Origin of the sequence: Lederbergia lenta NBRC 16444 (genome assembly GCF_001591545.1) — a bacterium.
In the GTDB taxonomy this organism is placed as follows: Bacteria; Bacillota; Bacilli; order Bacillales; family Bacillaceae_C; genus Lederbergia; species Lederbergia lenta.
Genome location: NZ_BCVC01000004.1, coordinates 1 through 57,671, shown reverse-complemented (window position 1 = coordinate 57,671; position 57,671 = coordinate 1). Strand labels below are relative to the sequence as shown.

Here is a 57,671-nt window from a genome sequence, read left to right as displayed (position 1 = left end):
AGCCCATAACTTTCCATCACTAGTGAAAGTATCTTTCGCGAATGGTTCAAGATCTTCCAAATCCTCAGCATCTAGATAATCATCTAATGGTACAGCAAGTCCTGTCTCTATATACTTTGGCTCCATAACTGAAAAGAAAATATCGGGCGGGTTACCTGAATTCAGTGCAACGTCAAACTTTTTTGCCCCTTCAGCCCAAGATAAGATTTCATGTTTTACTTCAATTCCTGGATTATCCGCTTCTACTTCTTTTATTAACTCAACTAAATGTTGTTCATAGCTTTTTTGATCTGTGTCAGGATTCTCCTGATAATGTGGGTACGACCAAACGGTAATTACATCTTTTCCATCTTTTTTCTTACCGCCGTCTCCTCCAGACTCTTTACTGCTGCAACCTGCAAACACTAATAATAGGGCAATCATCATAAACGTTATTTTTTTCAAGTTATTTCCCCCTTAAAATAATAATCTCAAAAGCATTTATTTTTCATCGTCACCTCCTTAAATAAATAGCCTAATTAGTAAGCGCTTTAATATATGAGGTTAATTTCGTTGATTTAAATATTAAAGTTCCAATCCAGGAATGCTCGCTCCCTTTCTCACATTCCCTCCCGTTGGATATTTAAGAGTTTGCGCGTACGTCGTCCGGTTTACACAGCCTCTTACGGTTCCTAAAGCCTTATAATAGTCATAGTAACGGAATGAAGTAGAGTTCATAATAAACCAATATTGTGATAATGCTTCTAGGTATGTATCAAACTCTTCGGAGACATCGACATAAATATCAGGAACATACTCCTCCATATCCTCCCAATTTTCACTGTGCAAATAACCGTAGTAATGAGGTGCTAGCCCCTCTAAGTTAAATCCAGGTAATCCTGCTTTTAACTGTGCTGCTTGTATAATTCTTGGACATAATGCATGGTCAGGATGAATACTGTTCTCCCAATGAGTAATTACCAAGTTTGGCCTGTGCTTTCTCATTATTGTAGCAACCCTCGTAATAATCTCATCATCGAGTTTTAACTCCGCATCCTTATAATCTAAAGTAATGCTTTTCCCGCCTAAAATTGCAGCGACTTTTTCAGCTTCTTTTATTTTTTGCTTCCTGTATTCCTCTACAGACGTTCCCGCTGGGTTACCTTTCTCTCCGGCCGTTAAATGAAGAAAAGTTATCTCATGTCCTGCTTTTGCATACTTATGCGCAATTGCTCCGGCTTGAATTTCTCCATCACCGCAATGTGCACCAACAATCATAATGTGTAATTTTTCCCTCATATGCATATACACCCTCTTTTTTAAAAGTAAGATCTAATTAAGTTATGTAATCTCGGCCTTAATCGCAATATTGCATCCTTATTTGGCGCATGAACACGATTTGTTAATAAGATGACATGCAGTTGAATCTTTGGATCAAACCAAATACTCGTTCCTGTAAAACCAGTGTGACCATACGATTGAGAGGAGAACAGATCACCAGATGATGATGCACCCGCACTTTTTATTTGCCACCCTAATCCTCTTGCTTCCTGATCAAACGAAGTGAAATTCCGCTTAGATAGGGCCAATGCAGCTTTCGAGATGATGCGCTTCCCTTTATAGACACCGTCATTTTCAATCATAGAAGTAAACTTCGCCAAATCTTGTATTGTTGAAAATATACCCGCATGTCCACTTATCCCACCCATTGCTTCCGCATTTTCATCATGAACAATGCCATATTTATAGTTATTTAGTTTCTCGCTATATTCCGTAGCCGCAAATCGCTCTTGATTGAAGGATGGATTAAAACCTGTATCTTGCATATCTAATGGATTTAGAATTTTCGCTGAGACATATTCATTGAATGATTGGTCTGTTACTTTTTCTATTACTGTAGATAATAGTATAAATCCTAAATCGCTATAGATCACTCTATCTCCTACTGGAGAAACGAGTCGTTCAGCGCAGATTCTATCCACTACTTCTGCCACTTTCAATGCTTCTTTATAGAATGGACGATGGGCCGGCAATCCCGATGTATGTGTTAATAAATGCTTGATTGTTATCTCCGTTTTTCCATTGGCTGCAAATGCCGGGATGAAATATGCAATCTTGTCATCGAGCCTTATTTCTCCCTTATCAATTAACTGCAAACATGCTGTCAGTGTCGACACTATCTTTGTTAAGGACGCAATATCAAAAATTGTATCTCCCTCTATAGAGAGTTTCTTAGGTGTTAATGCCCGGTAGCCAATTGACTTCTTCATTACTTTCATACCTTGGTGAGAAATATATATAGAAGCGCCAGGTATATTGCCTTGATCTATCTCATTTGCAAGGAAACGATACACTTCGGTTTCCATAAAGATCTATTCCTTCCTGGCGATAGTGATCGCTTGTCGAACAAATCCATCTGATTCTTGAATGGCTAACACGGCTTCCTTGTAGGAAACACCTGCCTCCAACATTACTATTGCTGGTTTTACTTTTAGATTGGTTTCAATTAATGCTGCTTCCGCTTCTTCATATGTTTTATCTGTAATTGCCATCAACATATTTTTGGCACGTTCTACAAGTTTTCCATTGCTTGGGTGTAGATCTACCATCAAATTTTCATATGCCTTTCCCAACTTAATCATTGCTACAGTGGTAAACATGTTTAGAACCAATTTTTGCGCTGTTGCAGCTTTTAACCTCGTTGAACCTGTTAACACTTCTGGTCCGACAACCACTTCAATGACATGATTTGCATATTGGCTGATTTTTGCTTTACTATTGCAAGATAAGGCAATTGTTGCTGCACCAATCCCATTGGCGTACTGTAACGCACCTATTACATAAGGGGTTCTTCCGCTTGCAGCAATTCCTACTACGACATCGCGATCCGTTAGTTCTTTTTCTATTAAATCGCTTTTTCCACCCTCTGTATCATCCTCCGCACCTTCCACAGCAATAAACATTGCTTCATTTCCACCTGCAATGAGTCCTTGCACCATTTCCGGTGGTGTGTAAAATGTTGGTGGACATTCTGCAGCATCCAATATCCCTAATCTGCCACTTGTTCCAGCTCCAACGTAAAATAGTCTTCCGTTCCTTTTAAAGGCTTGATGTATGACATCAATTGCAGATGCTATCTCAGGTAAAACTGCTCTCACCGCGGCGATTACATTTTCATCTTCCTCATTCATTAATGTAATCATGTCGATTGTCGATAGTTGATCTATACTTTTTGTATTTTCATTTACTTGCTCTGTCGTTAACTTCGAAAGGTTGACTTTCATTTCTCCACGCCTTCCTATTCCATGGTGTCTTGTCTTACCATTGATTTCTATCGTTAACTTCCTATTTTCTTTCGGTACTTTAAATAATCTTTCCAAACCTTATAATTCATTTTTCCATAAAAATCAATAAGTCCAGTCCAATCAATAGCAATTCGCTTGATATTCCGTTCCCTCAAAAAATAAATACCAGCTTGAACAACCGCTAAACCATAGCCATTGCCACGTTCTTTTTGATCGATGCCAAGTGGACCAATTCCACCAAGCGTTTCACCAAAGAGTGGTGCCCAATAGACATTCTGAGCAATCATGGGTGACTTATCATCATTGATCCTACAAAACCCGATGATTTCGCCCGCCTTTTTTAAAATAACAAATTCTCGGCCTGTTCCACCTTTTTCGAAATAATGAATGGCTTCATATTCCCATCTTCCTGGGAATACGCGATGAAGAAATTGTAAAAAGGCATCCTTTTCATCAATTGTAAGCAAAACTACTTCTACGCTATCAATCTCAGGTTTTATCGGAGCGCTTGACTCATCATAGCTGGCGATTAAATCATAGTCGTTACCTATATTTTCATACCCTTTGTGATCAAACCACTTTGCACATTCTTCATATTCAGCGGGTATCCCAGGAAAGTAATGCCACGGGTCTCTGCCTATTAATATTTCCGTGACTCCACTTTCCTCTAAAGCGCTTTCAACATTTTTTAATAAAATAGAACCTATCCCTTGGTTTCGACTATCGGAACGAACTAGTAACACCTGTATCCAACCAAAATGAGCACCAATATTAACTGCAAGTGCTTCCTGCCAGCGCTTACTTATAATGAAACCAACCACCTCGCCTTGGGCATTCAGTGCCATAAGCGAACCTGGCAAAAATACATTCTCGTCCTGAAAGCTATTTTGAATAAAAAGTGTTTCTCTCATCGGAAACTGTTCTGCTAGCTCTTCATTCCAAATCTTTACTAATTCTCCTACTCTATGAATATCTATTGGTACAATTTGCACAAATTACCCTCCTTTCACCTCATAAGTAATCTGATAATTAACTTCTATCCGTATTATACACAAAAATACCTTTAAGTGAAATATAAAATCAAAAATTTTTAAATATATTTGATTGTTTATTTCAATTTCTTATTGTTGGATAAGTAATGGAACCAAGTATAACTCGTTTACTTGCCCCAGTTGCCTCAGGAGCATTAGAAGGTTGGCCATTTAATGTTTCATTCGCTAAAATAGCAAACGCGATTGCTTCTTTTGCATCTGAGGAAAACCCAATATCCTCTTGTGTTAGAATAGTTAGATCTGGAAGAAGCTTTCTTAACATCGTCAATAATGTCTTATTATGACTTCCCCCACCGCCAATAATTAGCTCATCTATTTGCGTCTTAGGAAAAATAAAACGTTCATAAGCATTAGCAATAGACAATGCCGTAAAATATGTGGCCGTTGCTATTAAGTCATTTGCCGATAAGTAAGAATATGTCTCAATCAATTTTTCTGTATAATGCGCTCCGAATAATTCACGTCCAGTTGACTTAGGCGGTACCTCTTCAAAAAATGCTAGTTGTAACCAAGACTCGGCAATATCTTGATGAATTCTTCCTTTTGCCGCCCATTCCCCATCATGATCGTATGAGATTCCTTTAAAATGCTTACAAAGTGCATCGATAATCATGTTTCCAGGCCCTGTATCAAATGCAATAATGTCCTCTAATGATCCGCCTTTTGGCAAGACTGTCACATTACCAATACCTCCTACGTTTTGTAACGCTCTTCCCTTTTCTTCACTGCGATAGAGAAGATAATCTGTATATGGAACAAGTGGAGCGCCTTCCCCTCCTGCAGCCATATCCATCGTTCTAAAATTGGAAACCACAGTTACACCTGTTTCATAAGCGATAATAGCCGGTTCGCCAATTTGCAATGTCGATTTCATATAGTTCTCCAATTGATTTGGCAAATGAAAAATAGTTTGACCGTGCGAAGCAATAAAATTAAGTTTCTCAAACGGTATACCTGCTTGCATACACACAGTTTTAACCGCTTTAGCAAACAAAGCACCTAGTTTAAAATTCAAACTGCAAATCAAAGCAACATTCGAACTTTTTAATTCCATAATTTGTAAGATTTCTCGCTCTGTATCTGTGGGAATTGGCACAGTTGCAAAATGTAAAAGTTGTACCTTTGTATCTGTTCCATATCCAGAAATCTTCACAAGCGCAGCATCAATCCCGTCAAGAGAGGTACCCGACATTAAACCTACAGCTAACTTTTCCACACTTCCACTCCCTTACATTTTTTTATATAAAGAAGCAATAGACATGGCCCCTACTGCTGGTGATAAATCTTTCAAAATAACCTCCACTTCTCCTATATTTTGTTCAAGTACATATTTAAATTGAGATTGTACGTATGTATTATTTTCTAGAAGGGAACCTTTAACAGCGATTTTTATTGGAGAAACTATCTGTAACTTTTTATAAAGCCATACAGTTTGCTTTGCAAGGTCCCTTCCAGCTTCATAAAAATAACCTCTAGCAATTTCATCACCAGCTTCGGCTTCTAGAAAAATAGGATAGGATAAAGAAGCAATGTCTCCCTTGGAAGCTTGATATATGAAGCCCTTTAACTCTGGTGCTTCCTTCATACCAACCTTTCGCATTACTGCTTGTGATAATGATGAATAAGGTAAACCTTCATCAAACTCTCTCGTTATTTGCTTGCAAACTTTTATCGCTACATCATAAGAACTGCCTGAATCACCGAGTAAATGTCCCCAGCCACCGGAGTATCCCTCCTTTTCACCATTTCTTCCATAAGAAATGGAACCTGTTCCAGCAATCGTTAGAATGCCATCCGCCTCAGCAAGCAAAGCGTGATAGGCAAGCACTGCATCGTTTACTAGAATAACTTGTTTATCTGTATGCTGTTTAAAAAAAGTAGCAAACCCTTCCTTATTTCCACTTGCTTCAATGCCCGCGACCCCGGCTACAATCGTATTGCAGGCATATCCAAACTCACTTGTAAGACAAGCAGAAGTTGCCTCCCATACATTTGCCAATGCATTTTCAAAATGAACATTCGGGTTACCAAAACCTGTTTCAACTTGAAACACTACATTTTTTTGATTATCCAAAACCAATCCAGTTGTTTTTGTTCCTCCAGCATCGATCCCAATCGTATAGTTCATATTTCGTACCTCCTTTGCTTATGGGTCAAATTAAATAAAACTATATTTTATAATAATGATTATAGCGACAAAATAATATTTTAGTTGTATCATATTATGAAATCACTTACAAAGCAATGCCATTAAATGCTAGATGGAAGACAACTTTGTAATTGTAGTAGTAAAAAATCCATCTACTTTTCCGTTAAATAAGCATAAAGATAAGAAAAAGCCGCCTATCTGCTTTTCCATGTTAGATAGGCGACTCCCATTTTCAACTATTTTACTATTACTTTTCTATTTCCCCCAATAACTTATTCAACTCTTGTAATTCTATTTCCATTTCCGCAAGCTGTTTTTCCAATGGATGTAGATTTCCTTTTACATATTCAAGCTTTTCCAGATCTTGCTGAAGTCTTACGTAATCTGTTTTCAAATCAAGAATCTTGTATTCTATTTCCTTTTTATTCAATGTCATCACCTCTATGAGTATAGTAGCACATTTAGTATTCGCTTCTTGTTTGACTAACTAATCCAGCGCCAGCACCTAGACCTGCTATAAGCATAGCCGCAGCGATAGCAATGAATGTGAATAACGGCAATGACCATGATTGTGTTTGATCAAACAGCATACCGATAAACATAGGGCCGATTGCTGCTAATAGATAGCCTATTGATTGAGCCATTCCCGATAACGCAGATGCCTGATCGCTACTAACTGTCCTTAATACAAAAAATGTTAAAGCTAAGCTGAAACCTGCACCTTGTGCTATGCCAATTAGTAGTACCCAAAGAAGCGTCATGCTCGCACTGCCATCCATGAGGAGGCCAAGAAACGCAGTTATATATATTATTCCTATTGCAATGACAAGCATTCTTTGATTCTTCATTTTTGCAGCTAGGACAGGTGTGATAAATGAGATAGGCAATCCAAAAAGTTGCAAAAGTGACAACATCCAACCACTAGTTGTATCATCTAACCCTTTGTACAAAAGAAGCTCTGGAAGCCAAGCGATCACACAATAAAATAAAAAAGATTGCAGACCGATGAAAAAGGTCACATTCCACGCAAGCTTTGATCGAAGCATAGAATTTTGATGACCTGGTAAACTTTTATCAACTTGTATATCTCTAGAACGTTTATACTTACGTGTTTGTGGAAACCAAATGATAAAAGCTACAGCTGCCAAACCAGCCCATGTCAAAAGAGCATTTTCCCACCCAAGTTTCATATTAACCGCTAAAGGGATGCTTATCCCAGATGCAATTGCTGCAAAGCCACCGAGCGACGCCGTATAAACACCCGTCATCAGGCCTACCTTATTAGGGAATCTTTGCTTCACAATTCCTGGAAGGAGAACATTGCAAATGGCAATACCAACCCCAGCGATCGCTGTACCTGTGAAAAGCATGGATGATATACCCACAGAGCGTAACATGATACCGATTGTTAAGAATAAAAGGCCCATTAGGATCGCAAGTTCATTACCTAGCTTCTGGCCAATTTTTGGAGCGAGAAATGATAATGCAGCAAAAGCAAGAAGGGGCAGTGTTGTAATTAGACCTGCTATACCATTTGAAAGTTGTAAGTCTGTTCGAATCAAACCAATCAATGGGCCAACCGATGTAATCGCAGGCCGTAAATTAAAGGCAACAAATATGATACCTATAATTAACAATGCTTGATTAGTTGCTACTTGTTTACCCTGACTGTGCAAATTACTATTCATATATTAACCCCATTAGTTAAAGCTCACATTTTAAACGTAAGCTGTTTTAATTGTTTATAATATCTCTCTCTTATACGATAACAGAAATTACTTATTTTCACATTAGAAAAGGAGTGGAATCTTATGAAAGCAATTCTTGTAGACGAAAATAGTAAAAATTTGTATTTAGGTCAAGCTGATATGCCTTCAATTTCAGCAAATGATCTTCTTGTCAAAGTGAAGGCAACAGCATTAAACCGGGCGGATCTTCTACAAAAGCGCGGCCTTTATCCACCTCCCAAAGGAGCCTCTCCCATTTTAGGACTTGAAATGAGTGGAGTCATTGAGGTTGTTGGCGAAAATGTACAGGGTTGGAATGTTGGCGATCGTGTATTCGCACTTCTTCCAGGAGGAGGGTATGCTGAACATGTTACCATTCCAGCAAGTATGGCCATGCCAATCCCTGATCATATAACTTATGAAGAAGCGGCGGCTATACCTGAAGTTTTCTTGACTGCCTATTTAAATTTGTTTTGGCTTGGCCAGTTAAAGAAAGATGAAACTGTACTTATACATGCTGGGGCTAGCGGAGTTGGTACTGCAGCCATTCAGCTAGCAAGAGAAACTGGTGCAAGAGTAATCGTAACCGCGGGATCAGAGAAAAAAAGAGAGCTCTGCCTCTCCCTGGGCGCAAAATATGCGATTGATTATAAAGCGGGCTCCTTTTCACCTAAGATAAAAGAGATCACGGAGGGTAAAGGCGTTCATCTGATACTTGACTTCATTGGTGCCCCATATTGGCAGCAAAATATTGATTCTCTCTCAAGAGATGGAAAACTAATTCTCATCGGTGTGATGGGTGGTTCAAAGTTGGACGGTGTAGACCTCGGAGAATTACTCTTTAAAAGGATTCAAGTAATCGGTTCTGCCCTTCGTTCCCAGTCTGCCGAACAAAAGGTCACCTTGACAAGTGCATTCGGTGATTTTGCGCTTCCTAAATTTGCAGCCGGCGCATTAAAACCCGTCATTGATTCTACTTGGGATTGGAATAAAGTAAATGAAGCCCATACACATATGGAGCAAAACAATAATGCGGGAAAAATAGTATTACGTGTACATTAATTTTATTTACATGATCACCAGCAATATGTTCTTCGACGGTAAATGATCCCCCACGGACAATAAATACTTACCAACAGACAGTATTTTATTCACGATGGACAATAAGTGGTTCATGACGGCTAGTATAAGGTCTGCGATGGACAGTAAGCACTGAAATCTTCTTATTTCCCCTCGCAAGTTCGTAAAAATTGGCATTTTTCGAACCTGCGAGGGATTATTTTCGAAGGTCTTATATTTGCACGGCTGAGGTTGAAAATTTGCAATCCAATTCATCATTTAACTTAATTACATTATTTACACTAGTAGCCTCTGCTACTAGTGTAAATAATCACCTATAACGCTTCGTATTTATTTGCTAACTGCCATTCACAAATGACTTATTTCTAAATTAATGAATCACTCCATTACCATATGTTATTTTAATTTATAACATTTTAGGACAATATAATAATGTCTAATGCTTTAAGGGAAATGAGTGAATTTTATGGATATCATTTTTTCTGTAATGAAACGTTTTTTTACTGACCGCTTTCACGATCAATCCGCTCAAATGGCTTACTTTTTTATGTTGGCCATTTTCCCTTTGCTTATTTTTGTCGTTTCCTTATTAAGTTATTTGCCGATTTACTCTGGCGATGTACTGACTGTGATCGAGCCATTTGCTCCTAAGGGCAGCTATCAATTGATTAAAAGTAATTTGATTAGTATTCTTGATCAACAACGGACAAAACTTCTTTCTTTTAGTTTCATCGCAACGTTCTGGATTGCATCTATGGCCGTTCAGTCGCTTGTAAGAGCGATGAATGATGCCTATCAAATCACTAGAAATGATCGATTTTTTATCGTACTTTTAAAAGATATGCTATTAACTGCCGTACTTATGGCTACTTTAGCCATATCTCTGTTTATCCCTATTATTGAAGAAATAGCCCGTATTTTTGTTTATGATTATAGACATTTACTTCCTGGATCTTTTCATTGGTGGACCATTGCCAAATGGGCAATTAGCAGTATTTACCTGTTTCTTTTTTTTAATTTGTTATACAAATATGTTCCGAGTACAAAGATTCATTTTCTATCTGTCATTCCTGGTGCACTATTTGCTACAGCTGGATGGCAAGCCGTTTCTGTTGGTTTTTCATATTATGTGTCCTTTGCTGATTATTCACAACTATATGGACAGCTCGGAAGTATTGTCGTTTTGATGAGTTGGTTTTATCTTACTGCCGCTGTCCTGCTTACAGGAGGTTTAATCAACGCAGCATATATAGAAAAAAGGCCCAATTTCAACTAATATTTAGTCGGAATTGGGCTATCAAGATTTAGCAACCTTCTTTATTTTTCTATTAAAGAAAGAGCATCTGGTAATCTTGTGTTCATTAAAATATCTAGTTCTGTTAAACGCTTTTGACAATAAGTGGAGTTTGACGTTAAAAAGGTATCAATATAAGCTGGATGACACATCACTTCAATCGTTTTTTCAGCAGAAAGCCCTTCTGTAATATGGTGGAAATATTGTTCTGTTACATTTTCATCGTAAAACCCATCTAGAAATACATCTGTTAATGTTGGAATATTTTCTGGATTTGCGGAAAATACATTTCGAACAGGAAGCGAATATTTTTCAGCAAGCCTCCTTACAACTGGAGCAAGGAATGCCCAACCATGAATATGGTGATGGCTATCAAAATGAGATGGCGTTAACCCGAAGGAAAGAAACTTCTCAATTTGCGCTTCCCACTCACGCTCGACTTCCTCTAAAGATACATTCTTATTGTTTTCTACAATCTTATCGATTCGGAAATTACCATGCTCATTTACAAGTGTAGGTACATCTGTGCGGACTGGCTTACCGAATGTTAAAGCTAAATGAATACCAACAGATAAGCTCGGGTTTTGTTTTGCCAGCCCAACAGCATGAGCTGTGCCTGGTGTATTGACCATCATGGTGGTTGAGTTAACGATACCATATCTGTGTGCATCGATAATCCCATAATTAACCCCATTGGAAAAACCAAAGTCATCTGCATTGACAATTAGTTTAAACAACTCTTCCTCTCCTTCCATTTCAATAAAGCCTTTCTATTTCAAAGTTTGCTCGATCGCCGCGAAAGACAGCTTTTGAATATTCAATTTGTGAGCCATCTTCTAGATAAGCCGATGTTTCAATTGAGAAGCACGGTGTATCTACTGGTATATTAAGTTGTTCGGATAAAAACGAATCAGCCATCACCAGTTCAATATGCTCTACCGTCCTTTTAATTTTGAGATCGAACTGTACTTCCAAAAGTTTATATAAAGAATTACTGCATTTTTCTTCATTTAAACCAGGTGCTTTAAACCAAGGTATATACGCAATTTCATATTGGAGAGGATCTTCATTTGCATAGCGAATCCTTTCTAAACGATTAACAGGGTCCCCCTCATTAATGCCGAAAATCTTACTATGTAGAATACTTCCCGGTACTACTTCCAGGCTAACCACACGTATAGAAGCCTTTTTTCCTTGTGTCATTAGCTGTTCACGAAAACGGACCTCCGTATTAGAAAGCGTTTGTTTAATTTTGCTATCTGCTACAAATGTTCCTCTCCCTTGTTCACGATATATATACCCCTCAACAGTCAATTGTTGTAAAGCAGTTCTTACTGTTGTTCTACTTACCTTAAAAAGCCTACAAAATTCTGCCTCCGTCGGTAATATTGTATTAGGCTTATATTGTTCTTCTTTGATCATCTTAATAATTTCTTCCTTCACTCGTATATGAAGCGCTTGAGTATCATTGCTAAATTCCAATCTCGTGCCCCTCTCTATTTGAAGATTTACTTTATTTTAACACGAATCAGCCGTGATTTGTAACTACAAGTTATCACCTATTAAAATTTTAGTATATTGTTATTACAAATAATACTAGACAACCGAAACTTGTTATGATAAATTAATTACTAGTAAACGTTTGCAACATCTTGGAGGGAATATTAATGAGTTTAAAAGTAACTATTATTGGCGGTGGATCAAGTTATACGCCAGAAATTATAGAAGGTTTTATGAATAGATATCCATCTTTTCCAGTGACAGAAATTGTCCTTGTGGATATAGAAAAAGGTCATAACAAGTTGAAAATTGTAACTTCTCTTGCTAAGAGAATGATTCAAAAGTCAGGTTTACCAATTAAGCTCTCTTATACTTTGGATCGCAGAAAGGCATTAGAAAACGCAGATTTTGTAGCAACACAAATACGCGTAGGTGGTCTTGATGCACGTGAAAAGGATGAAAGAATCTCACTAAGTCATGGAGTCATTGGTCAAGAAACAAATGGAGCTGGAGGAATTTTCAAAGCTTTACGGACCATACCTGTCATGTTGGACATTGCTCAAGATATTCATGAAATTTGTCCAAATGCTTGGATGATAAATTTTACAAATCCAGCCGGTATTGTAACAGAAGCATTATTAAAATATAGTCCACATAAAAAAGTAATTGGCGTTTGTAACATCCCATTCAACATGAAAAATAGTGTTGCTGAAATGATGGATTGTAATGTAAATGATGTTGAGATTGAATTTATCGGAATGAATCATTTTGTATTCGGACGTTCTGTTTATATTCAAGGGGAAGATAGAACAGCCGCTGTTCTAGAAAAAATGCTTCAACAAAATGTGGATTATTCACCTGCAAATATAGTCTCAATTGGATGGTCAGAAACATTTATTCATGCATTAAAAATGCTACCAAATCCTTATCATCAATATTATTTTCAAAAAGAGGAGACATTAGAGAAAGACCTGACTGCTTTCAAAGAAAATGGGACCAGATCTGAAGTAGTAAAACAAGTAGAAATGGATTTGTTCGAAAAATACAAAGATGAAAACTTAGACGTAAAGCCTGAGGAATTAGAAAAACGCGGTGGCGCTTATTATAGTGATGCAGCTTGTAATTTAATGGACAGTATTCACAATAATAAAGGCGATGTTCAAACTGTCAATACAATGAACAATGGAGCCATCCCTGATTTACCAACTAATTCAGTCATCGAAGTGAATGCGGTCATCACAAAAGATGGCCCAAAGGCAATCGCTTCAGGACATTTGCCACTTAATATAAAAGGAATCACGATCCAAATGAAAGCTTTCGAAGAACTTGTAATTGAAGCAGCAATTAGCGGCGATTACTTAAAAGCATACGAGGCAATGGTCATGAATCCACTCGTACAAAATGAGAAAAAAGCAAAAATACTTCTAGATGAACTATTAGAAGCTCATAAAGACTATTTACCACAATTCCAAAAATAAGGAGGGTTTTAAATGAGTAAAGTAATGCAAGTAATGGAAGAAAAGTTTATGCCAATTGCTGGAAGGATTGGTTCTCAACGTCATTTAGTAGCCATACGTGATGGGTTTGTATCTATCATGCCATTAATGATTGTTGGTTCATTAGCTGTACTAGTTAATAATTTTCCTGTAAAGGCATTTCAAAACTTTATGGTCAATATCTTTGGAGAAGAATGGACAAGTGTTGGTGGGAACGTATGGACAGGGACTTTTGCCATTCTCGCCTTGCTCGTCGTTGCAACAACGAGTTATCATCTTGCAAAATCATATAATGCAGATGGACTTTCAGCAGCCGTTGTATCACTAGCGACATTTATTATTTTAACTCCTGTAACCCCTGACTTTGGTCTATCGTATGAATGGGCAGGAGCCCAAGGATTATTTGTAGCTATTATTACAGCCCTAATTACGACAGAGATATTTAGATTATTATACAATTCTAAGTTTACGATTAAAATGCCTGACGGTGTACCTAGCGGAGTGGTAAAGTCATTTAAAGCGCTCATACCTGCTATAGTCATTTTAGTGCTAGTCAGTCTCATCCAGGCTCTATTTGTTTTAATTGGCGATACAAGTTTACATGAAATTGTCTTTAATACGATCCAGAAACCACTTCAATCATTATCTGATTCATTGCCAACTGCTTTAATTATTGCATTCCTTAATCACTTACTTTGGTTCTTTGGGTTGCATGGAACAAATATTCTTGGTCCAATCATTGAATCTATTTATATGCCACTTATTATAAAGAACCAAGAGCTCTTTTCTGCAGGAGTTAGTGCATTTGATGTGCCACATATTGTTACGAAACCATTCTTTGACTCCTTTGTGTTTATGGGTGGATCGGGTACAACACTTGCCCTGATTATTGCAGTGTTCATTGCGTCTAAATCTGCCCATTACCGTTCGATTAGTAGTTTATCTGCGCCAGCTGGACTATTTAATATCAATGAACCAATTATGTTCGGATTACCAATCGTATTAAACCCAATGATGCTTATACCGTTTATCCTAGGACCGATTGTCCTTACTATTACATCCTATTTGGCGCTAAGCTTAGGACTTGTACCTAAGACCATTGCAATGTTACCCTGGACAACCCCACCAATTGTTAGCGGTTATCTCGTAACTGGCGGGTCCTGGAGAGGAATTGCATTACAGGTCATCAACTTAGCAATCGCAATCATGCTATACATTCCATTTATACGAGCAGTTGACAAAGCAGAATTAAAAAACCAAAATACTGCAGCTTAAGGAGGAAACATCATGACAACATTTTCACTTGAAGAAATATCTTTTCAAATTATTCTACACGCTGGTAATGCTCGCTCTTCAGCTATGGAAGCAATCCATTTTGCAAAGACTGGAGATTTCGACGCAGCTAATGATAAAATAAAAGAAGCGGATGAAGCCTTTGTAGAAGCACATCATTCACAAACAAAGCTTTTGCAGGCGGAAGCAACTGGCGAAGGTAAAAAACCTACTGTATTACTTATTCATGCACAGGACCATTTAATGACGGCTATGACAATGAAAGAAATGGCGCAAGAATTCATAGATTTATATAAACGAATGGAGGAAATAAAAAAATGAAAATTATTCTAGTATGTTCCGCTGGTATGTCAACAAGTATGCTTGTTCAAAAAATGGAAAAATCCGCCGAGAGCAAAGGGCTTTCGGCAGAAATAGAAGCAGTTCCAGAATCTCAACTATCCAATCATCTTGACGGAACAAATGTCATATTAATCGGACCTCAAGTACGCTATTTAGCTCCAAAAATTAAAGCCAACGCAGAACCATTAGGCATCAAGGTAGATATCATTAATCAAATGGACTACGGAATGATGAATGGCGAAAAGGTACTAGAACACGCTTTAGAATTAGCAAAGTAAATAATCATGTTTCATAAAAAGAGGCAACTTAAGAGGTCGTTACAAACGATTCTCTAAGTTGCCTCTTTTTTTAAATAGGATGATTATTCCCTAGACTTGCAAATCTCCTTTTGGTTGGTTATAAACCTCTTGGTCCATCTCACCTGTTATCTTCCCAGTCAGGACACCAGCGGTCATACTACCACTTACATTCAATGCTGTCCGCCCCATATCAATCAATGGTTCAACTGAGATCAACAGACCAACTATAGCAATGGGCAAATCAAGTGCTGACAATACGAGCAAAGCGGCAAAAGTTGCTCCTCCGCCGACACCTGCTACGCCAAATGAACTAATTGCTACAACGATGATTAATGTTGCAATAAATGTAGGATTTAGCGGATCAATACCAGCAGATGGGGCAACCATGATAGCTAACATCGCTGGATATATGCCCGCACAGCCATTTTGACCAATTGATAAACCAAATGAGCCAGCAAAGTTTGCTATTCCTTCAGATACTCCAAGCTCTTTATGTTGCGTCTTAATATTTAATGGCAATGTTCCCGCGCTTGAACGTGATGTAAAAGCAAATGTCAAAGTGGGCATCGCTTTTCGAATATACGTAATTGGATTTTGTTTTGCAATCGCTAATAGTATCAAATGTACAATAAACATTGCAATAATTGCTACATATGAAGCAATCACAAACTTACCAAGTTTAGCTATCGCCGAATAATCACTCGTTGCTGTGACCTTTGTCATTAACGCCAATACCCCGTATGGTGTTAGACGCAATATCAGCGTTACAACACGCATAACAATGGTATAAATCGTTTCAATAATTTTCGCAAAAAACTCAGCGTGTTCTGGTTCTTTTCGCCGTACTCCTAAATAAGCAATCCCGATAATAGCCGCAAATATAACAACCGCAATCGTAGAAGTAGGACGCGCCCCCGTTAACTCCAAAAATGGATTTTGTGGAAACAGACTAATAATTTGTTGTGGAATAGTCATGTTTTGCACATCACCAGCTGTTTGTTCCAACTGAGTATTACGAGCTACTTCTGCTTCCCCTTGCTCTAGTTGAATCCCTTCAAGTTGGAAACCGAGTGCGGTGATAATTCCTATCGAAGCCGAAATGGCAGTTGTACCAATTAATATACCAATAACGAGTCCACCAATTTTACCGAGATTCTTCGTGAATTTCAATTTAGTAAAGGCTGAAACAATCGATATAAACACTAAAGGCATAACAATCATTTTTAATAACGACACATAGCCGGTACCAACAATATTAAACCACTCAATCGAGCCGTTCGTTACATCTGACTTCGTTCCATAAATAAAATGAATCGCAAATCCGAGCAAAATACCGAGACCTAAAGCTGTAAAAACACGTTTAGAAAAAGAAACATGCTTTTTTTGCATATAAAACAAACCTATTATTAGTAAAATTAGTACAACAATATTAATAATAATAAATAAAGTATCCAAATTAATTCTCCTTCCCCATATAGCCATTTTTCAATTAAAAAATCTTAACCTGTATACTATAATTCAGATAAACCAACTAGTCAAATCGGAATTAACTACTTCCAATAGAAAAGTAATTTTTAATTATTACCTTCTTACCTATTTCCCTTCCCATAGAGTTTTTATGCAAAAAATGTTTTTGTTTTGTAACCAAAAGGGTAAGCTAATATAAAGTGACCTTCCATCACTTAAAGTTTCAGCACCAATATATATGATTTCCAATTTACTATACCTTATGAAAGGAATCACTATATTATGGGAAGAATTTCAAAAGTCATTCGTGTTGCAATCAAAGTAGCACCTATTGTTTATCCGGTCGCAAATAAGATATTAAATAATCGAAAAGGAAAAAAAAGCAGCAACCATAAACCAAACACACAAAATTGAAATAAAAAATGGAATTCCTCCACGGATTCCATTTTTTATTGTTTATTGTATCTATTCCATAATTTACAATTTGTCGCATCTAAAATTGTTGGAAAACCCATTGGTAATGTAACCATTGGTGAGCAGTGTCCTGCCCTTAAGTTAAAAATTGTTGGTTTATTTAAAGGCTTAATCAGTTTTTCAAACAAATCCTCTACTTGATAGCCTTGTTTATTAGAATAACATTTATTCCATGTTCCTAAAACAATCCCACTAGAATCAGAAAGTTTGCCTGCTAACAGGAGTTGAGTTAACATCCGGTCGATTTTATATGGCTCTTCCCCAATGTCCTCCAGAAATAAAATTTTTCCGCACGTATCTATTTCATAAGGAGTGCCCAGTGTACTTACTAAGACACTTAGATTACCCCCAGTCAAAATACCTTCTACATAACCCGGAACGAGACATCCAATCGGTTCCTCCTTTGGGTTGATTACGAAATTATATCCATTTCTCTCCATCAATACGTTAAGCAATGATTCTTTAGTAAAGTCATCTGCTGATATCAAATCAGATGCAGCCATTGGTCCATGAATCGTTGCCAGATTACTTCTTTGCTGTAGAACGATATGAAGTGCTGTTATATCGCTGTACCCGACAATTTTTTTGGGGTTCCTAGCGATTAAATCATAATCAAGCAAATGTAAGATTTGAAGAGTTCCATACCCGCCGCGCAAACAAAGGATCGCAGTAATGTCCGGATTGGCAAACATCCAATTCAGTTCTTGAGCTCTTAACAACGCTGGTCCCGCCAAATATCCACCTTCATTTTCATAGCATGTTAATCCAATGACGACTTGAAATCCAAGTTCTTTTACAGCTAAAATTGCTTCTTCTAACATTTCTACATCCACAGGGCCAGCTGGAGCCGTAATACCAATTACGTCACCACAGATAAGTGTTTTACCATGATTTAAGTTCATTTTACCCTCCCTTAATAGACTTCTAATATTAATTATATTAAAGCTATCAACTAAGAGAACAACGGGGAAGCCATTTTTACTCTTGAAAAGTTTGTCCGTTTATTTGAATTATTTCCGAGGAAATACGACAATAACTTTTCCCCTACCTTTTTCGTTAAATTAGGTTAATATTATGAGAAGATGTAATTGGGAGGGATTCATATGCCTTTAACAAAAACAGACCAATATGTGCGAAACGTAAAATTACTTCGACAAAATATTCCCTATATAAATAGATATCCGTTCGACCTTCCTGCCATTCAGTCACTTGATGTATTTGACTTTCACCCCCAAGTTACTTATTTAATCGGGGAAAATGGCATGGGTAAATCGACATTACTAGAAGCAATTGCAATTGCAGCTGGGTTTAATCCGGAAGGCGGGACATTTAATTTCAATTTTTCGACTCATGACTCACATTCTATTTTAGAAGAATACCTCAGAGTCGTTAAAGGAGTACGAAAACCGAAAGATGGATTCTTTTTACGAGCTGAGACCTATTATAATGTTGCAACCCATATAGAAAAGTTGGATCAAGATTCAGGTGGCCCACGTATTATTGACCATTTCGGAGGAACCTCTCTTCATGAACAGTCGCACGGTGAATCTTTTTTCGCTGCATTTTTAAATCGCTTTCGAGGTAAAGGTCTCTATATTATGGATGAGCCTGAGGCCGCTCTCTCACCACTGCGCCAATTATCCATGCTATCGCGCATTCACGAATTGGTTCAGCAAGATTCTCAATTTATCATTGCCACTCATTCTCCTGTGCTAATGGCTTACCCAAATTCAATTATTTATGAATTTTCACAGGATGGGATTCAAGAAAAAGAACTAGAGCATACTAATCACTATTTACTTTTGAAACAATTTTTTGATGATAAAGAAAGGATTCTCCATCATTTATTTAATGAATAGTAAATCTATATTGGATGTAATACTTTAATTTTTTAACAACTCTCTATATACTAATAATAAAAGATCGGACTGATATATGATGAATGGACAAAATCGAGAAAATGTAAAAGTTGGCTTAACCGTGGATATCGTTCTTAAGCAAGATCAGCGTACTGGAAAAACAACCAGAGGGATAGTCAAGAATCTTTTAACTAAATCTGCCTTTCACCCACACGGTATTAAAGTAAGGCTAGAAGATGGACAAGTAGGGAGAGTCCAACAAATTATTCAGGAGAATTAATATTCTTTTATACAAAAAGGAAAGGGAACGAGCTTATGATATTAGGGTTAACAATCATATTAATATTTGTTTTATTTTTACCATTTACTGTAAAGGTTGTAGAGCGTAATTTAGAGGCATTTTTATTTATTATGGGTCTTGCTGCTGCAGCGATTAGCCAAGTATTAACTGGTTCTTTATTTACGAAAGCATTAGTTGATCCAATCAATATTACTTTGGCTGTTCTTATCGCTGGACTTTTATTTAAGTGGCTGCAAGATCCACTAGAAAAAGGAATTCTCGGGATGAGTAAAGCGATCCCATTCCGTTTATTTATTGCGCTTGTTGTCATCATCTTAGGATTAATCTCTAGTATCATTACAGCTATTATTGCTGCTATCGCTCTAGTGGTGATTGTAAGCGTGTTACGGCTTGATCGCCGATCTGAAATACGACTAGTCATTTTAGCGTGTTTCTCCATTGGGCTTGGTGCAGCTTTAACGCCAATTGGAGAACCGTTATCAACAATTGCTGTGAGTAAATTAGATGAAAGTTTCTTCTTTTTACTGAAACTAATTGGACCAGATGTGATTCCAGCTGTGCTTATTTTTGCTGTACTTGCTGCCATCATGGTTAAACCTATGCAAAGTGAACACGGATTAACCGCCAAGCAGCAGACAGAAAATTACAAAGAGATTATTATTCGATCATTAAAGGTTTATTTATTTGTGATGGGTTTAACATTGCTTGGCGCAGGTTTTGAACCTTTCATTGAAAGATATTTGCTTGGACTTAGCCCACTTGTCCTATATTGGATCAATATGATCTCTGCAGTGTTAGACAATGCAACACTTGCTGCAGCAGAAATTAGCCCAATGATGGATGCACCAACACTTAAGGCGATATTACTTGGACTGCTCATCAGTGGCGGTATGTTGATCCCAGGAAATATCCCAAATATCATAGCAGCAGGTAAACTGAATATTACGAGCCGCGAATGGGCACGTTTTGGAGTACCAGTTGGTTTAATTGCTATGGTAGCTTACTTCATTGTCATTCTTATTTTCGGATGATGTCTCATTAGCTAAACCGGGACAAAGAGCCCAGGTCTTTGTTTTCAAAAGAAGAACACCTGCACTTTTTTTGCGGGTTGTTCTTTTTTTTAAGCTATAATAACGCTAAAAGTACTTTTAAAAGGAGCAATTTAAATGATAATTGAAATGATCGTTCAAGACGAAGTAGAAGCAATGCAAGCCGAAGCGTATGGAGCTAATAGACTTGAGCTTGTATCTGCCATTAGTGAAGGTGGATTAACCCCAAGTTATGGCACCATAAAAAGGGTATTAAAAAGTACTCATTTGCCTGTCCAAATTATGATTCGACCACATAGCAATGGATTTGTTTATCGTGATTTCGATTGGGAAGTGATGAAAGAAGATATTTCGATTATTAAAGAACTTGGAGGAACCGGCATCGTTTTTGGCGCTTTAAACTCCGATGGTTCCATTGATGAACAATTATTAGAGAAGGTAATAAAGCATGCTTCTGGTCTTGACATTACTTTCCATAGAGCTTTTGATGAGGTTACCTCTCAGCAAGAAGCATATAAAACACTTACTCAATATAAATATGAAATAAAGAGAATTTTAACTTCTGGTGGAAAGGCAAGTTGCGCAGACGCAACGAAAGAATTAAAGTGGCTTGTTGAGCAATCACGTTTAACTGGGGGCCCTGCAATTTTGCCTGGCTCTGGTTTATCACCTGAAAATATCGCAACCGTTCATCAACAGGTAGATGCAAAAGAATACCATTTTGGCTCTGGAGTAAGATTAGAGAAATCATTTCATCATGGTTTTTCTGAAGATGCTATTAAACAAATACGCCGTACATTGGAAGGAACAAATTAAACCGTTAATTTCCGCTTCAGGATCCTAACGAATATTTTTTTCGCAAGGGCGCTTGTTCAATAGTTGAGTTATCTTCTTACGAATTGAATTTAGCTATTTAGTAATCATAGAGGATATTGTGTTGAAAAGGTGAAATGCAACTTTCAGGAACTGATTCACACATGAGATCACCGCAACCTCATGGGGCTTACTCTGAGGTTGCTTTTTTAATTGATCATAATCAACAATCCGCTTTTTAGTTTCTCTCTCAACCTCCTGTTTCCCCTATATTAATTCGGTCCTAAAACTGGAGCTTGTCGGTTTGATACTGTTACATATCGATTCCTACGTATACTTCAAATCTGTTAATTGTTCTAAAAGCAACGTATGTCGCCTCTAACGTTAGTCGATTGCCCTCCAACCAACGGAGTATTGCACTTTTCTGCTTCTGAACCACTGGTTACAAAATTCCATTTTTGTTCAGTTGCTAAATTCTGTTATAATAAATCGATATGATAGACAATGATAGGGGCAGATTTAACCATGACGGTTGAGATAATGATTTCAATAAAAGATAAATTCAAAAATATGTATCAACAAGGTTATCCATTAGTATCTAAAGAAGCAATTTTAAATACAAAGCCTCTTACATCAGAGGGAATTATATTCAACCTAGTTGACGAGCAAGGACACTTTCTTGGTAAAGGGTATTTTGGTAAACAAAATAAAGGCTATGGTTGGATATTGAGTAATAATAAAAATGAAATGATAAATCAAGACTTTTTCACTAAAAAGATTTCTACAGCTATTAAAGCTAGAGCTAGCTTTTTCAATGACAACGAAACAACTGCTTTTCGCATTTTTAATGGTGAAGGGGACGGAATTGGTGGACTTACGATAGATTATTTCGCTGGTTCCTATCTCATCACTTGGTATAGTGAAGGAATCTATACATTTAAAAAAGAGATTCTTTTCGCATTGGAACATGCCGTACAATACCAAGCAATTTATGAGAAAAAACGCTTCTCTCGTACGGGACAATATATGGAGGACGATGACTTTGTAAAAGGTGAACGTCTTGAATTCCCCATTATTGTCAAAGAAAATGGTGTAAAGTTTGCCATTTATTTAAATGATGGAGCAATGGTTGGCGTTTTTCTAGATCAACGCGAAGTCCGGAAAGCGATTATGAATCGTTATGCCAAAGGAAAAACTGTTTTAAATACTTTCTCGTACACAGGAGCATTTTCGATATTTGCCGCATTGGGCGGTGCTACAAAAACAACTAGTGTTGACTTGGCAAACCGAAGTAAAGGTAGAACAATCGAGCATTTTCAGATTAATGGAATAAATCATGAAAAACATAACATAGTTGTTGAAGATGTTTTCCAATATTTTAAATACGCTGCACGGAAACAACTAACGTTTGATACTGTCATTCTTGATCCACCTAGTTTCGCTCGCTCAAAAAAAGTGACATTTAGCGTAGCTAAAGATTACAAAAAGCTATTGAAAGAAGCGATCATCATCACAGAAAAAAATGGAATAATTATCGCTTCAACAAATAGCACTGCTTTTGGTATGAAAAAATTTAAAGGATTTATCGATTCAGCTTTTAAGGAATTAGATAGCACATACCAAATCCTCGAGGAGTTCTCACTTCCTCAAGATTTTAAAACATCTATACACTTTTCTGAAGGAAATTACTTAAAAGTCGCCATTATTAAAGCAAACACAACGCATTAATACGAAAATGAATCAATTGCTGCTTTAGCTAACCCATTTACTACTGCATCATCCATTGGTGGATTATGAAGACCTGCTCTGACATCCCGATACATTCGCTCCAATGGGAAGGTTTTGGACAGGCTTCCCCCACCAACAATGCGCATAGCCATATCTACGATTGCAAGAGCTGAATTGGTTGCAACGTATTTCGCAAGTCCCAATTCAGATTTTAACTCCAGACGCTCATCAGGATTTTGATCCCAGCGGTCAGCCACGGAATATAGTAGCATTCTTGCCGTTTTCAATTTGACTTCCATTTTCCCTATTTTCTCTTGGATATGTGGCACCTCGGAAATAGGACCAGGTAAACTGTTCGGCCTATAATCATTCGCAAACTGGATAGCATAATCTCTTGCGGAATGAGCGATGCCGATATAGCATGCTGGTATATGTAGCAACCAACCTTGATCTTGCCTTACATTTCTTTTACTACCTGGTTGTTCTATTCCTATTAGCGCACTTTCAGGTACTTCTACTTGTTTTAAGATTACATCATGGCTACCCGTTGCACGCATCCCAAGCGTGTTCCATGTCTCATCAATATGTACTCGGTCAGATTTCTTTACTAAGAATCTACCAATTTTCTTTTCTCCCACTATACTCGCTGTCACAATAAAATAATTTAGAATAGGACTTAATGTACTAAATGTCTTTCTCCCTGTAATTAACCAACCGTTATCCGTTTTTTCAGCCGTTGTTTTAGGCATTCCACCCCTTGTAGGACTTCCAGTTGATGGTTCACTAGCAAAACTATTTACCATTTCTCCATTTTCAACGACTTCCCTGCATATACTTTCAAAAAGGGGCTCTGGCCAGCTGTGTCCTGCCCGGAGACTTAGCATAAATCCTATATGCCATCCAAGTCCAAGAGCTGTCGATCCGTCTCCTTTCGCCAATTGTTCTAATATTAATACCATTTCATATAGGGACGCTTCATCACCACCATATTCCTTCAGGACGGTTGTCTTTAAGAATCCAGCTTCTTTAAGGTCTTGAAAATTCTCAAATGGAAATGCGGCCTCTTCGTCATAATAGCTAGCTCGCGGTGCGAATTTTTTAGCTAATAAGGCTGCCTCTGCAACATAACGTGCTTCACGCTCATTTCTAATAAAATAGTCATTATATGCCATACCTCTTTACCTCTCTTTCGCATTGGAACACTTGTTTTTAGTTTACGTTTCTAGTCAACAAAAGGCAAATGTTGGGATTACTGATTATAAAGAAAGTAATAACATCAGGAAATGCAGCGAGCTTCCGTATCCGAACGGAACAACCAAAAGGAGAAATAGGAAGTTGGGGAACATTCTATATTTCATGGTGATCTCGTGGCGAGCAAGAATTAAAAGTCGGATTGTACATTATTATAGTCAATTAAAAAAGCAACCTCAGAGTAAATCTCATAAGGTTGCGGTGATTGCATGAATGGAATAAAACTTACTGTGAGAATTAGGCTACCAAGTTGACGGAAGCGTAATATGCCCTTTCTTAGGGGATCAGTGTGACAAGTGAGATCTCGCAGAATCCTACCACACGCCCTGAAAAGCAATATCCTGAAGCAGAAATCAACTTTGTTGGAATTTCCATACTATTTCTCCATTACAAATGGATTCATTTAAATAAATTTGCTATGGAGTCAATCAATTTTTTAAAGAAATTAGATACACTATCCCAAAATCCTTCATCGCCAATGACATCTTCCATCTTTTGCTTAATATCTTTCGTAATATCTTCCAGTTGCTGTTTTACATTATCAAAATTGATATTAAGTGATCGCATTTTTTCAAATAAGTCAATAAGTAGCTGACGGTCTTTTTCACTTAGTTCTATATTCATTTTATTCAATTGTTCTTCAACAATTTGTTCCACTTCTTCTCTTGTAACAGGTTTCTGTTCCGCAATCATTTTTTTGATTTCAGTTAACAGTTCCCCAACCTTTTCATCATCTAGGCCTTCTTTATCAGCAAGCTCGGTTGCTAAATCTAATTCCTCATTGGCTACTTCCATCCGATCTTTATCAAGTGTTTCCCCTTTGCTTTCATATGCCTTATAAATACCAACAAGCGCAGAGTGGCCACTTACTTTTACTGGTGAGACAACCTCGACATTCGCGTTCTCAATCCCTGCCGTTAATAATGCATTAGCATACATTTCTTCCGTTACTTCCGTAATATTTTCAGGTGTTACCCTTGTAACAACAAGGCCATTCCCCTTTTCCTTCAATGTAATCTTTGCTGATGAAAACATGCGAGAGTTTGGATTCCCATCTATTAGTCGCGCAAGATCTTGTGCTGTCACAATAATTTCTTCCACATTTGCGGAGTCATTTATTTTAAGCAACTTTCTTACTTCCTCTTTTTGTGCTTCTGTCAAAGTCTCACCCAGTACAACGACTGGTAGTCCGAATTTTTCATTTATACTTTCTTCTGCTGCAACTTGTCCGCTTCCTTGAAATATAAGACCTAAAGCTACTATTGCTAATAGTAATCTCTTTCCTAATTGTTTAAACATTGTCTTGCCCCTTTCATATTCTTAACTAGATTTATTCAACGTGTTGTTTTGGTGGCAATTTATTCAAATAGTCTATTGCTTCTTGCAATGTTTTTACGGGCACAACCTTAACGTCATACCCTTCCTTTTTCACTTCATCCAATACATCCATTTCATTTGTATCAGTCATAGATACATCTGCTGGACAAAAGAATATATCCATTTCTGCTTTATTGACAGCAGTAATCTTCTCGCGGATTCCTCCGATTTGCCCTACATTTCCTTCCATATCAATCGTGCCAGTACCCGCAATTTCGTATCCTTTTGTTATATCACTCTTCATTAACTGATTATATACTTCTAAGGAGAACATTAAACCAGCAGAAGGTCCCCCGATATCGGCAGCATTTATATTTATAGTACGGCTTGTTTCAATCTCAAACTGATCTTCTGGGACAATGCCTATTCCAGCTTTATTTTCCCCATTTGCAATTGGGATAAGTTCTATGTCCGCACTTTTTTCCTTACCATCATGGATAAATGTAAGCTCAACAACATTTCCTTGACTTCTGTTTTTAAGCAAAGAAAGGAAATCAGTTATTTGATTAACCTGCTTGCCATCCACTTGCTTAATAACATCCCCAACTTCTATTTTTCCCTTTGCATTAGATGTACCCGATACATTACTTACAAACACACCATTTGGCTTTACAATTACTTTTTCTCCAGCAGCACGGAGACCAGCAACCAGTGCATGTTGTTGAGATGAAGTCATCATATGCTCTAACATTCTTTCATATTCTTTATCGGTCAAATCTCCTTTTACCTCTTTTACCTTTCGCATATCTGTGTGCGGCGCCACCAAGCCATAAGCTAGGTAATAGATATTACTGGCCCTTAATGATAGAACCGTTGTTAAGTAAAAATTCCCTTCCGCTTGCTTTTCCCCGCCCTCCACTGTTACCTTTGATGCTAATTCTTCAACTGATCCAGGTTGATATAGATAATAGGGGGTAGGTATGAAAAAGGAAATAAGGATTAAAATAAGAATTGTCCCTAGTATTTTTCGTGTTTTTATATTTGAAAACAAGGTATTCATCATTTAAAAACTCCCCTTTCCTTATCAGTATCTGATCGGCTGATTAAACTAAGTGCTCCACTTAATAATAGACGTATAAAATAATAATAAGTTTCAAATTGGATCAATAATTAGGTATTCCATGTACTTTTCTTTTTAGTCTACCATTTTTATCTAGCGCACAGCAAAATTGCATTTATACCTTTTAACAGTTATGATGATCGATGCAATAAAAACAATGAATTATTTTAAAATAGAAAGAAGATTGATTTCATGCAGAAACGGCTTTTATTTATTTTCATCATGAGTACATTTGTAGTTGGCACGGTTGAGTTGATTATAACTGGCATATTAGAATTAATTGCTGCTGATTTACAAGTTAGCAAATCATTATCAGGGCAACTCATCACCATTTACGCATTTTCATTTGCGATTGGAGCGCCAATTTTAGCCATTAAAACAGCAAAGTTGGAACGAAAAATAGTGCTTTTAATCTCATTAGCGATCTTTATTGGTGGAAATATCCTTTCAGCTTTGAGTCCTTCATACTTTATGCTTGCAGGTGTTCGCATTATTACAGCATTGGCGGCCGCTTTATTTATCGTCGTTGTTTTGTCTACCGCAGCAAAACTCGCCCATCCAAGCAAACAAGGGAGAATCTTAGGACTAGTTTATATGGGATTCAGCGCAGCTAATGTGTTTGGAGTTCCTTTTGGGACCTATATCGGCTCGACGTTTGGCTGGAGATCCACCTTTTGGCTAATAGCCACTCTATCCATTATTTGCTTCATACTAATTGCATTATTTCTTCCTAAAACGGAAGGAGCAACTGCTAATGAGAAAATGCCTTTTAAAGCTCTTTTAAAAAATCGAGAAGTCGTCAGTCTCTTATCAATTACAACTATATGGCTAGCAGCCCATTACGTTGTATATTCCTATATTAGTCCAATGATGACAGATAGCGGCTATTCATTAGCAACTGTCAGCTTTATTTTATTACTCGCAGGTGTCGCTGGAACGTCAGGAACAGCCGTGGGAGGTAGTTTATCGGACTTGATAGGATCTAAGCGCACGCTTTGGATAGCTGGTAGTTTATTTATGATTGCTTTACTATTCCTACGATTATCTTTACCTTATATACTTTTGTTTAGTATCGTTATTTTCATTTGGAATTTTGCTCAATGGTCCACAAACCCTGCGATTCAATCAGCATTAATTAATATTAATCCAAAGAATGCTGAACTGTCATTAAGTTTAAATATGTCCGCCTTAAATATTGGAATCGGGCTCGGCGCTCTGATTGGTGGAATCATTATTCACAATGGTGGCTTACATTTTGCACCATTTATAGCAGCAGCTATGACGATCATTCCATTAATTCTAATTAAGAAAATCACAAGCGTCGCTAAATCTAATTGATCTACAAACGAAGGAAGAATTCCAGTCAGAATCGTTTATTACAAGAAAAGGCCTTAACCCCGCTAATCTTCTGGCGCTGTAGCTGACTTAAAAAGATCCATGCTTCGCCACTTTAATTAGGCGAAGCATGGATCAATATGATAACTTGCTATTTATCTTTACTACTCCACTCAACCATAGGATCTTTAGCGTCCTCTTCTAGGGGCATATGGATTATTTCAATTGATCTTTCCCCCCTTGGAAGCGCAAGTTCTTTGTAAATTATTTCAGATGCTCCAAGCCCTACTTCTTTCGCACGCTCTATAGAGCCACAGTAATACACTTTCTTTATTCCCGACATATAGATAGCAGCCATACACATCGGACAAGGCTCTCCGCTTGCATACAACGTATAGTCACCTAAATCAAGTGTCTTTAACTCCGCTTGCGCCTTTCGAATGGCGATAAGTTCCGCATGACCACTTACATCGTATGTATGATGAAGCTCATTTACACCTTCTGCTACAATTTCATCATTCTTAACGAGCACAGCACCAAATGGATTCCCACCTTCTTCAACATTATTCAGCGCCAAATCAATTGCTCTTTTCATGAATTGATCCATTTCGACCCCTCCTTGAAACTATTCTGAAACAATTAACCTTTCCAATTCCAATGGTTCGATATAGACACCATCTTTATAGGCTCTCATATTACCACCGGATATCTCATCGATTAACGTAATTTTTTTGTCTTTGCCCGTACGACCAAATTCTAATTTAATATCGAATAGCTCAATTCCTTTTTTTGCCAGCTCTTCTTTTACAATACCACTAATTTTAATTGTTAAATCCTTCATTTCTTCGTATTCTGCAAGTGATAAAATGCCAAGCATATCCAGCGCATCTGCACTGATCGGTGGATCTTGACGATCATCATCCTTCAATGTCACTTCCACAAATCCATCAAGACTCTGTCCCTCTTCCGCATACATACCATATCTTCGTAAAAAGCTGCCAACTGCTCTATAGCGACAAATTACTTCTAATCCTTTTCCAAACATCTTAGCAGATTGCACAATCATTTCAGCCTTATCAATATCTGCATCAACATAATGAGTCGGAAGATCGTTTGCTTGTAAAATTTCAAAAAAATACTTCGTTAATCTTAGTCCCGCTTGCCCAGCACCTTCCATTTGCAGGCCGACAGTATTGGCTCCAGGATCGAAAACTCCATCTTCACCTGTCACATCATCTTTAAACTTTAATAAATAATTTCCATCCTTAAGTGAATATACATCTTTTGTTTTCCCTTGATAAATTAACTCCATTTAGCAATCCCTTCCCCCATGCAGAATTATTAACATATACTAATTATAACAAAAAAAGTGAAACACTACCCGCTGCTCTGAAAAATCAGATAGAATAAAATTTATTGAATGAATAGATTGATACGTTCATCACTTTTTGAAAGGAAGATCTATTATGCAACAGGACATATTTCATAAAAAAGTTTTCGATACATTTTCTTATCTTCATGCCAACCCTGAAATTAGTTGGAAAGAACAAAATACTACATTTTTTATAAAACAACAACTTGAAATGGCTGGCTGTAATGTAACAACTTTTGATGACTGTACAGGAGTAATCGGTGACTTTGGAGGCGGATCAAAAGGAGTTCCAGTCGTTGCCATTCGCGCTGATATGGATGCATTATGGCAAGAGGTTGACGGCATATACAAAGCAAATCATTCTTGTGGTCATGATGCCCATATGACAATGGTTCTTGGCGTTCTCTGGAAACTAGAGGCTAATCCACAATTAAGAGAAAAGATATCAGTCCGCTTTATTTTTCAGCCGGCTGAAGAAGTAGGTAAAGGTGCCCTTACATTGGCAGAAAAAGGCGTCGTCGATGATGTTGATTATTTATTTGGTATTCATTTACGCCCAAGCGCAGAAACGCCGAATGGCTTTGCTACTCCAGCCATTATTCACGGAGCAACTGGCGCAATAGAATGTGAAATTGTTGGGGAGGATGCCCATGGGGCTCGGCCACATTTAACAAGCAACGCAATTGAGATTGGGATGCATATCGTCAATCTACTAAATACTGTTCATCTAGATCCAACCGTCCCCCACTCCATAAAGGTAACAAAGTTTCATGCCGGTGGGAAAAATACTAATATTATCCCTGGCCAAGCTTCCCTTTCCCTTGATTTACGCGCACAAACAAATGAACATATGAAGTTACTACAAAAAAAAGTATACAATATTCTTGAATTGACTGAGCAACTGTTTGAAACGAGAATAAATATCGTAAATGATTACTCCCTTGCAGCCGCAAAAGTAGCTCCAGACGCTGAAAAAATTGCGCGACAGGCGATTGTGAACGTATTAGGTGAGAATTATACAGTTCCAGCCCTTTTAACCCCTGGCGGTGATGACTTTCATTTCTACACAATTAGCAAACCGACTTTAAAAGCAACAATGATCGGGCTCGGATGCGATTTGAAACCCGGTCTTCACCATCCCAGCATGACTTTTGACAAACAAGCTCTATTCAATGGAATAGATATCCTTACTGAAATGGTTTTACTAACTAGTCGGGTAAAGCGGTAAGGAAGGGCGCCGCAGCTGCCTCAAGAAAGTAATAAAAAACATCCTGTTATTCATATGAATAACAGGATACAGAAAACCCGGACGCAAAGCACACGAAGCCCTTTATAATTATTCGAACATGTGTGGTGATTTCTGTTATAGCACCCGCTTTGCGTGGGCGGAGCATTTGTCTAGCTATAGCGCCTAGCCCCTTCACTATTGCTTCGTAATAGCTCTATTATAATGCCGGTAATACGAGTCAACATTAAGGGCACTTGCCAGAGCTAAAAATGTTTATTTATCACGGATTATGGGAAAATAACTATGTATTATTGGTATTCATTTAATGTGTGAAAGAAGTTTTGCAGAAATTCGTAAAACAATAACTCGGTTGGCATAAGTTCACGATCTCTTGGAATAATGACTCCAACAGTACGTGTTACTTCAGGTTCTGTAATGGAAGTTTTCACTGTCGCTCTCGGCAAACTATCGATAAGCGTAATTTCAGGCAACATCGTAACACCAAGGCCCGCAGATACAAGGCCTTTAATCGCATCAATATCTTTTCCTTCAAAAGAAACATCTGGTTCAAATCCATGTTGCTGGCACGCTTTTATAACTACGTCACGCAATATATAGCCTTTTGGAGAAAGAATAAATGAGTCATGGCGTAAATCATCTAGTGTAAGTGTACGTTTTCTCGCAAGTGGATGATTTGAATACAATAGTGCAACAAGTTTCTCTACAAATAAAACTTCACTTTTAACCCGACGTTCTTGCATTGGAAGAGGACCCATAAGCGCCATATCAATTTCACCTTTTATAACTGAGTCGATTAAATTATAATAAGAATCTTGGTGAAGTTGAAATTTTACTTTTGGATGTTCTTTTCGAAATGCTGAAATAACTGTTGGGAGTAAATGGGCAGCAAGACTACTCGGAAATCCGATTCTTACTGTTCCTTTCTCAGGATCTAAGCATTCATTTATTTCCCTTTTAGCTTGCTCGATTACATCCATAGCTTGTTGCATTTTTTCCAGGAACATTTGTCCAATTGGTGTCAATCGAATGTTTCTTCCTTCTCTTATGAATAAATTGATACCAAGTTCAGCTTCCAGATTAACAATTTGTCGACTAACTGCGGATTGTGCTACATGTAAAGCGTCTGCTGCATCCGTCATATGTTCACGTTTTGCGACTTCTATAAAATATTGAATTTGTCTTAGTTCCAAAATACTCACCCTTTTTCAGACTAATCTAATCATAGCATGAATCTTATCTCAAATTCATATTGTTTAGATTAATTGTAGAAGATAAAATATTCTACAACGAGTTTTATCGGTACGATTGGTAAATTATGTATGCACTCTTGTGGAGAGTTGCGGAAAAAGGAGTGTAAATTATGGCGATGGTGATTAATATGAAAAATGATAACATACGAACAGCTCAAGCTTATATCGATGAAGTATATGAGACGGTAATTGATCGAAACCCAAATGAATATGAATTTCTTCAAGCTGTTAAAGAAATTTTCCACTCTCTCATTCCCGTTTTTGCAAGAAATCCTCATTATATAGAGAATGGCATTTTGGAAAGAATCGTTGAACCTGAACGTTTGATCTCATTTCGTGTACCTTGGGTCGATGATCAAGGTAAAGTACAAGTAAATCGTGGTTTCCGAGTTCAATTTAATAGTGCTATTGGTCCTTATAAAGGCGGAATACGATTCCATCCATCAGTAAATGCTAGTATCATAAAATTTTTAGGCTTTGAGCAAATCTTCAAAAATGCTTTGACTGGGCAAGCAATTGGTGGAGGTAAGGGCGGATCGGATTTTGATCCTAAAGGAAAATCGGATGGGGAAATAATGCGCTTTACCCAAAGCTTTATGACAGAGCTAAGTAAGTATATAGGTTCAGATGTTGATGTTCCTGCTGGAGATATCGGGGTAGGCGCACGAGAAATTGGTTATATGTTTGGACAATACAAAAGATTGCGCGGAAATTTTGATCCTGGCGTACTTACTGGTAAAGGTGTAAATTATGGTGGTAGTCTTGGAAGAACGGAAGCAACCGGCTATGGTACGGTTTATTTTGTTGAGGAAATGCTTAGAGACCAAGGATTAACATTTACAGGTAGTACAGTCATTGTTTCTGGTTCTGGTAATGTTTCGACTTATGCAATTGAAAAAGCACAAGAATTTGGCGGAAATGTTGTTGCATGCAGTGATTCAAACGGCTATATTTACGATGAACTTGGCATTGACCTTAATACGCTGAAAAGGCTGAAAGAAGTAGATAGATGTAGAATTAGTGAATATGTAAAAGATCGACCTCATGCGAAGTATGTCGAGGGTAGCGAGGGTATTTGGACTGTTCCATGTGATATTGCTCTTCCATGCGCTACGCAAAATGAACTTGATGAACACTCTGCAAGAATACTTGTTGCTAATAAAGTGAAAGCTATTGGCGAAGGGGCTAATATGCCATCTACACTTGAAGCAATCGAAGTATTTCATGACAGCGACGTTCTTTTCGGACCTGGTAAAGCAGCCAATGCTGGCGGTGTGGCTGTCTCCGCGTTGGAAATGGCACAAAATAGTTCACGTGTTTCTTGGACATTTGAAGAGGTCGATGACAAACTCAAACTTATCATGTCAGATATTTATAACAGCAGTGTGAGAGCAGCAGAAGAGTACGGTCAACCAGGTAACCTAGTTACTGGTGCAAATATCGCCGGCTTTACAAAAGTGGCTGATGCGATGCTTATGCACGGTATTATATAAGATATGGCATAAATATATTTGATTTAAGAAAAGACGATGCTCTTATTTATATGAGGGAATCGTCTTTTTATTTTCCAAATAGTAAATATACTCCTGTAAATATAAGAATAATGTACGTAAAAATACGAAAAATTCTTTGGTTAATATATCGAAATAATATTTGTCCGATAAACAGTCCAATAACTACTAAAGGTAGGCCTATACCGCTAGCTATCCAGGCTTTTGTTGTTGTACCAACAAAAATAACTTGCAAAAACAGACTTACAGAGTAGATATATAGGTAAAATGCCAAGGTAGTGGCCCTTAGCTTCTCCTTTTTTGCCTCTGTTCCAGAAAAATAGAGAAGCAATGGTGGACCAGGCATTCCGATACTTGCTGTTAATGCGCCAGAAAATCCCCCGACCACCAAATCTCTTTTATATGTTTGTCGTATACGAAAATTTAATATTAACAACACTGTTAGCAAAAGAATTAGAAGGCTGACTCCTATTTTCAACAAACTTAGGTTAATAGTAAGTAATATCCAAACTCCAATTAGCACTCCTAAAAAACTTCCCGTTATAAATCTTTTCAATATCTCACGATCCACATCCTTTTTAATTTTTGCTATTAATGCGGTCGAGATAAAGAGGGACAAAATTAAATTTATTTGGACCGCATCTGCAGGGCTAAATAATAAAAGCAAGAATGGAGTCGCCATAATTGAAAAACCAAATCCCGTACTCGTTTGTAAAATAGATGAAATTAGAATAATAATGGCAAAAAGTATATAATCAAACATTAAGAGTTTCCCTTCCAATTCTGAAATTCAATAATTTTAGAATTTTTCATTTATACATTATTATACTCGTCTTACAATCGGTTTAAAAATTATACATCCTTAAATGCAAAAAAGGCATGGAAGAGAAATCTCTTCCATGCCTTTTAACGTTTATTATAATTTAACAACGTTAGCTGCTTGGTCGCCGCGGTTGCCTTGAGTGATGTCAAAGCTTACTTTTTGGCCTTCTTCAAGTGATTTGAAGCCTTCGCCAGTGATTGCTGAGAAATGTACGAATACGTCTTCTCCGCCTTCAACTTCGATGAAACCGAAACCTTTGTCTGCATTAAACCATTTTACTGTACCTTGATTCATTATGAAAAACCTCCAAAAATTTGTTACTTAATAGCGATGTAAAACAAAAATTCACATGCTTTCCCGGACATACCATCAAAATATAATCCGGGAAAACATGTGAATTATAAGATTTAGTACTTATTAAGTGTATAGTGATCATACCATGGACAGATATGAAATGCAAATTAATTTTGAAAATAGCTTCCTTCTCGTTTTACAATAAGATCCCTTCTCTACTCAATGGCTCAAAATCTACTTCAAATCCCATATCCTCAAGCATTTGCTTATCTGTCAAACCGGCTTGCCCCTCTGTCGTCAAATAATCGCCAATAAAAATAGAATTAGCCGGGTACAGTCCGAAAGGTTGCAAGCTCCTTAGGTTTACTTCGCGTCCTCCAGAGATCCTAATTTCCTTGGACGGGTTGATCATACGAAATAAGCATAATACCTTAAGGCAATAACGTGGATTCAATTCATTTGTTCCTTCAAGTGGCGTACCATCGACAGCATGTAAGAAATTTACTGGAATCGAATCTGCACCCAACACCTTCAAACTCCGTGCCATATCAATCACATCTTCCTTTGATTCCTTCATTCCAATAATAACCCCTGAACATGGAGAGATACCAGAAGATTTAACATGACCGATTGTTGATATGCGATTATCATAAGTATGGGAAGTAGTGATTTTTTCATGGTGACTGCTTGAAGTGTTAATATTATGATTATAGCGATCAACACCAGCTTCCTTTAGTCGTACGGCTTGTTCCGGTTTCAAAATACCAAGGCATGCGCAAATGGTCATTTCCTTATGTAATGATTTAATTTCCTTTACTGCATCTACAACTATATCCATTTCTCGATTTGCAGGACCACGACCACTCGCTACGATACAATACGTACCTGCATTTAATTTTGCAGCTCTACTTGCACCAGCAACAATTTCCGCTTTCTTCATCATTGAGTATTTTTCAATAGGTGCTTTCGACACGATCGATTGGGCGCAATACCCACAGTTCTCAGGGCAAAGCCCTGATTTAGTATTAATAATCATATTTAGCTTTACCTTATTACCATAAAATTGTTTTCGTAATTTATATGCTGCGTGTAATAATAGCAAGATTTCATCATCCGGACATTCAAGAATGGCCAGCGCTTGTTCATCAGTAATTTCACTACCCGTAAGTACCTGATCAGCCATATGCACAAATGGATTCATTTTCTTCCTCCTACCTCGATCTTTTGACAATTTTCTGCATTCGATGGGCAAATACTCCTGCCAAAACAGCTAAAATGATGTCTTTAGGAAATGGAACGGCCATCCAGATCCATGCTACTTTATATGAAAAAGCTTCTGGCGCTGCAAACCATAGCTTATATGCTGCATACATCCAGTTCGTTCCAAATAAATAGCTTACTATCGTTCCAACCAAAGCCCCAGTGACATAAGCATATAATTTATTATTTTTCTCAACCATTTTCCCAGTTATATAAGCAGTTAGAATAAAAGAAAGTATAAATCCGAAAGTAGGGCTTAATAATTGACCGATACCACCACTAAATTTCGCATAGACCGGCGCGCCAACAAGTCCAATAAACGCATAGACAGACATGGAAATTGCTCCAAGCCTACTTCCTAAAAAACCCCCCGCCAATACAGCAAAGAATGGTTGTAATGTAATCGGCACTCCTCCAACTACCATAAACGGAACGAATGAAGTTATATTTGCTCCTATCATCATTAATGCTGCGAACATACTTACATATACCATTTCCAAAGTTCCTAATTTGTTTTTTGTTTTTACTGCCATCGTACTCATCTTTTCACCCCGAATTTTTAGTATATTTAGATCATAGTAGATTGTCTGATAATATGTCAACTAAAAAATAAAATAGGTTTACATATATTTATTGTAACGAAAACAATTCTTAGGGTACTAAACTATTGAATAGATTCAGAAAGGAGGTCATCATGAGCGAACTTGAGGAGCTGTATAAAGAGATCCAACCAAAGATTTATGCCTTTTTCTACGTGAAAACACTTGATTCTTCAGCTGCGGAAGATTTAACACATGATGTTTTCTATGAAGCACTGAAAGGATTTCACTCTTTTTCGGGAAGATCGACAATGCAAACTTGGCTATTTTCCATCGCACAAAACTTATTAAAAAAATTCTATCGTTCCAAAAGATATAGGCGGAACTTGGAAAATATGCTTATTGAAAATGAAAATTACCATACCACTTCTCCGGAAGATGTATACATCAAAAAGGAAGATAGTTGGGCTCTTTTGAAGCGAATCAGCCAACTTGATGATCTATCTAAAGAAATTGTTACTTTACGCATCTACGGGGAATTATCTTTTAAAGAAATTGGCGATTTACTTGATAAAAGCGAGAATTACACAAGGGTGACATTTCATCGTGCAAAATTGACACTTCAAAGGGGAATGAGGGTGAACTATGAATAAAGACTGCTTTATCGCAGAAGACTTGCTGCCTTTATATAATGATGGCTTGCTCCAAGAGGAAACGGATGAATGGCTGGAATCACACTTAAAAAGTTGTCAAAAATGCAACGAGCTTGCTCAACTGACAAAAGAACCTGTTGAAAAAGAAACAATTATTTCTCCTGTGAATCACGATAAAATGATGGAAAAAATTAAATTAAAATTGTCTATTTACCAAATTATCTTTGTCGGAATATCCTTTTTCTTTGCAATTAAAACATCACTGTTAAATGAAAGTTTCGGATTTATTTTATCGTACACAGTATTAGGAGTGATCACCTATTTATTTTATCGAAACTTTTTAATTGTGACTGCTATTGCGTTCCTGCCTATTTTTCTATGGGATATCTTTCAATCATTTAGTATGTATGTAGACGGGGATACTTCACTATTGTTAGGAATTATTGGTTCAGCTTTTCTAGCCCTTATCCATCTCATTTTCGCACTTATGGGCAGTGTCATTGGTTTACTCATTTTAAAACTAAAGAAAAGAGGCTAACATCATGAAGAAGAAAAAATGGCTATATATTGGTTTGCTTATTATTTTAATTGTACCGATATTGTTTTTTTATCAAGCATTTAACGGTGATCCAGTTTCCAAAATTGTAGCAAAAAAGACTTTACAAAGCTATTTAACTGAGCATTATCCTGAACAGGAATATCGTATTCTTGATCAGTTTTATAATTTTAAAATCAGTGGTTATACTTTTGACGTTATAGAAATCGGAGACGAGCAACAAACAGAGTATGAATTTTGGGTAGCTGGATTTTTCAGGCCAAAGGTCACTTATGATGGGATCTACTATGCTAATCTAGATGAGCCATTGATGGAAAGGATTTCAAATGAAGCCTCAGCAGATCTGACAACCGTCTTAAACGAAGCCGGAATTAAGACTGTCAATATCGATGTTCAATTAGAAATTTTGCAAGGCAAATATGATAAAGGTATTGAATGGTCCAATGAGTTAGAATTTGAAAATCCGATGTATATTCATCTTATTATCGATGCTACAAATATGAATAAGGAGGAAATGCTAGTCGCAGTACGGACGATTCAACAGACACTTGATTCGAAAAATTTCTCCTATAGCAGAATAAGTGTCAACGGTAATATAATCGATACATCAACCATTGGTAAAGATGATAGCGGCTACGTTAAATACTATATTGGGTTTGATAAAGGGAACGACATACAGTTAAGTGATATTAAAATCGAAAAACAATAGAAATGCGCCAATCAGACTCTATAGCCTATGTTAAATAAGCTGGCTGATTGGCGTTTTACAATCATTCTTTTGCTAAAAACTTTACACAAACAACTTCTGGAACAGCCACTTCCGCATCTAACTTCTTAAGTTTTCCAGTTTCTTGATTTCGCGCAAACAACACTAAATTTCCTGAATGCTGATTGGAAGCAATAATAAATGCTTCACTTGGATCTAATACGAAATCACGTGGCCATTCTCCACCAGTCGGCACGTGTTCAATAAATGTGAGTTCACCACTGTCTCCATTCACACTGAATACCGCAATACTGTTATGACCTCTGTTACCAGAGTATACAAACTTTCCATCAGCAGATATATGAATAGCACTTGCATCATTTGTTTCAGTGAAATCTTCTGGAATGGCACGGATATATTGTTTTTCAGTAAAGCTACCGTGTTCTGAATCATAAGCAAGGACAACAACTTCCGAACTTAATTCTGTTAATAGATAAGCAAATTTACCATTGGGATGAAAAGTAATATGACGTGGACCACTGCCCGCCTTTACTTTAAGTGTATTTACTTTTACGAGCTCACCATTAGCAACTTGATACGTCACAAGTTCATCTATACCAAGATCCGCAACTACCACATATTTACCGTCTGGAGTAGATGCCGTGTAATGGACATGTGGTTTTTCTTGGCGTTCATGCGGGCCGTTTCCTTCATGTTGTACAACAGATGCAGCATTCGCTATAGCGCCATCTTCGGTAGTTTTCAACAACTCAATTGTACCTTCATGGTAATTTCCTGTTACGACACCATTAGGAAGCACATCTAGATGGCACGGTGGCGCCCCTTCTTGTACTTGCTTATTAATAGGAGTCAGATCACCTGTTTCCTTGTCCACAGAATAAGCAGCTACTCCACCCAATTTCTTCTCTTGGGCTACAGAATATAAATAGCGTTGATCATCGCTGATAGCCAAATAGGTAGGGCTACCAACCTTTGCAGCTACTTTTACATCACTAAGCTTTCCTGTTTCTACATCTAGCGTGAATGAGTAAATCCCTTCACTATTTTCTCGTGTGTATGTACCAGCATATCCTATGTATTTTTTACCCATTAATATCTCCCCTTTCAAAATATTCTACCTTCATTATAACATTCTAAACGCGTATCACGAAAAAACCGCCCTTCAATCATTGTAATCTTGATTGGAGGGCGGTTTTTTCATTCATATTATTTTTTTCATTTAACATTTACGGATAACGGGAGATCCCCCAGTATTCAGGCCGCTCTCCATATACAAAAAAGGTCTTATTTAAATACTTTCATACGCTCGTCGATGCTATTAAATTGCTTTTCACCAGGTGCTGCTGTCGGTTTTCCGAATGGCATTTGCGCAAGTAACTTCCAATTTTCTGGGACTCCCCACATTTTTTGCACTGCTTCGTCAATTAGTGGCTGATAATGTTGTAAAGTAGCTCCGAAACCTTCTACTTCCAACGCTGTCCAAACGATATATTGCAGCATACCCGCTGATTGCAACGAATATGGCGCAAAAGCATCCTTATATAATGGGAATTGTTGTTCCAATGATTTCACAACGGATTGATCTTCGAAAAATAAAACTGTTCCATATCCGTTTCGGAAAGCTTCCATTTTTTCAGCTGTCGGTTGGAAATTCTCAGCAGGGACAACTTCTTTTAAAGCTGCTTCTGTAATATTCCATTGCTTATCATGGTTTTCCCCAAGCAAAACAACGACCCTTCCGCTTTGAGAGTTAAATGCAGATGGCGCATGTTTTACTGCATGTTCAATCACTTCGATAATACGCTCATCAGATACAACTTTTTCCTTGCTAATTCCATATACTGAACGTCTTTCTTCAACTGCTGTATAAAAGTCTTGTTCTGTTTTAATCATCTTTCATTCTCCTCTGTTATTAATCGAATATAAATTCCTGATGGATCTTTAATTGTTACTTCTCCATCTGATTCGCTTATCCATGCGTTTATTTTTCTCAATCTGTTTACTGCTTCACTCATGATTGCATTATTTGGAAAAATGATCGTAAACCATTTTAAACCCGCGCTATTTTTAGCAGGTGCAGGAGCTCCTCCGCTATTCCATATGTTCAACCCAATATGATGATGATACCTTTCTTTTGAAACGAAAAGTGCTTGACTTCCATAGTTGAGCACAGCATCAAAACCGAGCCCCTCACAGTAAAATTCCTTCGTTTTCTCTAACTCAGCGACTTGCAAATGAATATGTCCTACGATGGTTCCTGTAGGCATTCCTTGCCATCCCTCGTCAGAAGCATTCTTTAGCAAGTCTTCTACATCAAGGGCTTGAGTTGTCATATATACTTGATCGCCGTCCCACTTCCAAGTATTTGGTTCCCTATCAATGTAAATTTCAATCCCATTTCCTTCAGGATCGCTTAAGTAGAGTGCTTCACTCACGTGATGATCTGATGCCCCTTGCAATTGAGCGCTTGTTTGAATAAAATAATGTACAATGTTTGCTAAATCTGAACGATCCGGTAATAAAAATGCAATATGGTATAAACCAGTTGTTCGTTTACGAGGCTTCACATCTTCCGGCTGTTCCAGCGTCAATAATGGTGTTTTTCCATCAGCTGTTAAAGACGCTGAACTAGCTGTTTGGTCAAGTACTTGGAATCCAAGTACATTTATATAAAACGCTAGTGTGTGTTCCAAATTTTCTACAATTAAATCAACAGTGCCAATGACTGGATGCTGACGATTATTTGCCTTTTTCACTACTAATATTCTCCTCTCTGCACCTTACTTACTTTATGTAAGTAACTGTATAATAATAACTGTGTAATGTCAAGTAAGTAGTACGCAAAATAAAAGTTAGGTGAACAATACAACTAGTGCTATAATTAGAATAGTGAGGTGACAACATGAATTCATTTGTGTGCCCAAGGTTTGATAAAGCTATGAGTATACTTGGCCAGCGCTGGACCGGTTTAATTATTCATCAGTTGCTAAATGGTCCCCAGCGTTTTTGTACAGTGGAATCTGCAATGCCAATCAGCGCCAGGGTTTTATCAGAAAGATTGAAAGACCTAGAAAAGGAAGGGATTATCAACCGGCAAGTATTCCCTGAAACTCCTGTCCGTATTGAATATTCTTTAACGGAAAAAGGCTTGGCTTTGCAGCCCATTATAAAAGAAATTGAAAGTTGGGGCGAAAATTGGATCGAAATACAGAAAGAAGATCCAACTAACCCTTAACGCCGACTGCTCTTACCGAACAGCCGGCTTCTTTATTTTTACTATATGTATGCGTTATTATGTACTAATGGAGGTTTTAAAATGAAAAATGAATTGATTCAACGTTTCGTGTCTTATGCGAAGATAAATACGCAATCAGACGAGAACAACTCTGCCTGTCCTTCAACAGCAGGGCAATGGACGCTAGCGAAGAAACTGGTAGAGGAACTGATTGAAATCGGTATGAAAGAAGTTACGATTGATGAAAACGGGTATGTGATGGCAACACTTCCATCAAACACTAGTAAAGATATGCCTGTAATTGGATTTTTAGCCCATGTGGATACGGCAACTGATTTTACAGGAGACGGAGTAAACCCACAAATCGTTGAAAGTTATAACGGGGAAACACTAACACTACAAAAAGATGTTGTTCTATCACCAGCAGACTTTCCTTCTCTTAACAATTATTCAGGTCATACACTTATTACTACAGACGGGACAACATTACTTGGGGCAGACAATAAAGCGGGTATCGCTGAAATTATGACAGCAATTGCTTATTTGATTCAACATCCTGAAATCAAGCACGGAAAAATCAGAGTGGCGTTTACCCCTGATGAAGAAATCGGTAGAGGTCCTCATAAATTTGATGTAACAGCATTTGGGGCAGACTTTGCCTATACGATAGATGGAGGTCCTCTCGGCGAACTCCAATACGAAAGTTTTAATGCTGCCGGAGTAAAGTTAACATTTAAAGGAACAAATATCCATCCGGGGACAGCAAAAGGCACTATGGTCAATGCTACAAAGATGGCCATGGATTTTAACAATCGCCTACCTGCTAAAGAAGCTCCTGAATTTACAGAAGGTTATGAAGGGTTTTATCACTTACTTGCTTTTAACGGTGATGTAGAAGAAACAAAATTATCTTATATCATCCGGGATTTCGATCGTGATCAATTTGAAGCAAGAAAAACAAACATTGAAAAAATCGTTGCCGAACTTCGCGAGCAATATGGTCATGAACGTATTACTCTTGAAATGACCGACCAATATTATAATATGGGAGAAAAAATTAAACCTGTCATGGAAATTGTAGATATTGCTTCTGATGCGATGAAGAAACTCAGCATTGATCCACTTATTTCGCCAATTCGCGGTGGAACAGATGGCTCCCAATTATCCTATATGGGGCTTCCAACTCCAAATATTTTCACTGGCGGCGAAAACTTTCACGGTCCATATGAATTTATTTCTGTAAACAATATGGAAAAAGCAGTTCATGTAATTGTAGAAATTGCTAGGTTATTTGAGGAAAAAGCAGAGAACTAAATTTTCATTACTCTTTCTATACATAGAGTTGCTTAAATAAGCAACTCTATTTTTTATTGAATTTCCTAAAGAGGCATCGCTTCTTCTAGCCTGTTAAATAAAGCATATTCCCATTAAGTCAGTTTTTTAAAAGTTATTGCAAAATTCGACATATACAGTATAATTGTTCTATACATCTGAGGAGGACATAGAATGAAAGCATTAGAAAGAATCAGTCAGTTTGCTGGCAATACCTTTGCCGTATGGGTATTGCTATTTGCCACATTAGCATTTTTTATTCCTGGTGGCTTTACATGGATTGCCCCACATATATCAATTTTGCTCGGGATTATTATGTTCGGGATGGGTATGACCTTATCCATAGACGATTTTAAAGAAGTATTCAAACATCCAAAAAAAGTAGCTATTGGTGTTATTGGGCAATTTACAATTATGCCACTTATTGCTTTTGGACTCGCTATAGGTTTAAAGCTCCCTCCTGAAGTAGCTGCCGGTGTGATCTTAGTTGGTTGCTGTCCTGGTGGCACTTCCTCTAACGTCATGACTTTTTTAGCAAAAGGAAATGTTGCTCTATCTGTTGCCATTACGTCTGTAACTACATTATTGGCACCTTTTGTAACACCTGCATTAATCTTATTGCTTGCTAGTAAATGGCTACCTGTTTCAGCGGGAGACATGTTTATATCGATCGTAAAAATTGTACTTATTCCTATTATTCTTGGTCTCGTGATCAAAATGTTATTCCGAAAGCAGGTCGAACAAAGTGTGAAAGCTTTACCACTCGTTTCCGTTGTAGCAATTGTAGCTATCGTCGCTGCGGTTGTTAGTGGGAATCAACAAAAAATTGCCGAAACAGGACTACTTATTTTACTTGTTGTCATTTTGCATAATTCGATTGGCTATTTGTTAGGCTATTGGTTCGCCCGCTTACTGAAGCTAGATTATGCCGATCGAAAATCTATTTCTATTGAAGTCGGCATGCAAAACTCTGGACTTGGTGCAACACTGGCTGCAACACATTTCTCGCCGCTTGCAGCTGTACCAAGTGCTATCTTTAGCGTTTGGCATAATATATCCGGATCACTGCTCGCAACATGGTGGAGCAAAAAAGCGAATAAATCATAATTATAATTATAAAAACAGGTAAGTTTATACTCATTGAGAGATTGTCGTGAAAAGTTACGACAATCTTTTTGTATGGATTTGATTCCTTGAAAATAACAAAAGTGAATACTTGTATTTACGTTATAACGGACAGTAAATTGCCCGACACGGCTTGTGAAAACTCTCTATTGGCCAGTATTCCCCGCATGTCGGCTTGTAAATGGCTGTGAACCGCCAGAAAACGACAAAAAGCTTATTTCTCTATGTAAACGTGAATCATAAGACGACACTCGTTATCACTTTTTCATTATTTCTTCCCAATACGACATAATTATATTGACTTTCCATGCTACAACTGTGATAATACTGTAGACAAAAGAATCAGATTGCCTTTAATACAGTCCTGTGAGGCTGACAAGGTTGCATGCGTAATATATTTACGCGTGATTTTTGCATAAGCGATGAGTACATACATCCTATTATTATGCACCTTGCCAGTCATTGGGCAAGGTGCTTTTTGCTGCCCAATGACTAGATCTGATCTCTGAAACTTTAAATTATAAGGAGAGATCTAAGGATGAGTCAAAGAGAAATTCAAGTAGATGAACGTTTACCAATATTAAAAAGCTTGCCACTTAGCTTCCAACATTTGTTCGCAATGTTCGGCTCGACCGTGCTTGTACCAATCTTATTTGGAGTAAATCCAGCAACAATACTATTGATGAATGGGATCGGTACGCTATTATATATTTTTATTACAAAAGGAAAAATTCCCGCATACTTGGGTTCAAGCTTTGCTTTTATTTCCCCGGTGTTTGCAGTATTAGGAAAATATGCAGGTGGGGATGGTTACAGTTATGTGCTTGGGGGATTTCTAGCAGTTGGTATTGTGCTTGTTATCGTCGGATTAATTATAAAAGCAGTTGGCACAACATGGATTGATGTCATTTTCCCACCAGCAGCTATGGGCGCGATCGTTGCAGTAATTGGGCTTGAACTTGTTCCTGTTGCAGCAGATATGGCTGGATTAATTACTCCTGAAGGCAAATCAGCTGATACAAGTGCTATCATTGTTTCTTTATTAACATTAGGAATCACAGTCATTTGCTGGGTAACAATGAGAGGCTTTTTAAAAATCATTCCGATCCTACTTGGAATCATCTCCGGCTATATCATTGCTAGCCTTTTCGGTATGGTGGATTACACAGCAGTCAAAGAAGCAGCTTGGATTTCCATGCCAACTTATTACCAAATGAAATTTAATATATCTGATATCCTCATTATCTTGCCAGCAGCTCTTGTCTTAGTACCAGAACATATTGGACATTTGATTGTAACAGGAAATATTGTCAAAAAGGATCTTATTAAAGACCCGGGTCTAGACCGATCTATGATGGGTAATGGAATTTCAACAATACTCTCAAGCTTTTTCGGAGCTACACCTAATACAACGTATGGGGAAAATATCGGAGTGTTGGCAATCTCGCGTGTATATTCCACATGGATTATTGGTGGCGCTGCAGTCATTGCTATTGTGCTCTCTTTTTGTGGCAAACTAGCTGCTCTTATCTCTTCGATTCCTACACCAGTTATGGGTGGTATTTCCCTGCTTTTATTCGGAATCATTGCGGCAAGTGGGATTAGAATGCTTGTAGAAGCAAAAGTAGACTATAATATTTCCCAAAACCTAATACTGACTTGTGTTGTTCTTGCCATTGGAATCAGTGGTGCAGCAATCCACCTCGGTTCTGTTGAATTTAAAGGTATGGGCCTTGCAACAATAGTAGCCATCATACTTAGCTTATTTTTCAAACTACTAGATGTACTAAAGCTATCAAATGAAGATTAAGCCTTCTTGTTTCGATTTGAATAGAGTAAAAGGCGAGATACTAGTATCTCGCCTTTTACATTTGTATTTATAACTTTTCTAGTTCTGTAAGCTTCTCCAGTAAAATTCTAGAATTTCTATAGCAGCTCCTTTTGGGTCTTTAAATAATTCACTGCCATTGGCAAGATTTTGATTCCCCATTCTCAAAAGGGATAAATAAGCATTTGCCGCAAACTTTTTATTTACTTTCCGAATTTCCCCATCTCTCATTGCTTTCTCCAATGCAAATTCGAGCACTTGAAAAATTTCTTCCTCCGCCTCCTTCATTTTTTGCATTTGTTGAGTAGTAAGCACCTGATGATTTTCTCGCAAAAAAGTGGTCAAATCAATCGATGTAGTAGCTTGTAAATGTACTTCCGCCAATAACAGAAAACGTTCACGAAGAGGACTATCTTCCGAGAGTATCTGAAGCGTTCTTTGGTGTATTCGTTCCATCATCGCCAACATAGCAGCAGTAAAAAGTTCCGCTTTTGTAGCGTAATAGTAATACACTGTAGCTTTCGTCACGTTGCAGGCTTTAGCTACTTCTTCTACTGGTACTTTTTGATAACCCTTTTGCATGAATAGCCTACCAGCTACCGTTAATATTAATTCATCTGTTGATTGTTCCTGCTCGCTCCGTTTTGGTCTACCGAGTGAGCGGCTAATATTTATATGTTTCACATCAATCGAGCTCCTAGTTTAAATTTGAAGTAATTATATCATAAACGACTTAATACAATTGATTAATTAACTGTCTAGTATATATAATTAGATTATACTTAATACAGGGAGTGTTGCTTGTGAAAAGAGGATTAACAATATTTTTAGAAAGTATTGTAGGAAAAAGAGGTAGGTGGATAACACTTGGTATATGGGCTGCTTTAGCAGTTTTCCTAACTATACTTTGGCCTAGTGTACAAAGCGCGAAAAATAATGCAGTAGAAATGCTTCCTGAAGACACAATGTCAGTTCAAGCAGCCAAACTAGTAAAAGAGGAGTTCTCGGATGAAGCAGGTTTACCGCTCTTGCTCGTATGGCATAAAGAAACTGGTTTGGCCGAGGAAGATACTGCATTAATTATAAAGCTGTATGAACAATTGACTGAGAAGCCACTGGCACAGCAATCATTTATACCACCATTACACAAAGCACCACCACAAGCATTATTCTCTAGTGCTTCGGAGAATGGTTCTACGATTGTAACACCAATATTTTTAGATGATAAAGCCGAATCAGATCTTATTCAAAAAGATATCGATGATTTAAAAGAGGTGATCAAAAAAATAGCAGATGATGACCTTTTCTCAAGAAATATTGGAGAAGATGACTTACTTGTAAGGGTTACTGGTCCAGCTGGCATTTCAACTGATGCCGTATCCTTATTCAGTGAAGCTGATGTTAAATTACTAATTGCAACTGTACTTCTTGTACTTATTTTATTGATTGTTCTATATCGTTCTCCAATCCTAGCCATCGTCCCCCTTATTGGGGTTGGTTTTGCATATGCAGTGATTTCCCCCATTCTTGGAGTGTTAGCAGATAAGGGATGGATCATTGTAGATTCACAAGCAATATCGATTATGACCGTACTATTGTTTGGAGCAGGTACAGATTATTGCCTGTTTCTCGTTTCAAGATACCGAGACCATCTACTCATGGAGGAAAATGCTTTAACAGCACTAAAAAATGCCCTTAAAGACTCTGGTGGGGCCATTATGATAAGTGCTTTAACAACTGCATTTGGCTTATTAACTTTACTTCTTGCCTTGTATGGCTCAAGACATACTTTTGCTGTACCATTCAGTTTAGCAATTTTTATTATGGGATTAGCTGCACTGACATTACTTCCGGCTCTGCTTTCGATCTTTGGGAGAGTTTCTTTCTTTCCATTTATTCCACGAACAGATTCGATGTCTCTTGCACTCGAGAAGACAAAGGGAAAAGCTGTTCGCAGACAAAAAAGTCACGGGAAGTTTAGCATATGGCTCGGAAAATTTGTCACTAGAAAGCCATGGCCTATCATATGTGCAACTTTAATTTTATTAGGTGGATTAGCAACCTTTTCTACAAAAATAGATTACACGTATGATCTTTTAAGTTCATTTCCCGATGATATGCCATCGAGAGAGGGATTTGAATTAATTAATGAAAACTTTTCAGCGGGGAATTTAGCGCCAATGCAGATCATTGTCGATACAAGCGGAAAAGCAGTTCAACTGGAAGAACAACTTTCTGATTTGACTATGATCGAATCTATAGGTGAATCAAGGAGGGGCTCCAATAATAATGATTTATTATTGTATGAAATCATTCTTAAGGAGAATCCTTATGATGCTGAAACACTTAATCATATTCCAACGATAAAAGAGAAAGTATCTGAAGGTCTTACACAAGCAGGAATTACTCCAGCAGAAGAACATTTCTGGATTGGTGGAGAAACTGCTAATTTATATGATACGAAAATGACTACTGACAGAGACCGCAATATCGTTGTACCAGCAGTGATTGCAATTATTGCACTTCTATTGCTCGTATATTTACGCTCAATTGTTGCAATGATTTATTTATTGCTGACAGTATTACTATCATACTTCTCTGCGCTTGGTGCTGGTTGGCTACTCATGCATTACGGAATGGGAACAGAAGCGATGCAGGGGCTTATTCCACTCTATACTTTTGTATTCATTGTTGCTCTCGGTGAAGATTATAATATATTTATGGTTTCAAGCATCTGGAAAAAGCGGCGAACCCAGCCATTGCAAGAGGCTATTGCAAATGGAGTAACTGAAACAAGTAGTGTCATCACCTCTGCAGGCTTAATTTTAGCAGGAACATTTGCAGTGCTTGCCACACTCCCGATTCAGGTGCTAGTTCAATTCGGAATTGTTACCGCAATCGGAATTTTGCTCGATACGTTTATCGTTAGACCTTTGCTAGTTCCAGCCATCACTTCAGTCTTAGGTAAATATGCCTTTTGGCCTGGAAAGTTAGGGGAAAATAAAGAAAAAGAACAATGAGGAACAGCAGTTACTCCATGTCTTTAAATAGAAAAACAGTTCAGCTTATTAAGAAGCTGGACTGTTTTTTATAAATGAACTTTTTCATGTGAAATACTCTATTTTCCCTTTCGGAAAATAAGTTTGAATATAATTAAATAGCGTATCTTTCATTTCTGTTTCCTCTTCTTTAGGGTAAATATATTTCCCAATTCCGTACTTTCCCCATTTATAACGACGCTTTTCTTCATCTAGTTCAAGCTTTGTCATTGGGTAGTTTTTCTCGATCACCCTTTTGGCCGGCTTTGTAAACCGATGTTGAATCAATTCAAATGTAATTCCTTCTTTCGCATCCTCAGCCAACTCCGCGCTTAATTGTTCAAATAGTTTCTTATAGCCTTCTTGCCACCCGTCAAATAAGTATATCGGCGCGATAATAAAACCTAATGGGTAGCCCGCCTTTGCTACCTTTCCCGCTGCTTCTATTCGCTCATGTAATCTTGATGTCCCTGGCTCAAAATATTTAATAACATAGTCAGCATTCATACTAAACCGAAAACGAGTCCTTCCATTATGTTTTGCATCAAGCAGGTGGTCGACATTGTTAAACTTTGTAACAAACCTTAGTCTCCCCAAATCTGTCTTTCCAAAATATTCGATTGCTCGTTTCAATGTATGTGTTAGATGGTCGATCCCAACAATATCAGATGTACATGATGCTTCAAATCTCGTAATTTCTGGCGCTCGCTCTTCCATGTATTGCTGAGCAGACTCTAATATTTCTTCTACATTCACGTAAGTACGAATATACGGCTTGTTACCCATCGTTGTTTGCAAATAACAATAATGGCAATGCCCCATACAACCAGTAGCAAAAGGAATTGCATACTCAGCAGATGGTTTTGACGTATCAAACTTTAACGTTTTGCGCAGCCCAACTACAAGCGTTGACTTAGCCATTCGATAACGTTGAAAATCATTTTCCCCAGGTAAATTTCGTACTTGATTATGGGAAGTGGTGTAACGTATTTCGATGTCTTTATCCCTAAACTTCTTAAATAATTCCTCTCCTAACGGGTATTCCAACGCTTTCGGTTCGAAGTAAACAAGCTGTGGCATAAATGGTCTTACCAATCGACTTCACTCCTGTCATCATCTATGCTTGAGAAATAATAATTATAAGCAGCTTCCGCTTCCCCTATAGAACGATAAATAGCCATTTCGTCGTTTAATGGATAATATGTTTCGTATAGAAAAATGGCCAATTGACCGGGATTTTCAGGATCATTTACAACCGCAGCTTCTTGGATATTGGCAACATTTTGTGTATGAGGGTTTCTATAAAGTACATAAATAATTTCACCTGGTGTGTATGTAGTTTCAGATAATTCCACTCAATGAGTCTCCCTTCATTTTGGTTAGTATGTAGTATGTCTCATTTGATAAAAAAGAACCCTAAAGGGAGGAAAACTCCTTTAAGGTTTTTATTAGAAAGGTTTTAGCAGTAAGTATTGGCCCCATTTGTGTACATACACATGGTTCAATATTTTATATTTCCTGCGAAATTGTATTTGAATACTAATAAGTGTCTTAGCATCGCTTAGAAAGTGGCAGACACCATCCACATAGTACTTTTCATCATTTCTACTTCGTTGTTAATAAATAGTCCTGAGCATTCTCCATTTTCAATCAATTTTTCATGTGAGGTATTAGTATTGTTAAAGGTTTAAACGGTCTTTGGATTGGTTCCAGTATGTTTCTTTTTCAATTCATCAACAATCTTACGATACAGGTCCTCTGTTAAATTGTAGAAGAAGATCATCAATAAAGCCGCAATTAAATTAAGACTGAGTGGTACAAGGAACATGAGACCTTTAATCCCAATCAGCGTTTCAGCTGTTTGCTGTGCATTTGGCACATAACCAATTACGCCTAGCGCAACTCCAGGGATAAATCCAGCCAGTGCCTGAGCAAGTTTACGGAAGAAACTGTAAGATGAATATACAACCCCTTCTGTTCTTTCCCCTGTTTTCCATTCATGATAATCGATTGCATCTGCAACTAATACCCAAGGAAGACCATTTGCTATGCTAAGTCCAAAACTTCCAATTGTAAATATAATTAGGAATGTCGCTAATTCTGTAGGTAGTAGGAAGTTCGCCAAATCCGCTACAATTCCGATGAATAAACCAATGATAAATGTTTTCTTTTTCCCAAACCTTCTTACAAATGTCGGTATGAATGCAGAACCAATGATAGAAATTCCAATACTTAAAAACGTTAACAATGACATGAGTGTGGCGTTTCCTAAGTTATACTCCAAGTAATATAGCTGAACTGCCATTCTAAGAAACATTGCTGCAATCATAAATAATGATACAAGGCAAAGCACAATCAATGGTCTGTTTGAAAATAATAATTTAAACAGCTTCGCTAATGGAATCTTTTCTTTTCTTGGTGCTCTAACCACATTTTCTGTCGTATTACGATAACAAAGATAATGGAATACTACCCCGATTATGGCCATAAGAGAAATAGCAACAGCATATCCTACTTTCTGATTTGAAAAAAGCATTACAATCGGAATAACTGCCACTCCAGAAATAAGCAGTGATGTCTGGCTCCCAATCGCTCTAAATGAGCCAAGGGATGCACGATCAATTGGATCTTGTGTCATCGCAGCTGCAAGAGAGCCGTATGGAATATTAACAATCGAATATCCCAATCCAAATGCTGCATAAGTCGCGAACGCATACACAATTTTCCCAGTATCAGATATATTGGGTGCTAGAAAAGATAATAATGTAAGAATAGCAAGAGGTATGGATCCAAATAAAATAAATGGTCTAAATTTACCGCGTTTGGAAATATTTGTTCGCGAATCTACAAAAGCACCAACACTAGCATCGGCGAAAGCATCAAAAATCTTCGTAAGTAAAAAAACAAGACCTGCAACATACGATGAAATACCTAAAATATCGGTATAAAACTTAAGTAAATATATTTGCCCCATATCAAACATAAGACCATTACCTACATCTCCTAGACCGTATGATATTTTTTCCTTCAAACTCAGCTTATTCGTGTTGTTTTTCATCTGTGGTCCTCCTATTTCTCCCATCAATAACTTCAATCCCTTGGTATGCACTTATTGCTACCGTGAGCCAAATTTATTATCAAAATACAACTCGATTAACACCTCACGAGAATTCGCTTTCAGAAATCGCTTGCAAAAACATATAATATTTCTTACACTTTTGTTTTCGTACTCCAACTTAATCTTTCACTCTGAAATAATTGTATTCTCTCATTTTGCCAACACATTAATTTGATAACTAAACAAACTAACTATTGTAAGACTAACACCTCTTTTTTCTTTCGTCAACAACTTATATTTAATTTGTAGAAAAGAGTCGAATTATTCAACCCCTTTTGTAAATTTCAAATTCCCTTACTCTCCATTTTTACACTAAAGAGATTAAACCTAAAAGACTCATTTTACCTTGTCAGTAAAATGAGTCTTTTTAATTAAAAATGAATAGAAATATCTTCCACTAACGCAGTATATTTCTTGTAAATTCCCTGATAGATTCGATGATTTTCCTCATTCGGGATAATAGCACTACTGAGTTTTACACTGTGTTTTATTTCTTCAAAGGAATTCACCTTTCCAATTGCAACTAGTGCGGTCCATGCTGCTCCCCATGCAGAGCTATGGTGGGTTTCTGCCACATATACTTCCTTGCCAAAAATATCTGCAAGCAATTGCAACCAGAGTGGTGACCTTGCAAGCCCACCATTCACATATATTGTCTCTGTTTTGCCCGCTAATCTTTCAAGTGCCTGCTCAATTTGGTATAAGTTAAATGTAATGCCTTCAAAAACCGCACGGACAAAATGCTCCTGCTTATGAGTAATCGCTACACCTGAAAAGTTTCCTGTAGCCTGTTGATTCCAGATAGGCGCTCTTTCACCATTAATATATGGTAAGAATATCATTCCTTCTGCGCCAGGGGTCACATCTTCAGCTTGACGAAGAAAATCTTCGTAACTACCTTCATATTTTACTAGCTCTTTTAACCATTGCAGAGCAATGCCACCATTGTTTGTGGCGCCTCCAATAATCGAGTACTCTTTTGTGAAAGCATAACAAAACGTTTCTCGCCTATCATTTATGCGAAATCCGTTTGCAAACTGTCTAATAGCACCACTTGTGCCGACTGTAATCGCAACTTCACCTGGAACGATTGCACCGATACCTAAATTAGCGAGCTGACCATCTGCCGCTCCAACAATTACTGGAGTTTCAGACAAAATGCCAAGTTCAGCAGCAAGATCACGATTTAACCCTAATAAAACTTCTGTTGGTGGGACAATTTCAGGCAATTGCTCTGGCTTCACATTTACTAGCTCTAGTGCCTTTTCATCCCACTGTAAGGTCTCGGCATTCATCAAACCACTTGAAGCCGCTATCGAGTAATCAGCCACAACTTTGCCATACCATTTCATAAGAATATAATCTTTGATAGACATAAAATAACGTGCACGATGATATGGTTCATAATTTGTTTCTTTCATCCAGAGTAACTTTACGAGAGGAGACATCGGATGAATAGGTACCCCCGTCCGGCGGAACAGCTCATCTCCATCGGTTTTAAGCAGTTTTTCTGCTTGCGCACTACTTCTCCCGTCAGACCAAATAAGTGCTCGCGATAATGGTGTTCCATCATCTGCAACACATATAAGGGAGTGCATAGCACAGGAAAGCCCTATCCCCACAATAGCCTCTTTTTGAACATCTACTTTTTTCATCACCATTTTTACCGCTTGAACAGCACAACGTTCAAGTTCATCTGGATCTTGTTCTTGCCAACCTTGCTGTGGATGGTACGTTTTAGTAAGCTGCTCTGTCTCCGCTTTTACTTTTCCACCCATATCGAAAACAATAGCCTTGACACTAGTCGTACCAATATCAAGCCCGATTACAAACTCTTGTGACATGAAGCTCCCCCTCCCAGTGACAGGCCTAACTTAATTATATTAAAGAAGAATAAATCTAAATTGTCATTGCTCCATATCCACCATCTACACGGATCAATGTCCCAGTAACAAAGCCAGAAGCTGCGTCCGATGCAAGCCAAACAGCTGCTCCTTGTAATTCATCAGGATTACCAAAGCGATTCATTGGTGTATGATTCATGATAGAGGCAATTCGATCTTCACTTAAGATTTTTCTATTTTGTTCAGCTGGAAAAAAACCAGGAATAATTGCATTTACTCTGATGCCATTAGGAGCAAATTCTCGTGCCAAAAACTGTGTCACACTATTAACACCTGCTTTGGAAACGGAATATGTAAATACTTTCGATAAAGGTGTTGTAGATGAAACAGAAGATATATTAATAATACTTCCCTTTCTCTCCTGCTCGATCATTTTCTTCGCAAAAATTTGGCATGTAAGAACAATACCCTTTAAGTTAACATCCATAATGTCATCCCATTCATCCATATCCAAGTCAAAGAAAGGCGTTGGGCTGTTTTTACCTGGTGCATTTAAAATAATATCCCAACCTCCTGACCACTTTTCTACTTCTACAGCAAGTTGCTCCAATGATTCTTTTGTGCTAACATCTGCCTGGAAAGCTTTTGCTTCTCCACCGTTTGCTTCGATTTCTTTTACTACTGCTTCCGCCTTTTCAATGTTACGACCAACAATCGCAACTTTTGCACCATGCTCCGCAAGACCTAACGCCATAGATGATCCCAATACACTGTTACCACCGATTGCCACAGCTGTTTTACCCGTTAAATCAAATAATTTACTCATCTCAATCTCCCTTTTTCTGAAAAATTATTTTAAATTCTCATTTTCATCAAATTCTAACTCATACAAATCTGATATTAATTCCATCTCTGGATGTTCTTTTATATATTCCATCAATGGTTCTGATACCTCTATTTCACTAACTTCTAATGTGTTTTTTATCCGAACCATTTTTACTTTAGTAAAATCAAGGATATTACACGTTTTAATTGCGGCTTTTAGCGCCAATTTATCATTCGCCAATGTAGTAGCGATTTTCGTTGGAGCTACTACCGTAGATGTAAGTCCATTGGCATATGTTGTTTCCAAATCCATTTTGTCGACAAGTCGTTGAGTAGTAAAATCCGCAGTTCCAACTCCATTTGCATTTCCTTCTGTCTCAGGAGTAAGATCTAGTACAACCATTTTATTAACCTCTGGACCACCGTGGGCGTACGGAGTTGGATAACGACCGGTAATATTCGGGTCCATGCCATCACCGCTAATGTTTTTTCCAATCTCATCAATTACAAGAACATCTAATTGTTCAAAAAGAAGTTTTGGTAATAACTCTTTTGCCTTTGCTTGCAGTTCTGTTTCTTTTCCTTCTATTTCGCTAGCCTCTAACACTTCGATTTGTGTTACCTTATCGAATGCATTTTCAACCGTTGCCACACCAAACAGTACTGGTTTTTTCTCCATAATCATTTTTGCCATCTTTGGTACATTTTCAGCCATATATTTAAATCCTAGTTGATGACATGCCTCTGCACCTTTTTGTTTACCAAGTCCAATACTAATCATCTTCATTATTCCACTTTCCACCCTGCCACGAAAAGCAGTATGTGGCTTCACACGGTTTATTACAACAATTCCATCCGCTTTAGACGCATACTTATCTAAATATACCGGCAGACCGTTTGGAAGTTCACCTAGCTTTACTACTTCCATTGATGAACGTATTTCACATCCTACACTCTCTTCAGTCACACCTAAATGTTCAAGTACTGCGGTTTGTCCAGGACCTGTAGCGCCGCCATGACTACCCATACTTGGCACAATAAACGGAATTGCGCCTCTTTCTTTTAGAAACTTTACTGTCGTCGCCGTAATTTCCGGAAGGCGATCTATACCCCTGCTACCGACTGCAATGGCAATTTCCATACCAGGACGAATTAATTCCTGAATGTGATCGCTATTTAATTTATCACTCAACGCTTGCCCTAAATGATCAATTTTCTCGTCATCAAAATGTTGCTTTACCTTTACCATTTGCGGAATTGGAATATCTTGTAATAACTCTTGAAGAATACCCATAGGTTTTCGTCACTCCTTTTTCATTCTCCTCAATTAAATTCAATACTACTTTCCCCATCTTATAATAAAACACTCTAAATGTAACCCTTTTCACCAAACATTCTTTAAGTTTGTTGACCAACCAAACAATTAAAGATAGAATATCACTACACAATAATTTCGTCAATCAAAATACATATAATAATATGATATTATTATATTATTCATACGTTTAGAAACCGTTAGGGATATATTTATAAATATTGAGGTGAATGTAGATGATTACTGGTGATGCGGCTTTTATAAAGAAACTAAACAGAGGATTAATTTTAAGTAAAATTATTGAGCACAATGGAATTTCGCGAGCTAATCTATCGAAAGTAACAGGATTGAATAAGGCTACTATATCGGTGCAGGTGGCTGATTTACTTGATGAAGAGCTACTTATTGAAGGACAACAGGAACATACAAACTTAGGAAGGCGTCCCATTATTCTTACCTTAAATCGGAAAGCTGGATATGCATTAGGGATTGATCTCGATAAAGATCAGGCCATTTTTACACTTTCTGATTTGCTCGGTTACCCTATCCAAACCGTAACTATAGCACTTCGGACTACTAATTATCAAAAAATACTTGATTTGCTTATTGAGCAGATTAATATTTTCAAAACTGATTATAAAGAGAGTGCTTACGGAATCATCGGTGTTGTGGTAGGTATACATGGCATTGTTTCTAATGATGAAATGATTTATTATATCCCACAACTGCAATGGCGTGAGAAAAATTTAAAATCGGATCTTGAGAGAAGTTCAGCTGTTCCCGTTTATATTGAAAATAACGCTAATCTATCTGCATTTGCAGAAAGAGTATACAGACATAATCAGAGCGATAGTTTACTCAGTATTACCATGCAGACAGGTATCGGACTTGGCATGATGATGAATGGTGAGTTGCTAAAAGGGTATCACGGATATGCTGGGGAAATGGGTCATATGATCGTTGTCCCCGATGGAATAGCATGTAATTGTGGCAATCAAGGTTGTTGGGAACAGTATGCTTCAGAAGTAAGCTATTTAAAGCACCTAGCAAAAAAGAAAGGCAACGATAATCTAACCATTCTTGATATTAAATCATTAATCGAATCAGGGGATACAGATGCATGTGAACAAATGGACAGTTTTATAAAATACGTCGCTATTGGCATGAATAACGTGATCAATTTATATAATCCAGAAGTTATTGTCCTTAATAGTGAGTTATTGTATTTATACCCTAATGCAATTAAAGAGATAAAAGAAAAACTTACTTCAACAATTAGTCATTATGGTGATTTGCACGTGTCCGAACTAGGTAAACAAGCCTGTGTAATGGGCGCATGTGTTTTCGCTATCAAAAAGTTCTTAGAAATCTCAAACTTAAACTTGGAAATTACAGAAGAAACAATGGCTCAATCTGGAGAGTATATGTTTTTATAAGAAAACACTAAGGCTGATAAAGAAATACCCTAGGTGATAAACTCCTAGGGTATTTCTTCTTTATATAGATTTATACAACTAAATAGTTTTACCTGCCAGTTGCAGGCGCTT

Annotated in this window: 57 protein-coding genes (1 of these 57 running past the window's edge); 24 read left to right on the top strand and 33 right to left on the bottom strand. The window is 37.5% G+C overall.

What is annotated here, in order from left to right; translation table 11 throughout:
- From BLE01S_RS14370 to BLE01S_RS14330, 9 genes are all read right to left on the bottom strand, one after another.
- Positions 1-444 carry the 5' portion of an ABC transporter substrate-binding protein gene (locus BLE01S_RS14370; protein ID WP_066143618.1) on the bottom strand. 927 nt of this gene lie to the left of the window's left edge, so only the first 444 of its 1,371 coding nucleotides appear in the window; it begins with the start codon at positions 442-444; its stop codon lies beyond the left edge, outside the window.
- A 120-nt stretch (positions 445-564) separates the two neighbouring features.
- Positions 565-1,278, bottom strand: a complete 714-nt coding sequence (locus BLE01S_RS14365; RefSeq protein WP_066144116.1) for a PIG-L deacetylase family protein — start codon at positions 1,276-1,278, stop codon at positions 565-567.
- A gap of 20 nt (positions 1,279-1,298) precedes the next feature.
- Complete coding sequence (locus BLE01S_RS14360) at positions 1,299-2,345, bottom strand: serine hydrolase domain-containing protein (RefSeq protein WP_066143614.1); 1,047 nt, start codon at positions 2,343-2,345, stop codon at positions 1,299-1,301.
- Between the two features lie 6 nt (positions 2,346-2,351).
- Positions 2,352-3,263: an N-acetylmuramic acid 6-phosphate etherase gene (gene murQ / locus BLE01S_RS14355; protein ID WP_066144113.1), complete on the bottom strand. Its 912-nt coding sequence runs from the start codon at positions 3,261-3,263 to the stop codon at positions 2,352-2,354.
- Positions 3,264-3,316: 53 nt separating this feature from the next.
- Positions 3,317-4,276: a GNAT family N-acetyltransferase gene (locus BLE01S_RS14350; protein ID WP_066143609.1), complete on the bottom strand. Its 960-nt coding sequence runs from the start codon at positions 4,274-4,276 to the stop codon at positions 3,317-3,319.
- A gap of 121 nt (positions 4,277-4,397) precedes the next feature.
- Entirely contained in the window at positions 4,398-5,552 is a 1,155-nt protein-coding gene (gene anmK / locus BLE01S_RS14345; protein ID WP_082788745.1) for an anhydro-N-acetylmuramic acid kinase AnmK, read from the bottom strand.
- A 12-nt stretch (positions 5,553-5,564) separates the two neighbouring features.
- On the bottom strand, positions 5,565-6,464 hold the full coding sequence (locus BLE01S_RS14340; RefSeq protein WP_066143606.1) for a BadF/BadG/BcrA/BcrD ATPase family protein: 900 nt from the start codon (positions 6,462-6,464) through the stop codon (positions 5,565-5,567).
- A gap of 268 nt (positions 6,465-6,732) precedes the next feature.
- The gene (locus BLE01S_RS14335) at positions 6,733-6,921 is read right to left on the bottom strand and encodes an SE1832 family protein (protein ID WP_439950969.1); all 189 of its coding nucleotides are present in this window, start codon (positions 6,919-6,921) and stop codon (positions 6,733-6,735) included.
- 25 nt (positions 6,922-6,946) lie between these two features.
- Positions 6,947-8,173, bottom strand: a complete 1,227-nt coding sequence (locus BLE01S_RS14330) for a CynX/NimT family MFS transporter (protein ID WP_066143601.1) — start codon at positions 8,171-8,173, stop codon at positions 6,947-6,949.
- A gap of 123 nt (positions 8,174-8,296) precedes the next feature.
- On the opposite strand from BLE01S_RS14330, the gene BLE01S_RS14325 reads away from it, so the two are divergent.
- Together BLE01S_RS14325 and BLE01S_RS14320 are read left to right on the top strand one after the other, a co-directional pair.
- Positions 8,297-9,274: an NAD(P)H-quinone oxidoreductase gene (locus BLE01S_RS14325; protein ID WP_066143598.1), complete on the top strand. Its 978-nt coding sequence runs from the start codon at positions 8,297-8,299 to the stop codon at positions 9,272-9,274.
- 484 nt (positions 9,275-9,758) lie between these two features.
- Positions 9,759-10,568, top strand: coding sequence for a YihY/virulence factor BrkB family protein (locus BLE01S_RS14320; protein WP_066143596.1), 810 nt, complete (start codon positions 9,759-9,761; stop codon positions 10,566-10,568).
- Positions 10,569-10,609: 41 nt separating this feature from the next.
- Here BLE01S_RS14320 and chbG read toward each other — a convergent pair whose 3' ends face one another.
- Both chbG and BLE01S_RS14310 read right to left on the bottom strand, forming a co-directional pair.
- Positions 10,610-11,323 carry a chitin disaccharide deacetylase gene (gene chbG / locus BLE01S_RS14315; protein WP_066144107.1) on the bottom strand — a complete coding sequence of 238 codons (714 nt, stop codon included), beginning with the start codon at positions 11,321-11,323 and terminating at the stop codon, positions 10,610-10,612.
- Between the two features lie 19 nt (positions 11,324-11,342).
- The gene (locus BLE01S_RS14310; RefSeq protein WP_066143593.1) at positions 11,343-12,068 is read right to left on the bottom strand and encodes a GntR family transcriptional regulator; all 726 of its coding nucleotides are present in this window, start codon (positions 12,066-12,068) and stop codon (positions 11,343-11,345) included.
- 185 nt (positions 12,069-12,253) lie between these two features.
- Between BLE01S_RS14310 and BLE01S_RS14305 the strand changes: the two genes are divergently transcribed.
- From BLE01S_RS14305 to BLE01S_RS14290, 4 genes are read left to right on the top strand one after another with little or no spacing between them, the layout of a single operon-like run.
- Complete coding sequence (locus BLE01S_RS14305) at positions 12,254-13,564, top strand: 6-phospho-beta-glucosidase (RefSeq protein WP_066143590.1); 1,311 nt, start codon at positions 12,254-12,256, stop codon at positions 13,562-13,564.
- Positions 13,565-13,576: 12 nt separating this feature from the next.
- Positions 13,577-14,857, top strand: coding sequence for a PTS cellobiose transporter subunit IIC (celB, locus tag BLE01S_RS14300; protein WP_066143587.1), 1,281 nt, complete (start codon positions 13,577-13,579; stop codon positions 14,855-14,857).
- A gap of 12 nt (positions 14,858-14,869) precedes the next feature.
- The gene (locus tag BLE01S_RS14295; RefSeq protein WP_066143584.1) at positions 14,870-15,196 is read left to right on the top strand and encodes a PTS lactose/cellobiose transporter subunit IIA; all 327 of its coding nucleotides are present in this window, start codon (positions 14,870-14,872) and stop codon (positions 15,194-15,196) included.
- Positions 15,193-15,495, top strand: coding sequence for a PTS sugar transporter subunit IIB (locus tag BLE01S_RS14290; RefSeq protein WP_066143581.1), 303 nt, complete (start codon positions 15,193-15,195; stop codon positions 15,493-15,495). The genes BLE01S_RS14295 and BLE01S_RS14290 overlap by 4 nt, the downstream gene beginning before the upstream one ends.
- A 90-nt stretch (positions 15,496-15,585) precedes the next feature.
- On the opposite strand, the gene BLE01S_RS14285 is transcribed toward BLE01S_RS14290, so the two are convergent.
- Positions 15,586-16,971, bottom strand: a complete 1,386-nt coding sequence (locus BLE01S_RS14285) for an L-cystine transporter (protein WP_066143578.1) — start codon at positions 16,969-16,971, stop codon at positions 15,586-15,588.
- A gap of 294 nt (positions 16,972-17,265) precedes the next feature.
- On the opposite strand from BLE01S_RS14285, the gene yxzF reads away from it, so the two are divergent.
- Positions 17,266-17,397, top strand: coding sequence for a small protein YxzF (yxzF, locus tag BLE01S_RS21320; RefSeq protein ID WP_274379918.1), 132 nt, complete (start codon positions 17,266-17,268; stop codon positions 17,395-17,397).
- Positions 17,398-17,432: 35 nt separating this feature from the next.
- Here yxzF and BLE01S_RS14280 read toward each other — a convergent pair whose 3' ends face one another.
- On the bottom strand, positions 17,433-18,359 hold the full coding sequence (locus tag BLE01S_RS14280; protein ID WP_066143575.1) for a S66 peptidase family protein: 927 nt from the start codon (positions 18,357-18,359) through the stop codon (positions 17,433-17,435).
- Positions 18,360-18,560: 201 nt separating this feature from the next.
- Here BLE01S_RS14280 and BLE01S_RS14275 point away from each other — a divergent pair, with 201 nt between their 5' ends.
- From BLE01S_RS14275 to BLE01S_RS14255, 5 genes are all read left to right on the top strand, one after another.
- The gene (locus tag BLE01S_RS14275; protein ID WP_066143572.1) at positions 18,561-19,316 is read left to right on the top strand and encodes an AAA family ATPase; all 756 of its coding nucleotides are present in this window, start codon (positions 18,561-18,563) and stop codon (positions 19,314-19,316) included.
- 79 nt (positions 19,317-19,395) lie between these two features.
- The gene (locus BLE01S_RS14270; protein ID WP_066144104.1) at positions 19,396-19,596 is read left to right on the top strand and encodes a YwbE family protein; all 201 of its coding nucleotides are present in this window, start codon (positions 19,396-19,398) and stop codon (positions 19,594-19,596) included.
- 35 nt (positions 19,597-19,631) lie between these two features.
- Positions 19,632-20,648: a DUF1646 family protein gene (locus BLE01S_RS14265; RefSeq protein WP_066143570.1), complete on the top strand. Its 1,017-nt coding sequence runs from the start codon at positions 19,632-19,634 to the stop codon at positions 20,646-20,648.
- A 135-nt stretch (positions 20,649-20,783) separates the two neighbouring features.
- Positions 20,784-21,482: a copper homeostasis protein CutC gene (locus BLE01S_RS14260; protein ID WP_066143566.1), complete on the top strand. Its 699-nt coding sequence runs from the start codon at positions 20,784-20,786 to the stop codon at positions 21,480-21,482.
- A gap of 522 nt (positions 21,483-22,004) precedes the next feature.
- On the top strand, positions 22,005-23,207 hold the full coding sequence (locus BLE01S_RS14255; protein ID WP_066143563.1) for a class I SAM-dependent rRNA methyltransferase: 1,203 nt from the start codon (positions 22,005-22,007) through the stop codon (positions 23,205-23,207).
- Here the strand turns inward: BLE01S_RS14255 and BLE01S_RS14250 are convergent.
- From BLE01S_RS14250 to BLE01S_RS14240, 3 genes are all read right to left on the bottom strand, one after another.
- Positions 23,204-24,379, bottom strand: coding sequence for an acyl-CoA dehydrogenase family protein (locus tag BLE01S_RS14250; RefSeq protein WP_066143559.1), 1,176 nt, complete (start codon positions 24,377-24,379; stop codon positions 23,204-23,206). The genes BLE01S_RS14255 and BLE01S_RS14250 overlap by 4 nt on opposite strands.
- A 478-nt stretch (positions 24,380-24,857) precedes the next feature.
- Positions 24,858-25,757 carry a DUF1002 domain-containing protein gene (locus BLE01S_RS14245; RefSeq protein WP_066143557.1) on the bottom strand — a complete coding sequence of 300 codons (900 nt, stop codon included), beginning with the start codon at positions 25,755-25,757 and terminating at the stop codon, positions 24,858-24,860.
- A gap of 31 nt (positions 25,758-25,788) precedes the next feature.
- A complete protein-coding gene (locus BLE01S_RS14240) occupies positions 25,789-26,838 on the bottom strand; it encodes a SepM family pheromone-processing serine protease (RefSeq protein ID WP_231955863.1) in 1,050 nt (349 codons plus the stop codon).
- 249 nt (positions 26,839-27,087) lie between these two features.
- On the opposite strand from BLE01S_RS14240, the gene BLE01S_RS14235 reads away from it, so the two are divergent.
- On the top strand, positions 27,088-28,233 hold the full coding sequence (locus BLE01S_RS14235; RefSeq protein WP_066143555.1) for an MFS transporter: 1,146 nt from the start codon (positions 27,088-27,090) through the stop codon (positions 28,231-28,233).
- 148 nt (positions 28,234-28,381) lie between these two features.
- Here BLE01S_RS14235 and BLE01S_RS14230 read toward each other — a convergent pair whose 3' ends face one another.
- On the bottom strand, positions 28,382-28,837 hold the full coding sequence (locus BLE01S_RS14230; RefSeq protein WP_066143552.1) for a nucleoside deaminase: 456 nt from the start codon (positions 28,835-28,837) through the stop codon (positions 28,382-28,384).
- 18 nt (positions 28,838-28,855) lie between these two features.
- On the bottom strand, positions 28,856-29,542 hold the full coding sequence (locus tag BLE01S_RS14225; protein ID WP_066143548.1) for a phosphoribosylaminoimidazolesuccinocarboxamide synthase: 687 nt from the start codon (positions 29,540-29,542) through the stop codon (positions 28,856-28,858).
- Positions 29,543-29,696: 154 nt separating this feature from the next.
- Here BLE01S_RS14225 and BLE01S_RS14220 point away from each other — a divergent pair, with 154 nt between their 5' ends.
- On the top strand, positions 29,697-30,830 hold the full coding sequence (locus BLE01S_RS14220) for a M20 peptidase aminoacylase family protein (RefSeq protein ID WP_066143543.1): 1,134 nt from the start codon (positions 29,697-29,699) through the stop codon (positions 30,828-30,830).
- 308 nt (positions 30,831-31,138) lie between these two features.
- Here the strand turns inward: BLE01S_RS14220 and gltC are convergent, their stop codons facing one another.
- Positions 31,139-32,041: a glutamate biosynthesis transcriptional regulator GltC gene (gene gltC / locus BLE01S_RS14215; RefSeq protein WP_066143542.1), complete on the bottom strand. Its 903-nt coding sequence runs from the start codon at positions 32,039-32,041 to the stop codon at positions 31,139-31,141.
- A 170-nt stretch (positions 32,042-32,211) separates the two neighbouring features.
- Here gltC and gdhA point away from each other — a divergent pair, with 170 nt between their 5' ends.
- Positions 32,212-33,594: an NADP-specific glutamate dehydrogenase gene (gdhA, locus tag BLE01S_RS14210; protein WP_231955864.1), complete on the top strand. Its 1,383-nt coding sequence runs from the start codon at positions 32,212-32,214 to the stop codon at positions 33,592-33,594.
- 67 nt (positions 33,595-33,661) lie between these two features.
- On the opposite strand, the gene BLE01S_RS14205 is transcribed toward gdhA, so the two are convergent.
- From BLE01S_RS14205 to BLE01S_RS14190, 4 genes are all read right to left on the bottom strand, one after another.
- Positions 33,662-34,375: a sulfite exporter TauE/SafE family protein gene (locus tag BLE01S_RS14205; protein ID WP_066143538.1), complete on the bottom strand. Its 714-nt coding sequence runs from the start codon at positions 34,373-34,375 to the stop codon at positions 33,662-33,664.
- Between the two features lie 153 nt (positions 34,376-34,528).
- Positions 34,529-34,729: a cold-shock protein gene (locus BLE01S_RS14200; RefSeq protein ID WP_066143534.1), complete on the bottom strand. Its 201-nt coding sequence runs from the start codon at positions 34,727-34,729 to the stop codon at positions 34,529-34,531.
- Between the two features lie 196 nt (positions 34,730-34,925).
- Positions 34,926-35,930 carry a biotin synthase BioB gene (gene bioB / locus BLE01S_RS14195; protein WP_066143531.1) on the bottom strand — a complete coding sequence of 335 codons (1,005 nt, stop codon included), beginning with the start codon at positions 35,928-35,930 and terminating at the stop codon, positions 34,926-34,928.
- Between the two features lie 10 nt (positions 35,931-35,940).
- A complete protein-coding gene (locus BLE01S_RS14190; protein WP_066143529.1) occupies positions 35,941-36,531 on the bottom strand; it encodes a biotin transporter BioY in 591 nt (196 codons plus the stop codon).
- Positions 36,532-36,683: 152 nt separating this feature from the next.
- On the opposite strand from BLE01S_RS14190, the gene BLE01S_RS14185 reads away from it, so the two are divergent.
- From BLE01S_RS14185 to BLE01S_RS14175, 3 genes are read left to right on the top strand one after another with little or no spacing between them, the layout of a single operon-like run.
- Positions 36,684-37,181: an RNA polymerase sigma factor gene (locus BLE01S_RS14185; RefSeq protein WP_066143526.1), complete on the top strand. Its 498-nt coding sequence runs from the start codon at positions 36,684-36,686 to the stop codon at positions 37,179-37,181.
- The gene (locus BLE01S_RS14180; RefSeq protein WP_066143522.1) at positions 37,174-37,719 is read left to right on the top strand and encodes a zf-HC2 domain-containing protein; all 546 of its coding nucleotides are present in this window, start codon (positions 37,174-37,176) and stop codon (positions 37,717-37,719) included. Before BLE01S_RS14185 ends, BLE01S_RS14180 begins: the two co-directional genes overlap by 8 nt.
- A gap of 4 nt (positions 37,720-37,723) precedes the next feature.
- Positions 37,724-38,446 (top strand): YfjL-like protein, encoded by a 723-nt coding sequence (locus tag BLE01S_RS14175; protein ID WP_066143519.1) that lies wholly within the window; start codon positions 37,724-37,726, stop codon positions 38,444-38,446.
- Positions 38,447-38,507: 61 nt separating this feature from the next.
- On the opposite strand, the gene BLE01S_RS14170 is transcribed toward BLE01S_RS14175, so the two are convergent.
- The 3 genes from BLE01S_RS14170 to BLE01S_RS14160 form a co-directional block, all read right to left on the bottom strand.
- Positions 38,508-39,554, bottom strand: a complete 1,047-nt coding sequence (locus tag BLE01S_RS14170) for a lactonase family protein (protein WP_066143516.1) — start codon at positions 39,552-39,554, stop codon at positions 38,508-38,510.
- Between the two features lie 194 nt (positions 39,555-39,748).
- Positions 39,749-40,357: a nitroreductase family protein gene (locus BLE01S_RS14165; RefSeq protein ID WP_066143513.1), complete on the bottom strand. Its 609-nt coding sequence runs from the start codon at positions 40,355-40,357 to the stop codon at positions 39,749-39,751.
- A complete protein-coding gene (locus tag BLE01S_RS14160; protein ID WP_066143509.1) occupies positions 40,354-41,220 on the bottom strand; it encodes a VOC family protein in 867 nt (288 codons plus the stop codon). Before BLE01S_RS14160 ends, BLE01S_RS14165 begins: the two co-directional genes overlap by 4 nt.
- A gap of 146 nt (positions 41,221-41,366) precedes the next feature.
- Here BLE01S_RS14160 and BLE01S_RS14155 point away from each other — a divergent pair, with 146 nt between their 5' ends.
- From BLE01S_RS14155 to uraA, 4 genes are all read left to right on the top strand, one after another.
- Positions 41,367-41,699: a winged helix-turn-helix transcriptional regulator gene (locus tag BLE01S_RS14155; RefSeq protein WP_066143507.1), complete on the top strand. Its 333-nt coding sequence runs from the start codon at positions 41,367-41,369 to the stop codon at positions 41,697-41,699.
- 81 nt (positions 41,700-41,780) lie between these two features.
- Complete coding sequence (pepT, locus tag BLE01S_RS14150) at positions 41,781-43,013, top strand: peptidase T (RefSeq protein ID WP_066143504.1); 1,233 nt, start codon at positions 41,781-41,783, stop codon at positions 43,011-43,013.
- A gap of 192 nt (positions 43,014-43,205) precedes the next feature.
- Positions 43,206-44,138, top strand: coding sequence for a bile acid:sodium symporter family protein (locus BLE01S_RS14145; protein WP_066143499.1), 933 nt, complete (start codon positions 43,206-43,208; stop codon positions 44,136-44,138).
- A gap of 556 nt (positions 44,139-44,694) precedes the next feature.
- Complete coding sequence (gene uraA / locus BLE01S_RS14140; protein ID WP_066143496.1) at positions 44,695-45,966, top strand: uracil permease; 1,272 nt, start codon at positions 44,695-44,697, stop codon at positions 45,964-45,966.
- Positions 45,967-46,044: 78 nt separating this feature from the next.
- Here the strand turns inward: uraA and BLE01S_RS14135 are convergent, their stop codons facing one another.
- Positions 46,045-46,668 (bottom strand): TetR/AcrR family transcriptional regulator, encoded by a 624-nt coding sequence (locus tag BLE01S_RS14135; protein WP_066143493.1) that lies wholly within the window; start codon positions 46,666-46,668, stop codon positions 46,045-46,047.
- 113 nt (positions 46,669-46,781) lie between these two features.
- Between BLE01S_RS14135 and BLE01S_RS14130 the strand changes: the two genes are divergently transcribed.
- The gene (locus tag BLE01S_RS14130) at positions 46,782-49,004 is read left to right on the top strand and encodes an MMPL family transporter (RefSeq protein ID WP_411825137.1); all 2,223 of its coding nucleotides are present in this window, start codon (positions 46,782-46,784) and stop codon (positions 49,002-49,004) included.
- Between the two features lie 84 nt (positions 49,005-49,088).
- On the opposite strand, the gene splB is transcribed toward BLE01S_RS14130, so the two are convergent.
- From splB to BLE01S_RS14100, 6 genes are all read right to left on the bottom strand, one after another.
- A complete protein-coding gene (gene splB, locus BLE01S_RS14125) occupies positions 49,089-50,117 on the bottom strand; it encodes a spore photoproduct lyase (protein ID WP_066143487.1) in 1,029 nt (342 codons plus the stop codon).
- Complete coding sequence (locus BLE01S_RS14120) at positions 50,111-50,377, bottom strand: transcriptional regulator SplA domain-containing protein (RefSeq protein WP_066143484.1); 267 nt, start codon at positions 50,375-50,377, stop codon at positions 50,111-50,113. Before BLE01S_RS14120 ends, splB begins: the two co-directional genes overlap by 7 nt.
- A gap of 332 nt (positions 50,378-50,709) precedes the next feature.
- On the bottom strand, positions 50,710-52,107 hold the full coding sequence (locus tag BLE01S_RS14115) for a glycoside-pentoside-hexuronide (GPH):cation symporter (RefSeq protein ID WP_411825138.1): 1,398 nt from the start codon (positions 52,105-52,107) through the stop codon (positions 50,710-50,712).
- A 404-nt stretch (positions 52,108-52,511) separates the two neighbouring features.
- The gene (locus tag BLE01S_RS14110; RefSeq protein ID WP_066143477.1) at positions 52,512-53,984 is read right to left on the bottom strand and encodes a gluconokinase; all 1,473 of its coding nucleotides are present in this window, start codon (positions 53,982-53,984) and stop codon (positions 52,512-52,514) included.
- 55 nt (positions 53,985-54,039) lie between these two features.
- The gene (locus BLE01S_RS14105; protein ID WP_066143474.1) at positions 54,040-54,810 is read right to left on the bottom strand and encodes an SDR family oxidoreductase; all 771 of its coding nucleotides are present in this window, start codon (positions 54,808-54,810) and stop codon (positions 54,040-54,042) included.
- Positions 54,811-54,834: 24 nt separating this feature from the next.
- Positions 54,835-56,103: a nickel pincer cofactor-dependent isomerase, group 22 gene (locus tag BLE01S_RS14100; RefSeq protein WP_066143471.1), complete on the bottom strand. Its 1,269-nt coding sequence runs from the start codon at positions 56,101-56,103 to the stop codon at positions 54,835-54,837.
- Positions 56,104-56,360: 257 nt separating this feature from the next.
- Between BLE01S_RS14100 and BLE01S_RS14095 the strand changes: the two genes are divergently transcribed.
- A complete protein-coding gene (locus BLE01S_RS14095; RefSeq protein WP_066143467.1) occupies positions 56,361-57,560 on the top strand; it encodes an ROK family protein in 1,200 nt (399 codons plus the stop codon).
- Positions 57,561-57,671: the final 111 nt, after the last annotated feature.

Excerpts from the sequence above, each read along its gene's own strand:
- BLE01S_RS14365 (WP_066144116.1), bottom strand. The coding sequence starts at position 1,278 with ATGAGGGAAAAATTACACATTATGATTGTTGGTGCACATTGCGGTGAT.
- BLE01S_RS14360 (WP_066143614.1), bottom strand. The coding sequence starts at position 2,345 with ATGGAAACCGAAGTGTATCGTTTCCTTGCAAATGAGATAGATCAAGGC.
- murQ (WP_066144113.1), bottom strand. The coding sequence starts at position 3,263 with ATGAAAGTCAACCTTTCGAAGTTAACGACAGAGCAAGTAAATGAAAAT.
- BLE01S_RS14340 (WP_066143606.1), bottom strand. The coding sequence starts at position 6,464 with ATGAACTATACGATTGGGATCGATGCTGGAGGAACAAAAACAACTGGA.
- BLE01S_RS14335 (WP_439950969.1), bottom strand. The coding sequence starts at position 6,921 with ATGACATTGAATAAAAAGGAAATAGAATACAAGATTCTTGATTTGAAA.
- BLE01S_RS14330 (WP_066143601.1), bottom strand. The coding sequence starts at position 8,173 with ATGAATAGTAATTTGCACAGTCAGGGTAAACAAGTAGCAACTAATCAA.
- BLE01S_RS14325 (WP_066143598.1), top strand. The coding sequence starts at position 8,297 with ATGAAAGCAATTCTTGTAGACGAAAATAGTAAAAATTTGTATTTAGGT.
- BLE01S_RS14320 (WP_066143596.1), top strand. The coding sequence starts at position 9,759 with ATGGATATCATTTTTTCTGTAATGAAACGTTTTTTTACTGACCGCTTT.
- BLE01S_RS14305 (WP_066143590.1), top strand. The coding sequence starts at position 12,254 with ATGAGTTTAAAAGTAACTATTATTGGCGGTGGATCAAGTTATACGCCA.
- celB (WP_066143587.1), top strand. The coding sequence starts at position 13,577 with ATGAGTAAAGTAATGCAAGTAATGGAAGAAAAGTTTATGCCAATTGCT.
- BLE01S_RS14295 (WP_066143584.1), top strand. The coding sequence starts at position 14,870 with ATGACAACATTTTCACTTGAAGAAATATCTTTTCAAATTATTCTACAC.
- BLE01S_RS14290 (WP_066143581.1), top strand. The coding sequence starts at position 15,193 with ATGAAAATTATTCTAGTATGTTCCGCTGGTATGTCAACAAGTATGCTT.
- yxzF (WP_274379918.1), top strand. The coding sequence starts at position 17,266 with ATGGGAAGAATTTCAAAAGTCATTCGTGTTGCAATCAAAGTAGCACCT.
- BLE01S_RS14280 (WP_066143575.1), bottom strand. The coding sequence starts at position 18,359 with ATGAACTTAAATCATGGTAAAACACTTATCTGTGGTGACGTAATTGGT.
- BLE01S_RS14275 (WP_066143572.1), top strand. The coding sequence starts at position 18,561 with ATGCCTTTAACAAAAACAGACCAATATGTGCGAAACGTAAAATTACTT.
- BLE01S_RS14270 (WP_066144104.1), top strand. The coding sequence starts at position 19,396 with ATGAATGGACAAAATCGAGAAAATGTAAAAGTTGGCTTAACCGTGGAT.
- BLE01S_RS14265 (WP_066143570.1), top strand. The coding sequence starts at position 19,632 with ATGATATTAGGGTTAACAATCATATTAATATTTGTTTTATTTTTACCA.
- BLE01S_RS14260 (WP_066143566.1), top strand. The coding sequence starts at position 20,784 with ATGATAATTGAAATGATCGTTCAAGACGAAGTAGAAGCAATGCAAGCC.
- BLE01S_RS14255 (WP_066143563.1), top strand. The coding sequence starts at position 22,005 with ATGACGGTTGAGATAATGATTTCAATAAAAGATAAATTCAAAAATATG.
- BLE01S_RS14250 (WP_066143559.1), bottom strand. The coding sequence starts at position 24,379 with ATGGCATATAATGACTATTTTATTAGAAATGAGCGTGAAGCACGTTAT.
- BLE01S_RS14245 (WP_066143557.1), bottom strand. The coding sequence starts at position 25,757 with ATGTTTAAACAATTAGGAAAGAGATTACTATTAGCAATAGTAGCTTTA.
- BLE01S_RS14240 (WP_231955863.1), bottom strand. The coding sequence starts at position 26,838 with ATGATGAATACCTTGTTTTCAAATATAAAAACACGAAAAATACTAGGG.
- BLE01S_RS14235 (WP_066143555.1), top strand. The coding sequence starts at position 27,088 with ATGCAGAAACGGCTTTTATTTATTTTCATCATGAGTACATTTGTAGTT.
- BLE01S_RS14230 (WP_066143552.1), bottom strand. The coding sequence starts at position 28,837 with ATGGATCAATTCATGAAAAGAGCAATTGATTTGGCGCTGAATAATGTT.
- BLE01S_RS14225 (WP_066143548.1), bottom strand. The coding sequence starts at position 29,542 with ATGGAGTTAATTTATCAAGGGAAAACAAAAGATGTATATTCACTTAAG.
- BLE01S_RS14220 (WP_066143543.1), top strand. The coding sequence starts at position 29,697 with ATGCAACAGGACATATTTCATAAAAAAGTTTTCGATACATTTTCTTAT.
- gdhA (WP_231955864.1), top strand. The coding sequence starts at position 32,212 with ATGGCGATGGTGATTAATATGAAAAATGATAACATACGAACAGCTCAA.
- BLE01S_RS14205 (WP_066143538.1), bottom strand. The coding sequence starts at position 34,375 with ATGTTTGATTATATACTTTTTGCCATTATTATTCTAATTTCATCTATT.
- BLE01S_RS14200 (WP_066143534.1), bottom strand. The coding sequence starts at position 34,729 with ATGAATCAAGGTACAGTAAAATGGTTTAATGCAGACAAAGGTTTCGGT.
- bioB (WP_066143531.1), bottom strand. The coding sequence starts at position 35,930 with ATGAATCCATTTGTGCATATGGCTGATCAGGTACTTACGGGTAGTGAA.
- BLE01S_RS14190 (WP_066143529.1), bottom strand. The coding sequence starts at position 36,531 with ATGAGTACGATGGCAGTAAAAACAAAAAACAAATTAGGAACTTTGGAA.
- BLE01S_RS14185 (WP_066143526.1), top strand. The coding sequence starts at position 36,684 with ATGAGCGAACTTGAGGAGCTGTATAAAGAGATCCAACCAAAGATTTAT.
- BLE01S_RS14180 (WP_066143522.1), top strand. The coding sequence starts at position 37,174 with ATGAATAAAGACTGCTTTATCGCAGAAGACTTGCTGCCTTTATATAAT.
- BLE01S_RS14175 (WP_066143519.1), top strand. The coding sequence starts at position 37,724 with ATGAAGAAGAAAAAATGGCTATATATTGGTTTGCTTATTATTTTAATT.
- BLE01S_RS14170 (WP_066143516.1), bottom strand. The coding sequence starts at position 39,554 with ATGGGTAAAAAATACATAGGATATGCTGGTACATACACACGAGAAAAT.
- BLE01S_RS14165 (WP_066143513.1), bottom strand. The coding sequence starts at position 40,357 with ATGATTAAAACAGAACAAGACTTTTATACAGCAGTTGAAGAAAGACGT.
- BLE01S_RS14155 (WP_066143507.1), top strand. The coding sequence starts at position 41,367 with ATGAATTCATTTGTGTGCCCAAGGTTTGATAAAGCTATGAGTATACTT.
- pepT (WP_066143504.1), top strand. The coding sequence starts at position 41,781 with ATGAAAAATGAATTGATTCAACGTTTCGTGTCTTATGCGAAGATAAAT.
- BLE01S_RS14145 (WP_066143499.1), top strand. The coding sequence starts at position 43,206 with ATGAAAGCATTAGAAAGAATCAGTCAGTTTGCTGGCAATACCTTTGCC.
- uraA (WP_066143496.1), top strand. The coding sequence starts at position 44,695 with ATGAGTCAAAGAGAAATTCAAGTAGATGAACGTTTACCAATATTAAAA.
- BLE01S_RS14110 (WP_066143477.1), bottom strand. The coding sequence starts at position 53,984 with ATGTCACAAGAGTTTGTAATCGGGCTTGATATTGGTACGACTAGTGTC.
- BLE01S_RS14105 (WP_066143474.1), bottom strand. The coding sequence starts at position 54,810 with ATGAGTAAATTATTTGATTTAACGGGTAAAACAGCTGTGGCAATCGGT.
- BLE01S_RS14100 (WP_066143471.1), bottom strand. The coding sequence starts at position 56,103 with ATGGGTATTCTTCAAGAGTTATTACAAGATATTCCAATTCCGCAAATG.
- BLE01S_RS14095 (WP_066143467.1), top strand. The coding sequence starts at position 56,361 with ATGATTACTGGTGATGCGGCTTTTATAAAGAAACTAAACAGAGGATTA.